General features: G+C 45.0%; 58 protein-coding genes and 1 riboswitch (1 of these 59 running past the window's edge). Of the genes, 51 read left to right on the top strand and 7 right to left on the bottom strand.

What is annotated here, in order from left to right; translation table 11 throughout:
• From ABIA61_RS05440 to ABIA61_RS05395, 10 genes are all read left to right on the top strand, one after another.
• Positions 1 to 278, top strand: the 3' portion of a protein-coding gene (locus ABIA61_RS05440; protein WP_404580444.1) for a hypothetical protein. Its footprint begins 40 nt before the window's first position; only the last 278 of its 318 coding nucleotides appear in the window; its start codon lies beyond the left edge, outside the window; its stop codon occupies positions 276 to 278.
• A 211-nt stretch (positions 279 to 489) separates the two neighbouring features.
• Complete coding sequence (locus ABIA61_RS05435; protein ID WP_283652117.1) at positions 490 to 750, top strand: group-specific protein; 261 nt, start codon at positions 490 to 492, stop codon at positions 748 to 750.
• A 150-nt stretch (positions 751 to 900) separates the two neighbouring features.
• On the top strand, positions 901 to 1,614 hold the full coding sequence (locus tag ABIA61_RS05430; RefSeq protein WP_283652116.1) for a hypothetical protein: 714 nt from the start codon (positions 901 to 903) through the stop codon (positions 1,612 to 1,614).
• Positions 1,565 to 2,113, top strand: a complete 549-nt coding sequence (locus ABIA61_RS05425; protein WP_404580443.1) for an accessory gene regulator ArgB-like protein — start codon at positions 1,565 to 1,567, stop codon at positions 2,111 to 2,113. Before ABIA61_RS05430 ends, ABIA61_RS05425 begins: the two co-directional genes overlap by 50 nt.
• Entirely contained in the window at positions 2,086 to 2,232 is a 147-nt protein-coding gene (locus ABIA61_RS05420; protein ID WP_200893479.1) for a hypothetical protein, read from the top strand. Before ABIA61_RS05425 ends, ABIA61_RS05420 begins: the two co-directional genes overlap by 28 nt.
• A gap of 39 nt (positions 2,233 to 2,271) precedes the next feature.
• Positions 2,272 to 2,922, top strand: a complete 651-nt coding sequence (locus ABIA61_RS05415; protein WP_404580441.1) for a hypothetical protein — start codon at positions 2,272 to 2,274, stop codon at positions 2,920 to 2,922.
• An 837-nt stretch (positions 2,923 to 3,759) separates the two neighbouring features.
• Positions 3,760 to 4,392 (top strand): hypothetical protein, encoded by a 633-nt coding sequence (locus tag ABIA61_RS05410; RefSeq protein WP_283652113.1) that lies wholly within the window; start codon positions 3,760 to 3,762, stop codon positions 4,390 to 4,392.
• Entirely contained in the window at positions 4,370 to 4,906 is a 537-nt protein-coding gene (locus ABIA61_RS05405) for an accessory gene regulator ArgB-like protein (protein WP_283652112.1), read from the top strand. The genes ABIA61_RS05410 and ABIA61_RS05405 overlap by 23 nt, the downstream gene beginning before the upstream one ends.
• Positions 4,903 to 5,049, top strand: coding sequence for a cyclic lactone autoinducer peptide (locus ABIA61_RS05400; RefSeq protein ID WP_014281452.1), 147 nt, complete (start codon positions 4,903 to 4,905; stop codon positions 5,047 to 5,049). The genes ABIA61_RS05405 and ABIA61_RS05400 overlap by 4 nt, the downstream gene beginning before the upstream one ends.
• Positions 5,050 to 5,066: 17 nt before the next feature.
• The gene (locus ABIA61_RS05395; RefSeq protein ID WP_044648284.1) at positions 5,067 to 5,465 is read left to right on the top strand and encodes a LytTR family transcriptional regulator DNA-binding domain-containing protein; all 399 of its coding nucleotides are present in this window, start codon (positions 5,067 to 5,069) and stop codon (positions 5,463 to 5,465) included.
• A gap of 515 nt (positions 5,466 to 5,980) precedes the next feature.
• Here the strand turns inward: ABIA61_RS05395 and ABIA61_RS05390 are convergent.
• From ABIA61_RS05390 to lexA, 3 genes are all read right to left on the bottom strand, one after another.
• Complete coding sequence (locus ABIA61_RS05390; protein ID WP_283652111.1) at positions 5,981 to 6,121, bottom strand: hypothetical protein; 141 nt, start codon at positions 6,119 to 6,121, stop codon at positions 5,981 to 5,983.
• 42 nt (positions 6,122 to 6,163) lie between these two features.
• Positions 6,164 to 6,334 carry a hypothetical protein gene (locus ABIA61_RS05385; protein ID WP_283652110.1) on the bottom strand — a complete coding sequence of 57 codons (171 nt, stop codon included), beginning with the start codon at positions 6,332 to 6,334 and terminating at the stop codon, positions 6,164 to 6,166.
• A gap of 563 nt (positions 6,335 to 6,897) precedes the next feature.
• Positions 6,898 to 7,524: a transcriptional repressor LexA gene (lexA, locus tag ABIA61_RS05380; protein ID WP_013310545.1), complete on the bottom strand. Its 627-nt coding sequence runs from the start codon at positions 7,522 to 7,524 to the stop codon at positions 6,898 to 6,900.
• Positions 7,525 to 7,714: 190 nt separating this feature from the next.
• Here lexA and ABIA61_RS05375 point away from each other — a divergent pair, with 190 nt between their 5' ends.
• The 4 genes from ABIA61_RS05375 (at position 7,715) to ABIA61_RS05360 (ending at position 10,021) form a co-directional block, all read left to right on the top strand.
• Positions 7,715 to 8,083: a LysM peptidoglycan-binding domain-containing protein gene (locus ABIA61_RS05375; protein WP_283656279.1), complete on the top strand. Its 369-nt coding sequence runs from the start codon at positions 7,715 to 7,717 to the stop codon at positions 8,081 to 8,083.
• A gap of 105 nt (positions 8,084 to 8,188) precedes the next feature.
• A complete protein-coding gene (locus ABIA61_RS05370) occupies positions 8,189 to 8,395 on the top strand; it encodes a DUF896 domain-containing protein (RefSeq protein ID WP_404580440.1) in 207 nt (68 codons plus the stop codon).
• Between the two features lie 128 nt (positions 8,396 to 8,523).
• Complete coding sequence (locus tag ABIA61_RS05365; RefSeq protein ID WP_283652109.1) at positions 8,524 to 9,033, top strand: hypothetical protein; 510 nt, start codon at positions 8,524 to 8,526, stop codon at positions 9,031 to 9,033.
• A 193-nt stretch (positions 9,034 to 9,226) separates the two neighbouring features.
• The gene (locus ABIA61_RS05360) at positions 9,227 to 10,021 is read left to right on the top strand and encodes an HAD family hydrolase (protein WP_404580438.1); all 795 of its coding nucleotides are present in this window, start codon (positions 9,227 to 9,229) and stop codon (positions 10,019 to 10,021) included.
• Positions 10,022 to 10,132: 111 nt separating this feature from the next.
• On the opposite strand, the gene ABIA61_RS05355 is transcribed toward ABIA61_RS05360, so the two are convergent.
• Complete coding sequence (locus ABIA61_RS05355) at positions 10,133 to 10,675, bottom strand: cupin domain-containing protein (RefSeq protein ID WP_044648279.1); 543 nt, start codon at positions 10,673 to 10,675, stop codon at positions 10,133 to 10,135.
• A gap of 295 nt (positions 10,676 to 10,970) precedes the next feature.
• Between ABIA61_RS05355 and metH the strand changes: the two genes are divergently transcribed.
• The 26 genes from metH (at position 10,971) to ABIA61_RS05225 (ending at position 38,671) form a co-directional block, all read left to right on the top strand.
• Entirely contained in the window at positions 10,971 to 14,411 is a 3,441-nt protein-coding gene (gene metH, locus ABIA61_RS05350; RefSeq protein ID WP_404580067.1) for a methionine synthase, read from the top strand.
• 79 nt (positions 14,412 to 14,490) lie between these two features.
• Positions 14,491 to 15,423 (top strand): ribonuclease Z, encoded by a 933-nt coding sequence (gene rnz, locus ABIA61_RS05345; RefSeq protein ID WP_404580066.1) that lies wholly within the window; start codon positions 14,491 to 14,493, stop codon positions 15,421 to 15,423.
• A gap of 507 nt (positions 15,424 to 15,930) precedes the next feature.
• On the top strand, positions 15,931 to 16,737 hold the full coding sequence (locus ABIA61_RS05340) for a TIGR01457 family HAD-type hydrolase (protein WP_404580437.1): 807 nt from the start codon (positions 15,931 to 15,933) through the stop codon (positions 16,735 to 16,737).
• Between the two features lie 73 nt (positions 16,738 to 16,810).
• Positions 16,811 to 17,629, top strand: a complete 819-nt coding sequence (locus ABIA61_RS05335) for an Fpg/Nei family DNA glycosylase (RefSeq protein ID WP_283652107.1) — start codon at positions 16,811 to 16,813, stop codon at positions 17,627 to 17,629.
• On the top strand, positions 17,619 to 18,467 hold the full coding sequence (locus ABIA61_RS05330) for a deoxyribonuclease IV (protein ID WP_283656277.1): 849 nt from the start codon (positions 17,619 to 17,621) through the stop codon (positions 18,465 to 18,467). The genes ABIA61_RS05335 and ABIA61_RS05330 overlap by 11 nt, the downstream gene beginning before the upstream one ends.
• 73 nt (positions 18,468 to 18,540) lie before the next feature.
• Positions 18,541 to 18,879: a cyclic-phosphate processing receiver domain-containing protein gene (locus ABIA61_RS05325; protein WP_283652106.1), complete on the top strand. Its 339-nt coding sequence runs from the start codon at positions 18,541 to 18,543 to the stop codon at positions 18,877 to 18,879.
• A complete protein-coding gene (locus ABIA61_RS05320; protein WP_283652105.1) occupies positions 18,876 to 19,190 on the top strand; it encodes a thioredoxin family protein in 315 nt (104 codons plus the stop codon). The genes ABIA61_RS05325 and ABIA61_RS05320 overlap by 4 nt, the downstream gene beginning before the upstream one ends.
• Positions 19,187 to 19,960 (top strand): ABC transporter ATP-binding protein, encoded by a 774-nt coding sequence (locus ABIA61_RS05315; protein WP_404580436.1) that lies wholly within the window; start codon positions 19,187 to 19,189, stop codon positions 19,958 to 19,960. The genes ABIA61_RS05320 and ABIA61_RS05315 overlap by 4 nt, the downstream gene beginning before the upstream one ends.
• The gene (locus ABIA61_RS05310) at positions 19,893 to 21,041 is read left to right on the top strand and encodes a 23S rRNA (cytidine(2498)-2'-O)-methyltransferase RlmM (protein ID WP_404580435.1); all 1,149 of its coding nucleotides are present in this window, start codon (positions 19,893 to 19,895) and stop codon (positions 21,039 to 21,041) included. The genes ABIA61_RS05315 and ABIA61_RS05310 overlap by 68 nt, the downstream gene beginning before the upstream one ends.
• A 185-nt stretch (positions 21,042 to 21,226) precedes the next feature.
• Positions 21,227 to 22,720 carry a serine/threonine protein kinase gene (locus ABIA61_RS05305; RefSeq protein WP_283652103.1) on the top strand — a complete coding sequence of 498 codons (1,494 nt, stop codon included), beginning with the start codon at positions 21,227 to 21,229 and terminating at the stop codon, positions 22,718 to 22,720.
• Positions 22,721 to 22,758: 38 nt separating this feature from the next.
• Positions 22,759 to 23,745, top strand: coding sequence for an SAF domain-containing protein (locus tag ABIA61_RS05300; protein ID WP_404580434.1), 987 nt, complete (start codon positions 22,759 to 22,761; stop codon positions 23,743 to 23,745).
• A 22-nt stretch (positions 23,746 to 23,767) separates the two neighbouring features.
• Positions 23,768 to 24,481 carry a hypothetical protein gene (locus ABIA61_RS05295; protein ID WP_283652101.1) on the top strand — a complete coding sequence of 238 codons (714 nt, stop codon included), beginning with the start codon at positions 23,768 to 23,770 and terminating at the stop codon, positions 24,479 to 24,481.
• Positions 24,478 to 25,335 carry a hypothetical protein gene (locus ABIA61_RS05290; RefSeq protein ID WP_404580432.1) on the top strand — a complete coding sequence of 286 codons (858 nt, stop codon included), beginning with the start codon at positions 24,478 to 24,480 and terminating at the stop codon, positions 25,333 to 25,335. Before ABIA61_RS05295 ends, ABIA61_RS05290 begins: the two co-directional genes overlap by 4 nt.
• On the top strand, positions 25,336 to 27,171 hold the full coding sequence (locus ABIA61_RS05285; RefSeq protein WP_283652099.1) for an ATPase, T2SS/T4P/T4SS family: 1,836 nt from the start codon (positions 25,336 to 25,338) through the stop codon (positions 27,169 to 27,171). It abuts the gene before it with no gap.
• A complete protein-coding gene (locus ABIA61_RS05280; protein ID WP_404580430.1) occupies positions 27,161 to 29,245 on the top strand; it encodes a hypothetical protein in 2,085 nt (694 codons plus the stop codon). Before ABIA61_RS05285 ends, ABIA61_RS05280 begins: the two co-directional genes overlap by 11 nt.
• A gap of 49 nt (positions 29,246 to 29,294) precedes the next feature.
• Positions 29,295 to 29,774 (top strand): hypothetical protein, encoded by a 480-nt coding sequence (locus ABIA61_RS05275; protein ID WP_014281476.1) that lies wholly within the window; start codon positions 29,295 to 29,297, stop codon positions 29,772 to 29,774.
• Between the two features lie 41 nt (positions 29,775 to 29,815).
• Positions 29,816 to 30,211, top strand: a complete 396-nt coding sequence (locus tag ABIA61_RS05270) for a hypothetical protein (protein ID WP_404580429.1) — start codon at positions 29,816 to 29,818, stop codon at positions 30,209 to 30,211.
• A gap of 1 nt (position 30,212) precedes the next feature.
• The gene (locus tag ABIA61_RS05265) at positions 30,213 to 30,767 is read left to right on the top strand and encodes a hypothetical protein (RefSeq protein WP_283652096.1); all 555 of its coding nucleotides are present in this window, start codon (positions 30,213 to 30,215) and stop codon (positions 30,765 to 30,767) included.
• The gene (locus tag ABIA61_RS05260; protein ID WP_404580427.1) at positions 30,754 to 31,743 is read left to right on the top strand and encodes a hypothetical protein; all 990 of its coding nucleotides are present in this window, start codon (positions 30,754 to 30,756) and stop codon (positions 31,741 to 31,743) included. The genes ABIA61_RS05265 and ABIA61_RS05260 overlap by 14 nt, the downstream gene beginning before the upstream one ends.
• 204 nt (positions 31,744 to 31,947) lie before the next feature.
• Positions 31,948 to 33,501: an ABC-F family ATP-binding cassette domain-containing protein gene (locus tag ABIA61_RS05255; RefSeq protein WP_404580426.1), complete on the top strand. Its 1,554-nt coding sequence runs from the start codon at positions 31,948 to 31,950 to the stop codon at positions 33,499 to 33,501.
• Between the two features lie 88 nt (positions 33,502 to 33,589).
• A riboswitch (TPP riboswitch) is annotated at positions 33,590 to 33,698 on the top strand.
• Positions 33,699 to 33,979: 281 nt separating this feature from the next.
• On the top strand, positions 33,980 to 34,594 hold the full coding sequence (locus tag ABIA61_RS05250) for a thiamine phosphate synthase (protein ID WP_404580425.1): 615 nt from the start codon (positions 33,980 to 33,982) through the stop codon (positions 34,592 to 34,594).
• Positions 34,595 to 34,658: 64 nt separating this feature from the next.
• Complete coding sequence (gene thiO, locus ABIA61_RS05245; protein WP_283652093.1) at positions 34,659 to 35,807, top strand: glycine oxidase ThiO; 1,149 nt, start codon at positions 34,659 to 34,661, stop codon at positions 35,805 to 35,807.
• Positions 35,804 to 36,007 carry a sulfur carrier protein ThiS gene (thiS, locus tag ABIA61_RS05240; RefSeq protein WP_283652092.1) on the top strand — a complete coding sequence of 68 codons (204 nt, stop codon included), beginning with the start codon at positions 35,804 to 35,806 and terminating at the stop codon, positions 36,005 to 36,007. The genes thiO and thiS overlap by 4 nt, the downstream gene beginning before the upstream one ends.
• 2 nt (positions 36,008 to 36,009) lie before the next feature.
• Positions 36,010 to 36,777, top strand: coding sequence for a thiazole synthase (locus tag ABIA61_RS05235; protein WP_283652091.1), 768 nt, complete (start codon positions 36,010 to 36,012; stop codon positions 36,775 to 36,777).
• The gene (locus ABIA61_RS05230) at positions 36,774 to 37,832 is read left to right on the top strand and encodes a ThiF family adenylyltransferase (protein WP_404580423.1); all 1,059 of its coding nucleotides are present in this window, start codon (positions 36,774 to 36,776) and stop codon (positions 37,830 to 37,832) included. The genes ABIA61_RS05235 and ABIA61_RS05230 overlap by 4 nt, the downstream gene beginning before the upstream one ends.
• A gap of 143 nt (positions 37,833 to 37,975) precedes the next feature.
• A complete protein-coding gene (locus ABIA61_RS05225) occupies positions 37,976 to 38,671 on the top strand; it encodes a response regulator transcription factor (RefSeq protein WP_404520199.1) in 696 nt (231 codons plus the stop codon).
• Positions 38,672 to 38,740: 69 nt separating this feature from the next.
• On the opposite strand, the gene ABIA61_RS05220 is transcribed toward ABIA61_RS05225, so the two are convergent.
• Positions 38,741 to 39,241: a C40 family peptidase gene (locus ABIA61_RS05220; protein WP_283652088.1), complete on the bottom strand. Its 501-nt coding sequence runs from the start codon at positions 39,239 to 39,241 to the stop codon at positions 38,741 to 38,743.
• A 281-nt stretch (positions 39,242 to 39,522) separates the two neighbouring features.
• Positions 39,523 to 40,164, bottom strand: coding sequence for a thiamine diphosphokinase (locus ABIA61_RS05215; protein ID WP_283652087.1), 642 nt, complete (start codon positions 40,162 to 40,164; stop codon positions 39,523 to 39,525).
• 149 nt (positions 40,165 to 40,313) lie between these two features.
• Here ABIA61_RS05215 and ABIA61_RS05210 point away from each other — a divergent pair, with 149 nt between their 5' ends.
• Positions 40,314 to 40,778 carry a low molecular weight protein-tyrosine-phosphatase gene (locus ABIA61_RS05210; RefSeq protein WP_404580422.1) on the top strand — a complete coding sequence of 155 codons (465 nt, stop codon included), beginning with the start codon at positions 40,314 to 40,316 and terminating at the stop codon, positions 40,776 to 40,778.
• 156 nt (positions 40,779 to 40,934) lie between these two features.
• Here the strand turns inward: ABIA61_RS05210 and ABIA61_RS05205 are convergent, their stop codons facing one another.
• Positions 40,935 to 41,669, bottom strand: coding sequence for an alpha/beta hydrolase (locus tag ABIA61_RS05205; RefSeq protein ID WP_044648253.1), 735 nt, complete (start codon positions 41,667 to 41,669; stop codon positions 40,935 to 40,937).
• 255 nt (positions 41,670 to 41,924) lie between these two features.
• On the opposite strand from ABIA61_RS05205, the gene pdhA reads away from it, so the two are divergent.
• The 10 genes from pdhA to ABIA61_RS05155 all read left to right on the top strand — a co-directional run.
• Positions 41,925 to 42,992 carry a pyruvate dehydrogenase (acetyl-transferring) E1 component subunit alpha gene (gene pdhA / locus ABIA61_RS05200; protein ID WP_404580421.1) on the top strand — a complete coding sequence of 356 codons (1,068 nt, stop codon included), beginning with the start codon at positions 41,925 to 41,927 and terminating at the stop codon, positions 42,990 to 42,992.
• Between the two features lie 110 nt (positions 42,993 to 43,102).
• Positions 43,103 to 44,083: an alpha-ketoacid dehydrogenase subunit beta gene (locus ABIA61_RS05195; RefSeq protein WP_342414548.1), complete on the top strand. Its 981-nt coding sequence runs from the start codon at positions 43,103 to 43,105 to the stop codon at positions 44,081 to 44,083.
• A 34-nt stretch (positions 44,084 to 44,117) separates the two neighbouring features.
• Positions 44,118 to 45,731, top strand: a complete 1,614-nt coding sequence (locus tag ABIA61_RS05190; protein ID WP_404580420.1) for a 2-oxo acid dehydrogenase subunit E2 — start codon at positions 44,118 to 44,120, stop codon at positions 45,729 to 45,731.
• 3 nt (positions 45,732 to 45,734) lie between these two features.
• Complete coding sequence (gene lpdA, locus ABIA61_RS05185) at positions 45,735 to 47,156, top strand: dihydrolipoyl dehydrogenase (RefSeq protein ID WP_404580418.1); 1,422 nt, start codon at positions 45,735 to 45,737, stop codon at positions 47,154 to 47,156.
• A 328-nt stretch (positions 47,157 to 47,484) separates the two neighbouring features.
• The gene (thyA, locus tag ABIA61_RS05180) at positions 47,485 to 48,279 is read left to right on the top strand and encodes a thymidylate synthase (RefSeq protein WP_283652081.1); all 795 of its coding nucleotides are present in this window, start codon (positions 47,485 to 47,487) and stop codon (positions 48,277 to 48,279) included.
• A gap of 19 nt (positions 48,280 to 48,298) precedes the next feature.
• The gene (locus ABIA61_RS05175; RefSeq protein WP_404580417.1) at positions 48,299 to 48,787 is read left to right on the top strand and encodes a dihydrofolate reductase; all 489 of its coding nucleotides are present in this window, start codon (positions 48,299 to 48,301) and stop codon (positions 48,785 to 48,787) included.
• Positions 48,788 to 49,024: 237 nt separating this feature from the next.
• Positions 49,025 to 50,512 (top strand): glutamate synthase subunit beta, encoded by a 1,488-nt coding sequence (locus tag ABIA61_RS05170; protein WP_404580416.1) that lies wholly within the window; start codon positions 49,025 to 49,027, stop codon positions 50,510 to 50,512.
• A 658-nt stretch (positions 50,513 to 51,170) separates the two neighbouring features.
• Positions 51,171 to 53,558, top strand: a complete 2,388-nt coding sequence (locus ABIA61_RS05165) for a type IA DNA topoisomerase (protein WP_283652078.1) — start codon at positions 51,171 to 51,173, stop codon at positions 53,556 to 53,558.
• Between the two features lie 360 nt (positions 53,559 to 53,918).
• A complete protein-coding gene (locus tag ABIA61_RS05160) occupies positions 53,919 to 54,929 on the top strand; it encodes an aldo/keto reductase (protein WP_283652077.1) in 1,011 nt (336 codons plus the stop codon).
• A 757-nt stretch (positions 54,930 to 55,686) separates the two neighbouring features.
• On the top strand, positions 55,687 to 57,671 hold a 1,985-nt coding region (locus ABIA61_RS05155; protein WP_404580415.1), incomplete at its 3' end, for a condensation domain-containing protein.

Here is a 57,671-nt window from a genome sequence, read left to right as displayed (position 1 = left end):
GCAAAGATACCGTAGAATATTTTGGTGACGGGACTTTTCAAATTTTTAGAGGGGGGCCGCACGACCCCTTAATACTTTATAATCATCTTGCTGATCCACTGGAAAATGCTGTTGATAATATTGTGTCATATAAGATAAAAAAAAATATCGTATATGTGGTTGGTGAAAATGGCTTCATTAAATTGGATTCAAGTACCAACACGTACGAGCAAAAGAAACGGATTAACGACTTTACTTCCAAAGATAGAGAGATATTTAATAAATTAATGGAAAAATAGAAGCTATCATGAGCAAATGTGGTAGCAAGGGAGCTTTAATTTGTTCACAAAGGTTTAAGTTAACATGTGGTTTAGTTGAGTATGAAGCTGAATCGTGATGGAGTGGCATGTGAAAGATAATTTTTGTTAAAACGATTCCTCGGCACATATCCGAGGATTTTTTATGCGTTCATTAATTAGTTTTGCATTCTACAAAAAAGGGACGAGGATTTTGATTGAGATTAGTGTAGATGAAAAGGAAGCGAAAAAAATTATATTGAAGAAAATTTCGGAGTTGGTGAAAGTAGTTGATGCTGAATATGTATTTTGGGATACAAATGAATTAAAGAAAAAGACTTGTATGAGTTGGAATACGATACTGGGAACATTTTTCTATGATCCTAGATTTCCAAAAAGAAAAATCGGTGGTAAATGGTATTATCCAGCTCGTGAAACGAGAACATTCTTGGAGCAATGGATTTTAGAGCAATGAATCAATTACTCGTAAACGGATTAATTAACACAACCCCAAAAATATACCTTACATGAGGACAAAAATTACCAGTTTACTAGGTTATTGCATTGCTACTAACCCGAGTAAAATATACAATTACAGCAGGCTAAATAGGAGGATGGTGTATCTGTGTTATCTGCTTTTTTGTATATTTTACTTGGGGTATTCGATGCTTTGGCCGTTGTTACTTTGGTCTTAAAGCTTTATATGCTTCCCGTCTGGGAATATCGTAGAAAAATACTATTTTACACAATTGGCATAGCTTTGTTTTCTTTTCTAATGAGGGTAGTTATAGGTGTGCCTAAATTAGATTTGCCGTTTCAGTATTTGTTTATGGTTATCTTTTTTAGATTTGGTTTAGGGATCAAAACACATCTTGCGGCTTTTTCTGCAGGTTCTGGTCTAACAGCCTACATTAACCTACAGCTATTTGTATATCTATTTGCGAATTTTTTCGGAGTAGCACAACCGGGTGTTATCAATTACACTTCTGGGTTTTCTGTTTACTTTATTCAGGTATCTTCTATCATTATTGCATATTTGATTTCTTTTGTTATGGGGAAATATAACTTAGGATTCTCGTTTATAATTCAGCCTCCACACGATTTTTTAAGAGGTGAAAATTATTTCTCATCCCTAAATAAGATGTTAATTATAGGTGCGCTAATATCAGCGGTCACTATCTCTATTACTTTATATATGCTTTATAACTCTAATACAATAGGATTACTTTCCATTTCATTGTTTACTTTCGGATTGTCCTATTTCTTTTCAGATCGGGGGGATTACGAGGATGCTAGAAGCGCTATCGAGGCACATCGCAACAGAAATAAAAAAAGCTGACCCCGATGGTCCGACAAGTGTAGAAGTGATGGAATATGCGCTTGGTATAAAAATCACTGAAGTTTCTGCGGTATTCCTAGTAGCAGTAGTAGGCTGGATGGCAGGGCACTTTTTAGGAGCGTTATTAGCACTGGGTACTATTATGTTTATGAGGAGATTTTCAGGAGGGGCACACTTCCGCAATCTTACGTTATGTGTCTGTTTTACAACGGCAATATGTGTAACTATACCTTTCATCGCTTTGAATGTGCCAACGATTTTTATTATTAGTGCTTGTTCATTATTAGTGTTTGTCATTTATGCGCCTAATCATTTTATTTATATTAACAAAACTACTAAACATAAATATTATAAAGCGGTATGTATTTTGTTTTGTGCATTGAATTTCTTTGTACAATCACACATAATATGCTTATCTTTAGCTATACAAGCTTTCAGCATTCTTCCTTTATGGAAAGGAGGGGAACGGAAATGGACAAGAGATTGGCAAGAGCTTTAAATGTAAAACTGGGGAAATACGCTGACGAATCTACCAAAAATGAAAAAACAGTATTTGGCGCTAAACCAATACCAGAAGAGCTGAAGAAAAAAGATCAGAAGAGTAAAGAAACGAATTGATATATGGAAGATGGAAAGCGGATTCTTGCCACCAAATTGTTGAGTGACAACGCATTAGGGGAATGTTCTTTTTTTCGCGAAAATCACCTGGTGGCGATTGAATTGTGGAAACCCAAAAGCAATTATCATATCCCACTTTTTCATACGTTGTATGGAAAATTCACCGTTCCCACCACTCTCCACGAATGTTTATCTGGTCTGCCCACTTTTGCTAATTTGGATGGTTCTAATTTAGTCAATATTAGCCTTGTAGACAAAATAATCACGGGAGATTATACGGGCGGACAGGTTACCTTCAAAAACAAGAACAATAAAGAAAGTATAAACGCGTCTAATTTGTCTCGTTGGAAACAAATTTACAAAGATGCAATCAGCGCTGAACGGGAACTGCGCTACATTTTCGGAGCAGAAATTTTAAAAACGGGTAAGTCAGCAGAAAATGGTTTTTTTAAAATTTCAGATATGATCAGTGTAGATATGTGGGAACAAAAGAAAAATTATTATGTCCCACGTTTCAATTCTGGTGATAAATCGTATGGAATCGGGTTAACAGTGCAAGCTTGTAAGGAAGCTTTTCCTTACTTATATCCGGCCTATAAGGATACCCTAATTAATCTCAGCTTAGTTAGCAAAATTGAAACAGATATATTCGGAGGTTCAGTTCACTTCACATTTGTTATTAATGAATAAAAAAGACTCAATGCGCCTATAAATCGCATTGAGTCTGCCCACAAAAACACCCACAAATTACCCACAAATAGCATATACGTTATGCTACTTTGGAAAAATTAATTATCTTTTATTATTTAATTATCGGTGTTTAAGTACCACATGATAATTTAGAAATCCATGGAACTTAAACCGGACCCAAGTGCATCAATGGGAACGTGATCAATATCTGACGCTTTACTAAAATGTGGAATCCTTTGGCGCTCTAAGCGTTGAGGGATTTTTAGTTTGGGGACAGTGAGTAAAAATTATAAATCCGATATATAGTTGCCTCAAAATGCCCCCAAACTTTTTATTTTCAAAATACTTTTCAGTAAAAGACTCATATTTCTTCATACTAGCCAATGAAAGAATTACATTAAGGGAAAAGAATTGCAAAGGAAGAGTTTGTGAATTGGATCGAAGTCCGTAAGCAAGAACATCGGTGTATTAATGCCATGTTGTCTTGTCTCTTTTGGCTGATTGTATTTGATGATTTTTTGGATCGTTTGTATCATCCTAAATAATCAAAGAAGAGAACTTGTATGAGTTGGGGCACGATATTGGACACGTTTTTCCATGATCCCAGGTTTTCGAAAGGAAAAATTGGCGGTAAATGGTATTTCACAGCTCGTGAAATGAGCTTTTTTGAAATATGGCTCTTAGAGCAATAAACACATTATAAGGAAACGATCGAAAAATATTTACCTAAAATAATACATAAAATATTCCAAATAAACAGATAATTATATTGCCACGCTGTTATAGCAAATATAGAATTATAGTGTTGGTTACAACTGAGTGAAGGGGATATGTGTTATGTGGGAGCCTATACGGTTCTTGCTATTTTCTAATGTTGAAACATTTGCGGCGTTTGTTTTAATGCTTACTATTTTTAGAATCCGAGCTTTAGATTTTGTCTGGCCTGCCTTGTTTATCGGCCTGATCATGAACTTGCAAAGTATGGTGTTGAGAGAAGAAATGTCGTTGTCTTTTTTTGCTCCGACTATAAACATTATATTATTCACATTATTGATAACTACTGTTGTAAGGATGCCCATTATTTGGGCAGCTATCATATCCATTACAGGTACGTTTTTGTATACGCTGTTTCAAGCAATAATCATAGTAATGCTCTTTGGTACATTGACATCAGACATGCAGACCTCTCCAGAGGGATCGTTAGCTCAAGCTGTAACCAGTGCATGGGTGTTAGCTATATCATGGTTACTATTTAAATTCAAAATAGGCTTTACAGCAGATTATGAAAGCTTGCGTTTTAGGTGGGAACATGTACTTGTTGTTATTTTAATAATTGGGGTACTAGCAGCTAGTACATTTATGTTCTACGTCAATAATTTTCCTTTGAGTATTTTATTTATAGCTTTGGCATCTGGAATGTTTCTGTACTATGCGCTAAAAACGGAGCGTGATTATTATAAAAAATCTTGATTCTATCGCTCTTGATATTGCAACTCATATCAAAACAGTTGTACCGGGTCATCCAGCTTCTATTGCGGTTTTAAAACATGGAATAGCCGTTGTGATTAATACAGTTTCAATCATTTTGTTAACTATTGGTATTTCATTTATTACGGGTAAGGTGCAGGAAACTGTACTGGCGATGATATCTTTTTCTATACTGCGTCAAGTTGTAGGAGGAATACATTTAAAGAGCAATATAGTATGCATTGTTGTATCTACAGCTTTACTTACCGCCCTGTCCTTTGTGAATTTAAACTATAATTGGATAGTTATTACTTCGATATTAAGTATAATACTTGTCTTGGTTTATGCTCCGTCTAGAATAGACGGGAAGACTCGTATACCTAAACGGCACTACCCATTGTTAAAAATTTGCGGGGTTGCAATAATAACACTTAATTTGTGGCTGGCTTTTCCGGTGGTAGCTGCTAGTTTTTTTGTTCAAAGCTTAACGTTAATAGAGAGGAGGTGCGAAAAATGAAAAGTCCTAAATTTAGTAAATTTAAGATTGGTATGTACTACAATGCTGCCATATTACTAACTTCACTTGCAGTTGTATCAGTGAGTACAGCGAGTTTGTCTTGGATTCACAGTCCCGAACCACCTGAAGAACTGTTGAAATAAAGTGGGAGATATATGAAATGCTAAACTTAACCGTCTCAGCTGATGATTCTCGAGGTATTAACAAGGGCGAAAACATACCAGTGGACAAGGTTCTTTTCATATCTAAAGGACGTAAGAGGGATCAGATTCTAGTTCACACATTCGAAAAAACATATTACATGATCGGCACCCTAAGGCATTGGGAAAGCTTCCTAAATAATAATGGGTTCCATTTCTTGAATGTAGACAGAAGCAATACTCTGAATGTGGAAAAGGTGAAAATTGTTAATGGCATTTTCAAAGACGCTTACTTTGAATGTGAGATAACAAAAACATCGAAGAGGTGTCCGATCTCTTATCACCGATTTGACGAGGTTATAGAGGAAATGGGTTTCATTAATTCGAACATAATCTTCACTGGAGTTGCTACTAGATAGCGGCTCTTTTTTTGTCAAAAATACTCGGCTTATATTGTCGAATCATAAGAGACATTCAGCACCCTGATTTTTGTTCATATGTCCCTAATTTTAGGAATTGATATAGGTAAGAGTTTCGAATTTCATAATCAAGGGAAAAAGAATGGGAGAAGGTAATGGGTTGTGTTGAGTTAACATTTTCGCTCCTTATGTTTATGAAACGAGGAAAAGCATTTCGTTCAGAGTACATAGGATAAATGATCATACAGTAAAGATAAAGACACAATAGTTCACAGGGGAGAATAGACATGAAAAAGCATTTTTTTGAATTTTCTCAGGACTGGGATTTAGATGAAGAGAATACGAAATTTTTATCAGTATTCACTTACTTCAAATGTTAAAATTCTGTTGAAAATGATAAAGTCCTACCGACTGCTAAAGGGCCCCTTAATATTGGTTCAATATCCGTTTTACACTATAATGCGGCACAAAAAAGCGGGAAGAAATCCTTCCCGCTTTTCGCTTAAAAACAATCATTAACGTCTGCGTTGTCTATCATTTACACTAAACAGATTAACAGCCAGTGCGTTACCTCTAGCACGTGCAATCGCTCTCTGATTTGAACGGATCGATAATCCTCTTCTTCTCACGTGACGTTTGAAATGTCTTTTACACATGATATCACCTCCCTTCACAAGAAATGAAGGTACGGATGAATTTTAGAAGTGTTTATGCTTACGGTTACGTTTGGAAATTTTGATGTTCAATGCATTGGTGGCTAGTGCGTTACCGCTTCTTGTTTCGGCGGCTGCGGCCTGAAAGACTTTTACGACCAGAAATTTGTTCTTGCCGATACGGTGCTTATACGTTTTGACTCGATTTTTGATCATCTTCTTATCTCCTTTGCTAAGGTCTACTTTATTCATATGTCAGTAGCGCTAGCAATGTATCAGCATAAATCTATTAAAAGCAAAAAGAAGCTATCACCTATGATCCTAATATTCAGAAACTAATAAAGTATGGAGATACGGAACGTAAAAAAACTTATGCTTACCTGCCGTATCCTTTCCCACTTTACGTTGTAGGAGAAAGTTACAGCAGATTAGCATAAGTAGAATAGTAAAGAATGAAGATAAGAAGCTGGTAAAAGAAATATTACTTATTATAAAGGGTTTTAAGTTTTTTCTCGTAATACGCTTCCTGGTTAAGAATACGATTATTCAGTTGTTCAGATAATATACCATATTTATCTAAAATAATGATATAATTCTTTTGATCCACCAATATACAGAACAGTAATTGCAGGTATAAACCGTTTAATCTATGGGCTATCAAAGGAAAAAGAATAGCTGTGAGGAACATTTTGTGTACATAAAATCAACACAAAACCGGCTTGCCATGGGCAGCCGGTTTTGTTGTAGCGGGAAGAATAACGGGGCTGAAAAATGAAAAATCAGTGGAAGTCCCGGAAGAGTCCTACAACCTTGCCCAAAATACTGACGTGCGTCAGACGAAGCGGTTCAAAGGCCGGATTTTCCGGTTGAAGTCGAATATGATCTTTTTCCTTGTAAAAAGTTTTAACAGTAGCCTCGTCCTCGTCTGTCATGGCCACGACAATATCGCCGTTATCGGCTGTCTGCTGTTGACGTACGATGACATAATCTCCGTTGGCAATACCAGCTTCAATCATGCTTTCTCCTACAACAGATAACATGAATATTTTATCCTCACCAACAAAATGTTGGGGAAGAGGAAAGTAATCTTCAATATTTTCTGTTGCTGTAATAGGCAGACCAGCTGTAACTTTGCCGACGACCGGAACACGACTAATTGAGTAATTAATCAAGTTGCTGTTATCCGATTCGTCTTGGCCGAGTAACTCGATGGCCCGCGGTTTCGTTGGATCACGACGAATCAGTCCCTTTTTCTCCAGACGATCCAAATGACCGTGAACCGTAGAACTGGAGGCCAATCCGACAGCCTCACCTATTTCGCGTACAGAAGGGGGATAACCCTTTAGACGCACTTCATTGCGGATAAATTCAAGAATGGCCTGCTGGCGGCTTGAAATCTTAGACATACCGTATCAACCCCATTTAGTAACGTTTGGGAAAATTATAGCATAGAACCTCCGTTCGTACAAACGTAAGTTCTAAATAATCCTAAAAAATAATCACGAACTTTTGTTCTCTTTTCTATTGAACAAAACAAATGTTCGTGTTATATTGTGAAAAAACATAGGAACAAACGTTTGGAGGACGCGACAAATGATGAAATATAGCACATATCAAAGTATTTTTCCAATGAATTTAGAAAAGATTCAAAATGTCCGGAATGAGAGAAGGGCGCAGCTTGTACGGACCATTTCCAACAGTCTCCTGCCCAAACTTCTTATTCTGGTTATCGTTGCCTGGATTGCGGGTGCAGGTGTACTGACGGTATTCGCGGCTCCTTCGGTTTCGAATGAAGAGGTGACCAAACTTATTGTACAACCTGGGGATACATTGTGGCGGATTGCCTCCACTCATAAACCGGAACGAATGGATACACGGGTATATATAGAAGGAATTGTTCGGATTAACGGAATGGAAGATCGAGGAGTGCAGGCAGGCCAGCTTTTAAAGCTTCCGCACTTCTGATCAGTCACATTAGAGCTGTCAGGGAACGTGATACGGGAACCTTGACAAGCTCTTTTCTACATGTCAAAGTGTATTATATCTTTGCTTATATGGAGGGGACAGAATTTGGATATAGACAGCTTGGTACAGCGCATCAATGAATTGGCTCGCAAAGCAAAAGCCGAAGGATTGACGGAAGAGGAAACAACAGAGCGCGCCAATCTTCGGGAAATTTATTTGGATAACATTCGCCGTAATTTCCGGCAGCAACTTGATACGATTGAAATTGTGGACGAAGATACGTCGAAGGGAAATGGTGGGCTGAAGCATTAATGTCGCTAAAGCGGCTTAGCCCGCGTAATTTGCTTTTCGTTTTTTTAAGGTATCTATTTTTGGTATCTATATAGATTAGGATTGGTAGCAATTGTTTTAAGCAATATATTTGGGAAGGGAATTGAGAGATGGCCCGGTCATTTGAAAGAAAAGTTCGCAAAAACACAGCGCATTTGAATAAATCGCGCAAAAAGCAAGGCATCCAAACCATTAGTGGCGCCGGTTCTGCAATGGATATTTTCCGTGGACGTAATATTACCGTGCCAATCATGTTGGCTGGACTTGCAGTTCTGTATATGCTCATGAGTTATTTTTTGACTAAGACTGGTATGCGCGGCATGGACTGGCTTGTATTCGGCTTGTATTTGATGCTGGCTGTTATCTTTTTCATCCGCCGTCCTTATTTGAAGGTTGGAAAGAGCACGCTGTATATGTTGAAGGGTGGCAGAGAGCGTCCAATGACGGCAGAGGATATGAAAGCCATCAAGATTGAAAAGGGTTACGTAACGGTTGAAAGAAAAGGTAAGGGTGGCAACTTTATTTTTACAAAATCACTGGGCCGTTATGATACGGATGCCATTGCAGAGCGGCTTGAGAAGTTTGCGCTATCTAATCAGGTTCAAGTAGACAAAAAATAACGACTTCTGTTGGTTAGAATCGTTTAGATTGTCCGTGGGCCTGTAGCCTCTGTAAATAAGGTCGCATGATGTTATTTCATATAACACATTGCGGCCTCTTGATTAATATGGGCACATAACGATTGGAATGCTTGTAGACGCAACAAGGCAGAACAAGCGTACATATAAAGTGGAAAGAGAGTGGATAATACAGATGACGATTCAAGCGGTAATGTTCGATCTTGATGATACACTTCTGTGGGATGAGCGCAGCGTAGAAGAGGCATTTGACGCAACGTGCCAGACAGGTTCCCTGGAAGCAGGCGTTGATTCGAAAGCTTTGGAAGAAGCAGTCCGCAAGGAAGCGCGTGCTTTGTATGAGTCTTATGAAACCTTTAGTTTTACTCAATTGATTGGCATTAATCCGTTTGAGGGATTGTGGGCGAATTTTACGGCAGGAGAGCAGCCAGAGTTCCGGCAATTGGAACAGCTGGCCCCTGCTTATCGAAAGGAATCTTGGCGTAGAGGTCTCCAACAGTTGGGGATAGATAATGAAGAGTTAGCGCAAAAGCTGGCAACCCAATTTGCCTTGGAAAGACGCACCCGTCCCCATGTTTATGAAGAAACGTTTGAGATTCTGGAGCAGTTGAAAGTGCAGTATAAGCTTCTTTTGTTGACAAACGGCTCCCCTGATCTACAGCAGGAGAAGTTGGATGGGGTTCCGCAGTTAGCTCCATTTTTTGATCACGTTGTTATTTCAGGTTCGTTTGGTAAAGGTAAGCCGGACCCGTCTATTTTTCAGCATGCTTTGGGGCTTCTCGGTATTGAGCCTGAACATGCTTTAATGGTGGGGGATAAGCTGACGACTGATATTCAAGGGGCTCTGGCGGCAGGTGTGCACTCCGTGTGGGTGAACCGCAACGCCAAAACCAATACTACAGAAATCAAGCCAAAGTTCGAAATTAAGCATCTGTCCGAATTGGATGGAATTATTCAATCGTTTAAGTAAGTGCTTTTCGGCTCTTATTATAGTAACAAGCCCAAAATACTCCCTCCGCTCAGGCATCTCAGAGCAGAGGGAGTTGCTTTATCCACATTAGGATGGATTCGTATTATAGTATTATGCCTTAATAAACGATGGATCTTCAAACGGTTCGGCAATCCACCCATTTTCTTCGATGAACAAACGTACTGCGACGATCTTCTGATTTTCCATTAAGGTAAAGAAGTGAGGAATATTTTCTGGTACGGAAATAACGTCACCAGGTGAAAGCTCAACATTAAAATATCCGATTTCTTCAGGACCTTTAATGATGAAAATGCCTTTGCCTGCTACAATAGCACGGATTTCATCTTCGGTATGGGTATGAATTTGCTCAAACTTGGCAAGTAGCTCGTCCAAATTCGGCGTTGCTTCGGACAAGGTGATAACGTCCCATATTTTATACCCACGGCGGGCGGCTAAGTCCTTGATTTCGGCTTCAAAAGTGCTTAGAACAGCCACTTTTTGCTCATCTGTCAGGGTGAAGTTTTCTTGCAGCTCCCCGGACAGCTTGGAATCATCCCAATGCTCGTACAATACCTCTTGACTCTCCAAAAATTCACGTACCTTGTCTTCATCGCTAATTCGTACATTCGTATTGCGTATTAAGATTTCAGCCATAGATTATCCCTCTTTTCCACTTGGTTTAATGTTGTATACAGAATATCATGTCTTGAATCGTTGTACAATATAGGTCTGAAACATTTTATGTTGCAAATGACGGTTCGTCCTATTCCAATATAAAAAGAACCCTGGCCTAAGTGCGTCTCATTATGCAGCAAACTGTAAAAATGAATATCGAGAGTTGTTTTTGTGCAGAAGAAGCCGTATAAAACGTATGTTTTTACTTCAATCTATCTAAATGATACGGTTTCTGCTAAACTAGGATTTAACGTTTTGCGGGGGTGAAGAGATTTTGGATAAAGTTAGCTTACAGAATGCATTACAACGAAGAATACTCATTCTTGACGGGGCCATGGGCACCATGATCCAGCAAGAGGATCTTTCCCCCGACGATTTTGGCGGGGAAGAGCTGGAGGGCTGCAACGAGATGTTGGTCTTAACCAGACCGGATGTCATTCAAGGGATACATGAAGCATACTTGGAGGCCGGATCAGACCTGATTGAAACGAACACTTTTGGAGCGACATCCGTCGTTTTGGCGGATTACGATATACCGGAGCGCGCCCGTGAAATTAATCTGGTTGCAGCTAAACTGGCGCGTAACGCGGCAGATAAGTATAGTACTGCGGACAAGCCTCGTTTTGTTGTAGGAGCTATGGGACCGACGACGAAAACATTATCCGTGACAGGTGGTGTTACGTTTGCGGAGCTGATCGAGAGCTATGAAGAGCAAGCCTTGGCGCTAATTGAAGGCGGCGTGGATGCCCTGCTTTTGGAGACCTCGCAGGATACGCTTAACGTCAAAGCCGGAAGTATTGGAATTCGGCAGGCTTTTGAGAAGACGGGTACGGAGCTTCCCATAATGATTTCGGGAACGATTGAACCAATGGGAACGACTCTGGCAGGTCAGAATATTGAGTCTTTCTGCATATCGCTGGAACATTTGCATCCGGTGTCGATTGGGCTGAACTGTGCTACAGGACCGGAGTTTATGCGGGATCACATTCGCTCTCTCTCTGATATGTCCTCAGCAGCAATTAGCTGTTATCCGAATGCAGGTTTGCCTGATGAAAACGGTCAATATCATGAATCACCTGATTCATTAGCCCGTAAAATGGCCGCTTTCGCCGAAAAAGGTTGGCTGAATATTGCAGGAGGTTGCTGTGGTACCACACCTGAGCATATCCGGGTTATGAGTGAACGTATGGCGCAGTTTGAGCCGCGCCCGCTGGAAGGTCATCACCCACCGGCTGTATCGGGTATTGAGCCTGTATATATTGAACAGGAAAATCGTCCCTATATGGTTGGTGAACGAACAAATGTTCTCGGCTCCCGCAAATTCAAGCGTTTGATCGTGGAGGGCAAATATGAAGAGGCATCTGAGATTGCCCGCGCTCAGGTAAAGAGTGGGGCACATGTCATTGATATTTGTGTACAGGACCCGGACCGCGATGAAATGACGGATATGGAAGCCTTTTTGAAGCTGGTTGTGAATAAGGTAAAAGTCCCTCTCGTGATAGATACCACAGACATCCAGGTCATTGATACCGCCTTGCAATATTCGCAAGGGAAGGCGATCATTAACTCCATTAATTTGGAGGATGGCGAAGAGAAATTCGAGAAAATGGCACCTCTTATTCATAAATACGGCGCGGCTGTTGTTGTTGGAACCATTGATGAACGTGGTCAGGCTATTTCACGTGAGGATAAGCTTGAAGTGGCCAAACGCTCTTATGATCTGCTGGTGAACCGTTACGGTCTGGCACCCGAGGATCTTATTTTTGATACACTCGTATTCCCCGTAGGAACAGGTGATGAGCAATACATCGGTTCGGCCAAGGAAACGATTGAAGGGATTCGGATTATTAAAGAAGCACTTCCAGGAGTTCACACCATTTTGGGTATCAGTAACGTGTCCTTTGGTTTGCCAGAGGCGGGTCGTGAAGTGCTCAATTCCGTTTATCTATACGAATGTACCAAAGCAGGCTTGGACTATGCGATTGTAAATACGGAGAAACTCGAACGTTATGCTTCGATACCCGAGCATGAACGGAAGCTCGCCGAAGACCTGATTTATAAAACGAACGACGATACTTTATCCGCTTTTGTGGCTGCTTTCCGTAATAAGAAAGTGGAGAAAAAAGAGAAGGTGTCCAATCTCTCGCTCGAAGAGCGGCTGGCTTCCTATGTAGTAGAGGGTAGTAAGGAGGGACTGATTCCGGATCTGGAGCAAGCGCTTGCCAAATATTCTTCGCTGGAGATTATTAATGGACCGCTGATGAAGGGGATGGAAGAGGTAGGACGTCTCTTTAACAACAACGAATTGATCGTTGCAGAGGTGCTGCAAAGCGCTGAAGTCATGAAGGCGTCGGTCGCTTTCTTGGAACCGTATATGGAAAAAAATGAATCCTCGGTAAAAGGAAAGATTTTGCTGGCTACGGTCAAAGGTGATGTGCATGACATTGGTAAAAACCTGGTGGAGATTATTCTATCCAACAATGGTTACCATATTGTAAATCTGGGTATAAAAGTACCACCAGAACGCATTATTGAGGCTTACCGTGAAGAAAAGGCCGACGCGATTGGCTTATCCGGTTTGCTTGTTAAATCGGCTCAACAGATGGTGTTGACTGCACAGGATTTAAAAAATGCGAATATTGATATCCCGATTATGGTTGGCGGAGCTGCTTTGACGCGTAAGTTTACGAAAAACCGTATCCGTCCCGAGTATGACGGAATGGTTGTCTATGCGAAGGATGCAATGGATGGTTTGGACATAGCTAACAAGCTGATGAATCCTGAGTCCCGCAAGAAAATGGCTGAGGAAATGGAGGCTGAACGGGAAGCGGAAGCCGCAACGGTCGTGGAAGCCAAGCCGTTGCCTAAACTTACCCGGGCTGTTCGCTCTAAAATCGCTCAGGATTTGCCCGTCTATATTCCGCCGGATACGGATCGTCATGTACTGCGTAACTATCCGCTCAATTATATTTTGCCTTATGTGAATATGCAGATGCTGATGGGGCACCATCTTGGATTAAAAGGAAATGTAGAGCAATTGCTGGCTTCGGGGAATCCGAAAGCGACTCAGTTGAAGGAAACCGTAGATAGCATCATGTTTGAAGCCGTTACGGATGGAATTATTCAGGCACATGCTGTATACCGTTTCTTCCCGGCGCAGTCACAGGGAGATCAGATTTTGGTTTATGATCCATCAGATGTGAACAGGGTACTGCACACATTTACGTTTCCGCGTCAACAAGTAGAGCCTTATTTATGTCTGGCTGACTACTTGAAATCGGTGGAATCTGGAGTTATGGATTATGTAGGTTTTATGGTCGTTACGGCGGGTCACGGTATTCAGCAGCTTTCCACGCAATGGAAAGAAAAAGGGGATTACTTACGCTCTCATGCACTTCAGTCGGTAGCGCTGGAAGTGGCAGAAGGACTCGCCGAGCGACTTCATCATATTATAAGGGACAGCTGGGGCTTCCCGGACTCGGCAGACATGACGATGAAACAGCGGCATGGGGCTAGATATCAGGGCATACGGGTATCTTTTGGCTATCCAGCATGTCCTGATCTGGAGGATCAGGGGCCATTGTTCCAGCTGTTGAAACCTGAGGATATTGGCGTTGAGCTGACGGAAGGGTTTATGATGGAACCGGAGGCTTCTGTATCAGCCATGGTGTTCAGTCACCCTCAGGCGCAGTATTTTAACGTCGAAAAGGTGTAACACCTTTATCAGATGGGATAGCAAAGACCCTCCGAGCTTCGGAGGTTTTTTGCTGGTCAGCAGGAAGAAGGTTAAAGTCATGGAATTTTATTTTCTCGGCACGAATGCAGGTGTGCCTACGATCCAGCGAAACGTGACGTCCATCGCACTCCGTTTGCTGGAGGAACGAAGAAGCATGTGGTTGTTTGATTGCGGCGAAGGAACTCAGCAGGAGGTACTACGTTCGCCGCTTAAGCTAAGCAGGCTTGAAAAAATATTCATTACCCATTTGCATGGAGACCATCTCTTTGGTCTGCCAGGCCTGCTGTCGAGCAGGGCGTATCAGGGAGGTACGACACCGCTGACGGTATACGGGCCGCCTGGCCTCAAGCAGTACATCGAATTATCGCTGGGAATCAGCCAATCCCGTATCAACTACCAACTACATATTGTGGAGCATACGGGAGGACTATTGTTTGATGACGGGCAATTCCGTGTCGAGTCGGCTCTGCTGGATCATCGTATTGACAGCTACGGTTATCGTATTGTAGAGATGGATAAGCCCGGCAAGCTCAATCAGGAGCTGCTGGAGCGATACGGAATCAAGCCCGGCCCGGTGTATGGTAAGCTGAAACGTGGAGAAAGCGTAGAGGTGGAGGGGGGAGTCATGCTTCATCCCCAGGATGTATTGGGTGCACCGAAAAAAGGACGTATCATCACCATTCTTGGTGACACGCGACCTTGCCCGAATACCGTAGTATTGGCTCAAGATGCAACGGTTGTCGTTCATGAAGCTACTTTTCTGCATGAGCTTGCGGAAACGGCGTATGAATATCATCACAGTACAGCGCTCCAGGCAGCGGAAGCAGCAAAAGCGGCAGGTGCGGGCCAATTAATCATGACGCATTTTAGTTCCAGATATAAAGATCAGGAGCAGCTTCAGCCGTTGCTGGAGGAAGCGCGGAGTATATTCCCCAATTCATTGCTGGCGGAGCAGCATGTGTTGTTACCAGTGCCCGATATCGGTTCTTAAACGGTAGTTATAGAAGATAAACGTGTATGGGTGTCGGGGCTTGCTCCGGCGCCTTTGTTTTTCCTGTGAAATTATTTTCCGGGAAAGCGCAGGATGCGACAAGAGATGAGGACGACATATGGGTGGGGTCGGATGAATTTGTACTACCACATATGGAGACATGTCATATTCGGTTTTCTATATATCGAATTTTAAGGGGTTTGTATTTTGAGCAGGCTCAGGAGATACAGGAAATTTCTTTTGAAGACTAGGCATCTTCGATGGATTTCGACGGAGATGTAAGCTTATTCAATGGGAAAGCGACGGCTTTTAGCGAGGAATGGCACTATTTTGCACGGTTTACCAGCAATTCATGGACTTCATATGTATTTTTGACTTAAGATAGATAAGATGGAATGGAAGGGCCGACTTATTTTATGACCTGAATGATTAAGGTGGTTAAATAAGAAGGTGAACATCATTCATGGGATGAATTATAATTTCAATGTTATGATGAATTGATTTGAAGTGCGGGAGGGAATTACGATAAAATCGTTACTGATTGATCTGGATGGAACATTGTATCATGGGGACCGGATGATCAAGGGTGCGGATCTGCTCATATCCCAATTGCGCACGAACCAGATACCTTACGCTTATGTTACGAACAATGCTTCACGCACACCCGAGTCGGTGGCTGAGCATTTGGTAAGTATGGGAATTGAAGCGGTTAGTGATGAAGTATGTACTTCGGCGCTGGCAGCTGCACAATATGTTGCACAGCAAGGTCCTGGAGCACGAGTATACTGTATTGGTGAAACGGGATTACGTCAGGCGCTTACGGATGCCGGATTGCAGCTTGTGGAGGATCACCCTGATTATGTGGTGCAGGGGATAGATCGCCAATTTACATATGATAAGCTGGTTGCTGCCATGCGATGGATTCAGGAAGGAGCCACTTTTATTTTGACAAACCCGGATCTCCAATTACCTTCACAAGATGGACTTACGCCGGGGGCAGGAACGATTGGAGCTGCGATTGAGGCGGCATCACAGGTAAAGCCCGTCGTCATCGGCAAGCCTTCAAGCGTGTTAATGAACTATGCGCTGGATCGCTTGAACATTAGAGCGGATGAAGCTCTGGTTGTGGGCGATAATATGCTTACCGATATTGCGGCAGGTGCGGCGGCAGGTTGCAAAACAGCTCTGATTCTATCGGGTGTTTCGACCCGCGCTAATATGGACGGACATATGCGTGCCGTTGGAGTAAAACCTGACCTGATTTTCGACAATCTGGATGAATTGCAGGATTGGCTCCAGGAAGAGTTTAAGTAATAGTAAATATACATTTTAAAAAAATCTGCAAGAATCAAAAGTGATTTGCAGCTACGAAAGGAAAGATGTTGACATGCCGGAACTTCCTGAGATGGAGAACTACAGAACGCTATTGTCAAAACAAATTTTGGACATTCCGATTACCGGAGTGACGGTTAACCGTGTGAAATCCATTAATACCGATGTGGAAACGTTTGAGAAGCAATTGCTGGGAACTACCGTTGTATATATGGAGCGTCGAGGCAAGCACTTGATTTTTCATCTGAACACGGGCGGGCGGCTAGTGCTGCATCTGATGCTGGGAGGACTGTTGTATCTGGGAACGGAGGAGCAGCGTCCTGATCGCACGGTTCAAATTGAACTGGATTTTAGTGGAGTAAAGCTTTATTTTATCGGTCTGCGCTTGGGTTACCTGCACTTGCTGACGGCTAAAGAAACAGAAGAGGCGATGTCTGACCTCGGACCTGATCCGCTGGATCGTCGTATGACATTAGAAAAGTTCACAGCACGTCTAAAGGGACGTCGGGGTATTTTGAAAACAACGCTGGTGAATCAGCATGTTTTTTCCGGTATCGGCAATTGTTATTCGGACGAAATTGCTTATATCGCCGGATTTACACCAGGTTCCAAAGTACAAAACATCGTACAATCGCCAGAAAAAGTGGAAAAGCTGTATCATGCTACGCAATCCGTGCTTCGTGAAGCTACTGCGGAAGGCGGTTATATGGAAATGCCTCTGATGGAGGGGGATACGCTAACGGGCGGCTTTGATCATCAGTGTCGGGTGTATGACCGTGAGGGAGAAGAATCTCCAAATGGCGGGAAAATTGTGAGGGTTGAGCTGGCGGGAAAAAAAGCATTTTATTGCCCGGTACAGCAGCATGATGCCTAAACTGCTGATCGGCTCTCATGTTAGTACGCGAGGTGGTTTTTCCAAAGCCGCTGTACGTGCACGAGAGCAGGGTGGACGTTCTTTTCAATATTTTCCGAAAAACCCGCGTAGTCTTAGGCTGAAGGAATGGAATGCTGCTGATGCGGCTGTTTGCAAAGCTTACTGTGAAAAGCATGAAATCCAATCTATTGGCCACTCGCCATATCCTGTTAATCCAGCTCACGGGCGCGAACGCGGGCAGGAGCTTTATGAGCTGACAGTTGCTTCATTGCGAAACGATCTGGATATCGCTGAAGCCTGTGGCTCAAAGGGGACTGTCGTTCATTTTGGGCATACCCATGCGTCTGATCCGCTGGAGGGCTATCGAAATATCATTGGTTGTCTTGATGATGTGCTGGAAGGATGGCTGGGAAAGGCTAAAATACTGATTGAAAATCAGGCAGGGGATCACGGCCCGATGGGAACCACGTTGGAGGAAATGGTGCAAATTCGCCAGTTGTGTCAATATCCTGATAGCATTGGCTTTTGTCTGGATACCTGTCATGCGTATGCAGCAGGATTGTGGAACGGTGGACGTGATGAGGCGTTGATCGAAAAAGGGGATCGTCTGGGCTATTGGCCAGCCCTGTGCGGAGTTCATTTGAACGATTCCAAATACCCGTATGGCTCAAGAAAAGACAGACATGCGCGTGTTGCGCAGGGATGTATTGGTCTGGAGGGTATGCGTTGGATGACGGAACAGGAGCCTGTAAGGGGCATTCCAGTCGTTTTGGAAAGTGAAACGGGACATGATGGGACCCATCGCGAAGATATTCAATTAATCCTAAGCTGGCAGTAATACAGTTTGGCGGATGTTCTTCATCTTTAAGGCTTAGGAAGCTTGCATCCTTGGGAAAAAGGAGGAGACGTTAATGCATTTGTTTATGGACGATTATCGGCCTTGTCCTCCGGGCTTTAAGCTGGCAAGGGATGCGGAGGAGTGTTTGTTATTGCTTCATGAATACCCGATTTCGGTGTTATCGCTGGATTATGATTTGGGGCCGGGTCAGCCAACGGGGAAAGATGTGGCTGCTGCCATTGCAGGGAAGCAGTTGTATCCGCGTGAAATTTATTTGCATTCCTCTAGTGCGGAGGGCCGACGAGCCATGTATGAGCTGCTGTATGCCAATAAGCCGGAAGGAGTCACCGTGCATAACGGGCCGATGCCGGAGGAACGCATGCGCGAGATCCAAAAAGAGTCGGAACGATGAAGGAGTTGGGACAAAAGGAGGTGCGTCGCGCCATATGGGAGGGATGCAAGCTGGCATTGTTTGTGTACACTCCCATGTGTGGAACCTGCGCGGCTGCCCGGCGGATGCTGGAAGTGGCAGAGCATTTGCTCCCCGAAGGAGTCGTGGTGCAAAGCAACATTAACTATATTCAAGAACTGGTACAGGAGCACCGGATTTCCAGTGTTCCTGCGCTTCTTTTATATAACGGTGAGAACGGAAGTCCTGAAATCATCTACAAAATGGAATCTGTGGAACACTTGCTGAGCAGGATAAGGAGCGTGGTGGAATGATATCTATGAAGAACATCACATTGCAGCGGGAAGATAGACGAATATTAGACGATGTGAATCTTGAAATACGGGAAAATGAGCACTGGGTCATCCTGGGGCGTAACGGTTCTGGTAAAACAACATTGCTGGAAATGATGACCGGGTATATGTTTCCGAGTCGTGGAACGGTCAAAGTGCTTGGGCAAACATATGGTCAATGTGACGTACGGGAAGTACGCAAGCAGATTGGATATATCAGCCAGACGTTGCTGGAAAAATTGGCTTTAAAAGATCCGGTATGGGAAGTAGTTGCTACTGGAGCGTATGCTTTTTTACGTTTTTATCAGGAGATTCCGACAGAGACAAAGGAAAAAGCCGTATCTCTGCTGGAGGGGATGAATTTAGGTGCGCTGATGAATCATCCGTTGGGTACTTTATCTCAGGGGGAACGCAAAAAGGTAATGCTCGCTCGTTCGTTGATGGCGGAGCCTCGTTTGCTGATTATGGATGAGCCTTGCGCCGGGCTAGATCTATTTGAGCGGGAAAAAATGCTGGTTGAAGTTGATCGGCTTCGCAAGCGGGATTTGTCAGTGGTCTATGTAACCCACCATATTGAGGAGATTGTTCCCCTCTTTACCCATGTGGCACTTATCCGTGATGGCAAGGTGGCAGCAGCCGGACCGAAGAAAGAGGTTTTAACGAAAGAATTGATTATGCACACTTATGAAGTTCCAGTTGAGCTGGATTGGGATGGCGAACGTCCCTGGATTCGGGTGTGCACTGGAGGGTAACGTTATTTTGGAGGAACTATACAAGAGTACAGATGAACAGGGTGGAACCGCTTTGTCATCATCAAGATTTGTTTGCACGGCTAACCATGGGTTTGCACCTTATGCCCAGGAAGAGCTTAGAAGAATGTTTGGCTCGGTGAAAAGCACAATACTTTTACCTGGTGAAATTTTTCTGGCTACATTACCTGCGGATGCAAGTGAGGCTGTGGGAACGATTACGGGTCAGCCGCCAATGTTTTTGCGTCACTTATTTCCTGTGCATTTTCAGGAGGAAGGAACGAACTTGGCTCAGGTGCTGGAACGTTTGGTTTCTTTTATCCGTAACCGCCGAGAACTGATAGATCAGCGCGTTTCTTTGCAGGTGCGCAAAGGAGCTGACAGTAGTTGGGCTGAAAGCGCAGGTGCGCTCAAGCAGGCTTTGAGTGAGCAATTAAGTGATCTTCCTATGGAGCTTACAGTGCAGGGAGCAGAGGTTATTGTGTCCGTTTTTGCGGATACGGATACATGGTATGCAGGTGTGTCGCATCCTCAGGATAATCTATCGGATTGGAGCGGAGGCGCAGTTCGTTTTCAAAAAGAGGACGGGCAAATCTCTCGTGCTAAATTCAAGCTGCTGGAAGCAGAAGCGACGTTTGGCATTGATTTTAGCGCTTTTCATCAAGGACTGGATATCGGGGCGGCGCCGGGGGGGTGGACTTCCTTTTTGCTGGAGCGTGGACTCAAAGTAACGGCGGTTGATCCGGCAAAGATGGAGCCTTCGTTGATGAAGTATGCCAATCTGACTTTTTTGCGTAAAAATGCGAGTGAGGTCAAATTCAAAGAAAATACATTTGATCTGCTGGTCTGTGATATGAGTTGGAGTCCAAAGCAGATGGCAAGGCTTGTCACTGATTTGCTGTATAGTTTACGCAGTGGAGGTACTGCCATCGTAACGGTCAAGCTAATGCATAAAAAGCCTCTGGCGCTTATTCATGATGTGATCGCTTCGTTCGAGCAGTCCGGCATGCAGATCCAGCGGGCCAAGCAGCTATTCCATAACCGGGATGAGATTACACTGTATATGATCAAGTATGGAAAATAATGCTTTACAATCGGTATAGGTGTGCTATATAATAAATCCAAATTGTTCCTTAAAGTATAATAACCACGTTTAAATAAAGGGAAAGCATCCCGCGAACATCGTTTTCATGGTGACATGAAGATTGTGTTTTTGCGGTAGGCTTTCCCTTTTTTGTGTTGTTTGCTTATAGAAAGGAGGCAAGAGAGATGAAAAAACAATCGCATTTGGAATACGGTTCGGTTGTGGGTGAGCGTTACCGGATTGTCCGCACGTTGGGTACGGGAGGGATGAGTAGCGTGTTTATGGCAGAGGATCTGAAGCTGCCAGGTAAGCAATGGGCTGTGAAGGAGTCCGTTGCCGACCCGCAAATGATGAAGCTTGTACGCGCGGAGGCTGAGATGCTGATTTCGCTGAGCCACCCACGATTACCAGGAATTGTTGACTTCTTCGAGCATCCGCCATCTGGGGCGGTATATCTGGTTATGGACTATATTGAAGGAATTACGCTGGAAGCTTATATGAAGGGTTACCAAGGCCATATTCCGCAGGAGCAAATTGTTCCATTAGCTTTGCAGTTGCTGGATGTGCTGGATTACTTGCACACTCGCCAGTCCCCTGTCATCTACCGGGATCTGAAACCAACGAATATTATGCTGACACCGGAAATGGAATTTAAGCTGATTGATTTTGGCATAGCGCGGAGCTATAAGGCTGAGATGAATCAGGATACGGTAAAGCTGGGCACAGTGGGCTTCGCAGCCCCGGAGCAATATGGAGCAGGCCAAACGGATGCCCGCTCAGACTTGTACAGTTTGGGAGCGTTGTTGTTGTATCTCTGTACAGGTGGCAAATTTAGCGAGTGGACGGCCGGAGTAGAAGGATATATTCGTGGAGAATTACCTCGTCATTTGATCCCGGTGATTCGTAAGCTGCTGCGTCATCATCCAGGGGAGCGATTTCAGTCTGCCGGAGAGGTGATTGGGGAGCTTCGACGCAGTGCAGATTTTCAGTCTGCTCAACAAGGAGTGTCCGTTGGCGATGCTTCTATCGAATATGGAGGTACAAGGGTTGTAGCTGTGCTGGGCGTGTCTTCTGGTTCCGGTGCAACGCACACAGCGATTGCGGTGAGCCACTATCTGGCACGAAGGTCCCGTTCAGTGGCTTTGGTCGAACTGCATAGTACAGCCAAAGCATTTGCCCGGCTTCAAGAAGTGGTAGACGGAGTACCCGTTGGGCGAGCGAGTTCAAGTCGGCGCTTTGAGGTAGATGGAGTACATTATTGGCGACAAACATCCCGTGCGGATGTCATTGCGTTACTGGGTGGCTCTTACCAATTTATCGTGCTTGATTTGGGGAGTGGGCAGGACAATGAGCGGCTGGAAGAATTTTTGAGAGCGGATTACCCGCTAGTGGTCGGTTCTGGAGCCGAGTGGAGAATTCAGGATATAGTCGGGCTGTCCCGCTCACTTCAGCGCCACCCACAGCATAAATGGAATTACTGCTTGCCGCTGGCAGCATCGGAGGCTGTGCGCAGGCTACGTAAGGAATTAGATCACGATCAAGTATTTGCTTTACCGTTCCATTCCGATCCATTTGAGCAGGAAGAAGAGATGGATCAGGTGCTGGATGAGATGTTTCGTGGAGCCATTCCCGATACCCGAAAGAAACGCTTCGGATTCCTCAAACGCAGTCACCGCTAGATAAAAGGTTTATATCAAAAAGGCAGGGGAGAAGTTGTGTGTCCAAACTAAGAAAAAGCAGTAAGCAAAAGCTTTACGCCGGTTGTATTGGTGCGGGTATTGTTGGCGTTGTCTTCGCGAGCTACCTTATAATTAACACCCATCAATTAAATGATGTCAGGAAACAGGCCGAAGCAGAGGCAGCACAAAAATGGAAAGGTTATGAGCAAGAACAACGAACCGCGAAAAAGGGGTGGGTTGTTGTTCGTGACATTTCTCCGGGTGAACAGATTACACCTAGTGATCTGAAGGGAATCACGGTTCCTGGCTCTCAGGCTCCAGCCAATTTGGTTGCGGGTAAGAATGAAGCTTCCGGCGCCACGGCTAAAATTGAACTGAAAAAAGGGTCCGTACTTACATCAGCTATGATTACCGCCGATGAACCCACTCCTAAAGACCTGCGTAACCGGGAGCTGAAGGTGGTGGTCCTCCCAAATAGCCTGAAAGCAGGAGACGAAGTGGATATCCGCATTCAATTTCCAACGGGTCAGGATTATATTTTGCTATCCAAAAAGCGAATTTCCAAACTGGAAGGTCCGATCATCTGGGTTACTTTGAATGAGCAGGAGATATTATCGCTTTCGAGCGGAATTGTTGATGCCTATCTGCATAAAGCATCTATCTATGCATTAACGTATGTCGATCCGCAGTTCCAGCCGAAGGCGATCCCGACCTATCCACCCAATTTGAAGGTGTTAGAGTTAATGAACAGTGATTCTAATTTGATCCGCGTTGCTGAACAAAAGCTGTCCAAGCAGTTGCGGGAGTCTCTTGAAAATGCAATTAGTGCATCAAACAATGTAATATCGACACCTATAGAGAGAAGCCTGAGTGAGGAAGTTGCAGCACAGCATGCGGGAGCGAATGCAGATGGATCTTCGAGCGAGCGTACAAATACAGGGGACGGATATGGAAACGGGCAGGATGCCAAAGAACAAGCAGATATCTTAACGCAGAGCGGTAGCTCTGATCCATATGGTAAATAAATCAAAGAAAAGGGACAAACGTATGAAAACTTGGATATTTGCCGGGCTATGTGATAAAAGCGATACCTTGTTATACATCAGCAGTATATTGGCAGCATCCGGTCAACAGGTATTAATTGTGGATGCAACGCTGCGAGGACAGTATCGATACAGCATAGGGATGCTCGACAAACCACTTCCCATTGTGCAGTTTGGCGATTTTGATGTCGCCACGGGTTTTACATCTTGGGATGATCTGCATATCGCTATGATGGCTGATCGGAAAGCAGGTTTGACTTATGACATTGTTATTCTGGATGTAGAGTCACCTGATTTCTGCCCCGTATCTGTTTGGCAAGAGGCAGAACAGCGGGTTTGGGTCAGTGACTATAGCCGGATGCTAATGGACAACGGACAGGTGTGGCTTGAGCATTTGTTTAGTCAACCTGAATTTCCGAAGAATCTTGTATTTCACAAGTTATTTATACAGGCTGTAGATTGTGGCGTGGAGGAGCCGTATTTGTGGGAATACATGAACCGCTTTCCGGCCTCTTGGCAGCAGGAGCCGTATATACTGCCATGGGATGAAGGGCATCTTGCCCTGAAACTGGAAAATGAGCACAAACAACAGCTCAAGCTTAAGCCATTGTCCAGAGTGTACAAGAAAGAGCTGAGTCGTTGTATTGGAGAATTAATGGGTTGGGAACCCAAAGAGAGCCGTCGTGCGTTAAAGCATGCGGAGAGGAGGAAAGCATGAGTACCATTTTGTTTTGGAGTCCGGTTAAGGGAGCAAGTGGAAGCAGTTCCATGGCGGCTGCCATAGCCGTCACCATAGGTAATCTTTATAGAGGACGACTGCTGCTGACCCATTTGGGGCGCAGACATACCGGTATAGAGTCGGGATTTCCTATACAAGAACATCGTATGGACGATCCAAGCTTACGGCTTCAGGAGGGAGGTTGGGATGCTCTTGCACGATTAGCTCTGCGAGGGACATTGTCCAGAGAAAATATTCGTAATTATACGACGCCTGTACTGGAGCAGACTCTCGATGTGCTTGAGGGAACCTCAAGCATTGGAGCCGCTCCGCCCCTGTTATCCTCTGCTCTTGTAAGAGCAGTGATGGATACGGCGGATCAATATTATGATTTGACGCTGGTTGATGCAGGGAGTGGAGCAGTATGGGGAGCTGTACAGCATGAAGCATGTGTGCGATCCAAGCTGGCGGTTCTTTCGCTAACTCAAAATATGAGGGAGCTGGATGCCTACTTTGAATCTGTGTCTCCATTATCTACTTACTCGGAATTGCCGCTATTGATCGTGCTTGGGAAATATGATGTGCATTCTCAAGCAAATGTGACGAATATTCGCAGGAGGTATGGCTACAAGGGTGCACTCCATACTGTTCCTTATAGCACCGAATTTATGGATGCGTGGAACCGCAGAGACGTGATAGGTCATGTGCAGCGGGATGTACGAAGCGGGAAAGAGAAGGACCGTAAGCTTTTTATGCCAGTGGGATGGGCACAGAGCATACGGCAGATTAGCAAGGCTATTCTGGAGGCGGCAGAGTCCGATCTTCGGCTCAAGGCTTTGGAGAGGGGCGCTTAAATGCTGTCCCCTCAAATGATCAACGGGCTAATTCTTACATGCATCATTCTGTTGTGTATCATACTGGTTATCGTTAAATACCGAGGGAGCCTTCGCTTGCGGTATTCAACTATTCGAGTAGCTCCAGAGAGTGAAGATGTCACATTGGAGACGCTGATGGAGTATATCAAAAATGCGCTGCATGAGCTAAGTCATAGCCAGATGGCGGATGCTGGATTACATGAAGAGGAATACAGGCGACGTATCCATCAAAGGGCCGAACTGCGCAGGGCGTTAAAGGACTGTGCCAATGGCAGTAGTGGAGACAAACGTTTTGTTAAAAATTTGATGGCTGAGCTGCTGATTAACGGTTACGGCTTGAACGAAAAGATCGTCGATAGTGTTATGCCATTCTCCAGACCGGAGCTGTTTAGCGTACAGGATCAATTCGAAATTGTATTTTACCAATATCAGCAAAAGTTTGGTGTTGATGCTCTTTCACGCTTACTCGATACTTATGATTTGGCGGAAATGAGATATTCGCAGCAAGGTGAAGAGGATGGAAGCTATCATATTACAGCGGAGGATATTCGCTATATCTATTACTGTGAGCATCGCCCTCTCTCCTTTCTGGAGAAGGTAGATATTATTGTACAGCGGATTTATCAGCAATACAAAGGCTTTTCCGTCATTGATGATATTCGTGACCAGCGGATCGACGGTGTCAGTGGGGGCGTTAGCGGTGTACCGGAAGGCGGAATGCCTGTATCGGCGGAGTGGCCTTCTGATCACTATACATCCGAACAAACATTTGAACCGATAGCAAATGGCTATGAGAGCGTGTGGATTTTTTATAAAGGCAAGACCATTCACCTTTCGTTCCTTTCCTTCGGTTCAGAGCGGGAGCTTAAAAGGGTGTGCCAAAATATTTACAAATACAACTACCCCGGACAGCTTTCCGAAGCAAATGGGTATAAGGTGAACGAAATGAAGGATGGGTCACGGGTTGTTGTGGTACGACCTCCTTTTTCAGAATCGTGGGCTTTCTTTGTTCGTAAATTTGATATTCAAAGCGCATCGCTTGAGCAATTAATTAAGGGAGAAAATGCTGAGTTTCCGATACAGTTACTTTCTTATTTAATGAAAGGCAGCCGGATCACAGCAATCACCGGAGCGCAAGGTTCAGGTAAAACGACGCTTCTGATGGCGATGGTCAAGCATATTTACGCTTCGTATACGCTTCGTGTGCAGGAAATGGCCTTTGAACTGCATCTGCGTAGCATTTACAGCCGCCGTAACATTCTGACCTTTCGGGAAACGGATCATATTTCAGGGCAACAAGGGCTCGATTTGCAGAAAAAGACAGATGGAACCGTCAATATCCTTGGTGAAGTAGCGAGTGACGAAGTAGCCGCATGGATGATTCAAATGTCGCAGGTTGCCAGTCTGTTCACCATTTTTACCCATCATGCCAAAACCTTTCGCGATCTTGTGTTCTCTCTTCGTAATTCACTGCTTAAAACAGGAGTGTTTCAGCATGAAGGTATTGCTGAGGAACAGGTCGTTCATGTCATTAACTTTGATGTGCATCTCAAGCGTGATGCTGAGGGACGGCGATATATTGAACGGATTACGGAATGTGTGCCGCACGATTCCGATCATATAGATTCAGGCTCCAACTCTGCGTCGAGTTATAGCTATCGTCATGTTATGGAATATCGGAATGGGAGATACATCGCGATGGAGCCCCTGACTGTCAAAAGCACAGAAGAAATGTGTGAACAGATGAACGTCAAGGATGCCGGAGATTTTCACAGATTCCTGACTCGCTATTGGGAGGAAGCCTATGAGTCTTAAAGTAATGTTACTGTGGGTTTTGCTCATTTCGGGTGGGGGCTTTGCGCTTCTCTATGTGACTTTGTGGTGGTTGCGCAAGCGTAATGGTCATGCAATCCGCAGAGGGCGAATTCATTCTGTGCGAGAGGGACGGAAGGGAAAAGCAGTGCTGCAACGGCAAATGCAATCTGGAATGCACAAGTTGTATACACTAGGCATGAGATTCCCTGTTACATCCGGGTATATCACGAGTGTACGCAAGCGATTATCCGGTTTGCACGCTTACGATGAATATAAGCTTCGCCTTGAGACGATGAAAATGACGCTGTTCATCTGGGTGGCTTTTGCTTGTAGCGGCGTTGTGTTGCTTATGATGAAACCGGGGCTAGAGTTTGCCGTACTGGCTCTGTTATGCGGAGTGGTGATTAACAGTCTCATTTTGGATATGACGATTAGCCGGATGGAAAAAAGGCTGCTTGCACAGATGATCGAATTGTTCGCCAATGTACGCCATCATTATCATCAGCACGGCATGGTGGAAGAGGCAATATCCGAGGCGGCCGATTTGGCAGGGGCTGAGGCTGGAAGGCATGCGCGACTTATTCATGAGGCGCTGACGGACGCTGATCCGCACGAAGCGCTGGAAAGATACTATGAGTCCGCTCCTAATCGGTTTTTAAAAGCATTTGCCGGTATTTCATATATGGTAATGGAGTTTGGTGACCGGATTGAAGAGGGAGGCTCCATTTATTTAAAGGGACTTGGCAGTCTTGCGCGCGAAATCCAACTGGAACTGCTGCGGAGAAATAAACTGGACTACCTGCTCAAAAGTTTAAATGTGATCGCACTTGCACCTGTTTTTTTTACAATGCCAATCGAAAGATGGGCAAGGTCCAGCTTTCCATCTATGGATGAGTTTTATCAGGGGAAATGGGGCTTTATCACAAAATTGTCCGTCTATATTGTAATTATTGTATCTTACTTCCTGCTACAAAAGCTGCAACAGACTGACGAGACTGGATATCGTGCGGGCAAAGGACGGCGGGTCTGGGAGCAAAAGCTGTACCGTTTGCCCATTATTCGTAATGTGGTGGATGCTTTAATTCCGCAGCAGCATATGCCCTCTTATTTCCAACTGACCCGGCTGCTAAAGGAAAGCGGTGCAGAGGTCAAGCTGGAGTGGCTGTACATACGCAGAATCACTCTTTTTATCGCAGGCTTGGTGCTCAGCATTAGTACGGTATTTATATTACATGAAGCTGAGAAAACACATATTCTTCACGCTCCGGTTCAATCGGGCCAAATGTTTGGACGTTTGAGTCCGGTGGAGGAAAAAGAAGCTTTAAAGCAGAGTGAGATTGACCGCAAAATGATGCATGCGCTAAATATGAGGGCGGACAGCACCTATGAGCAGACGTACGCAGCGCTGGAGCACGTTTATGGTGGCAGAAAAACTCCGGAGCAGCTTTCAGAAAATACGCGTCGTATTCTGCAAAAGCTGGGAGCGTGGAACGCGGAATACATCAAGTGGTGGGAAGTGCTGATTAGTTTGGTTGCCGGGTATGTAGCCTATCAGATGCCTATGCTCTTGTTGTATTTGCAGCGAAAAATGCGGCGCTTGGATATGAGGCATGAGGTTTACCAGTTTCAGACGGTCATTTCAATTTTGCGAGCCATGGAACGAATGTCTGTTGAGGAAATATTGGAATGGCTGAACCGATTTTCGGTTATTTTCAAAAGACCTTTACAAAAATGCTTGCTTCATTATGAGCACGGGCCTGAGGCAGCACTTGACTTGTTGAAAGAAGAAGCGCCACTCCCCGAATTTCAACGCTTGGTGGACAAGCTGCATCTGTCTTTGGGCAAAATTACGATTCGCGAGGCCTTCGACGATTTGGATTCCCATATGTCTTACTATTTTGAACAAAGAAAACAGGAGTATGAAAAAATTATAGACAGCAAGGCCATCTGGGGAAGGATGATCGGTTTTGCTCCGATGTACGGTCTTATCTTTTTATATTTGGTCATCCCTTTGATCGGTATGAGCTTTGTCCAAATGGATAGCTATTACGAGCAAATACAAAAAATTCAGTAAGTAGTTCTATTTCGACTATTACGATATCACAGCTAAGGAGAGAAAAATAATGAATAACGCATCAACAGCCTTAAAAGTAGCTGCTGGCATATTTTTGACCATTGCACTGATCACAATTGTAGTTATTTTGTTTATTTCGGCACAGGAGGCAACCAAAACGGCACAAAACAATTTTGCCGATATCCAGACCGAGTTGTCTCAAGCCTCTTTTACGGTATATGACGGTACAACGATCAGTGGGTCCCAAGTGACCAATGCGCTGCGGAAGTTTCAAGGTAAGGACCAATTCGGAATTCAGATTAAAACCGGAAAAAACATGACGGGTCAGTGGTATGGTAATGCTCTGAACATTAGCCCAGACAGTGAACAGTATGGAGCGGTGAATGGTGGAAGTGATAAGACAGGAAAAATAACGAATACACTGAATGAGAAAGAAAACGAATACGTAAATCCAAGTGGTAAATTCAAGGCGGAAATCGTCAAGGATAAATCGAATGTTGTACGCGGGCTATTGTTCACCCAATCCTAAGCACCACAGTAAGGATATCAATTGTAAGGGAGATGGGTAGCATGTCTGATCACGCTTCAAGTATGCTGCGGCTTGGTGTGTCAGTTACGCTGTTTATAACCGCATGTGCAGCGGCAGCAGAGTTGTCCAGTCAGATGGGCACTACACTGGAATTAAGATCGCAGCAGGAGGAACATTCCGAGGGGCGTATCAATCGTACTTTAGAGGTGAGTATGCCAGAACGGGTCAAAGGAACTCAAGTTATGCAGGCAATTCGTATGAACTTGCAGGAAGGCATTCCTGTTCAAGTCGATGGTACAGTGTACGATATGTATTCTGAACCGTTCGAGCCCGATGTATCAGCCCTCGATGCTTCCTCTTTATATTCCATGCATCCACAGCGTGATCAGTATGGAGATATACAATCCATACGTTTTGAGAAATTGGGGGAGGACTGAAGTGGTTCAATCTATATCCAAGCTGTTGGGGGCACTGCTCGCTGTATTGCTCTTGTACATAGTGCCCGCAGCTCAAGCCGCTGAACGACAGGACGATATATCCGGGTTAAATACGTATCATTCAACAGTACGTTTTGTTGATATGGTGAGAACCAAGGGATATATTACACCGACGATGTATAACGATTTTATGCGTGAGCTAGAGCTGACGGGTAATACGTATGAGGTTGAATTGGAGCATATGCACAAAAAATATGTACCGGACTATGCAGATGCGGCGAGGCCGGATAGCTTTCTCGGCTACTATTCCTCCGTATATGACGGTTACTATAACCCGCAAATCTTGCCTGTACTGTTTCCAGACAATCAGCAGCCAAAGTCAGATCAAACACGTCGGTATACCATAATGTCAGGAGATTATTTTACAGTGCGGGTGCACAATACGAATCGCACTCCTGCGGACTTGTACAAATCATGGCTTCTTGGTGGGGCAGATAGCGGCAAACCGGCGGTTACAGCTTCTTACGGGGGCATGGTTCTGAATGAAGATTACTGATTTTGCAGTTATATTTATCCTGCTGTTTTTGCCCTTTGGCGTAGTTAGTGACCTGCGGGTGCAGAATCAGCGCGAAGTACAACAACTGGAAATGAAATATACCTCGGCCCTCCGTACCGCAGTTCAGGATGCTGGTGTCGTGCTTTCACAGAATGAGCGTCAGGAACGAGAGGCTGGGTATGGCTCGGACAAGTTTTTTCGTGTAGATAAAGAAGAAGCGCTGCACACGTTCCTGCATACCCTTTTTCTTAACATGGGAATTGATGGGGATACAGTGGCACAACGTGCACTATTGGATTATATGCCTGCTCTTATGGTTCTGGACTATGACGGCTATTATGCATTTGCTTCCGTATCTTACACAGATGAGCATGGACAAGCTGTCCAGGGACCCAAATGGAGTGAAAAAAAACCTTATGCCTACGTTGATTCAGTAGGTAACAGTGTTGGATTTACTTTGGACAATTATGTACATGCCTATGATGCTCGGAATCACAGGTGGGTAGAGGGCTTTCAGAAGGAACTTCAGGGACAGACAACGATCTCGTTGCTTAATGACCCGGAAGCTTTTGAGCAAGTACGACGTTCTACCATTGTCCACAGCATTCAGGAGGATCTGGGCCGACTCATTAATCTCCATAACGAAAAGGCAGCACATAATGGTGTATCCTATACTTTCACGCTACCGCTCATCTCGCAAGAGGAATGGTATAACACGGTAGATGATGTGGGGCTGATGGCGTTTATCCAGGGAATTCCGGTTGGAGATAGGTACTATAATAACTATGGGTTTGGTGGCGGAAGAGTCGTGAGGAAGCAAGCCATGATCGGCGGCGTAGAGCCGGATACCGGAATGAAATATTTTTACAGAGATTCTTGTCCAGCTCCATTTAAAGCGACAGAGCGTTTTACGGATGAAAAATCTGCGGCGGCCGCAGGGTATTTTGAATATAAATGTTATAATGAATATAAATAAATCTTTAAACAATCTTTAAATAAATCACTCCTACGAGTGGTTTTTCTTTTTTTATAAGCAGACAATATCAAAATCCTTCAAATTCACCCATTTTCAATATTCCGATAAGGCTACTGGATGTGCTACAATAAGGCTTTGAAAGAAATGCATATGAAATAAGAACAGTCGGCATTGCCGATGACAATAAGGAGCCAAAAACAGCTTATGAGTTTATTGACTGTAGAAAATGTATCCCATAACTTTGGGGACCGCGCATTGTTTAAAAATGTATCCTTCCGATTGCTTGGAGGGGAACGTGTAGGTTTGGTGGGAGCCAATGGTGTTGGTAAATCGACACTGATGAACATCCTGACCGGAAAATTGCTTAAGGATGAAGGCAAAGTGGAATGGACTCCACGTGTACGTTATGGGTATTTGGATCAGCACACCAAGCTGACACCTGGTAAAACGGTGCGGGATGTACTGAAGGACGCCTTTCTCCCATTGTTGGAATTGGAAAAGGAAATGATGCAGATCACTGACAAGATGGGAGAAGCTTCTCCTGAAGAACTGGAAGTGCTGCTGGAACAGATGGGTGAAATTCAGGAACAACTGGATATGGGGGATTTTTATCTCATCGATGTGAAGGTTGAAGAAATGGCGAATGGATTGGGCCTTTCCGCAATAGGACTGGAGCGGGATGTTTCCGCACTTAGCGGTGGACAACGGACGAAGGTCCTACTTGCCAAGCTGCTATTGGAAAAGCCGAATGTGTTGCTACTGGATGAGCCTACCAACTATTTGGATGTAGAGCATATTGAATGGCTTACACGTTATCTGAAGGATTATCCATATGCGTTTATTCTTATTTCTCATGATACTGAGTTTATGAATCAGGTCGTTAATGTCATCTATCATCTTGAATTTGCCAAGCTGACCCGTTATTCAGCCAACTATGAAAAGTTCCTTGAAATGGCAGACCTGAACAAAAGCCAGCATATTGAAGCTTATGAGAAGCAGCAGGATTTTATTAAGAAACAGGAAGATTTCATTCAACGCAATAAGGCGCGCGCCTCTACGTCAGGTCGAGCGAAGAGTCGTGAGAAGCAGCTTGATCGAATCGAGCGCATCGATAAACCGGAAGAAGCGGCTAAACCAACATTCCAATTTAAAGAAGCACGTGCGAGTGGGAAAACGGTGTTTGAGGGTATTGATTTTGAAATTGGCTACACCCATGTCCTGTTGCCTAAAATGTCCATGACGATTGAACGCGGCGATAAAATTGCGATTGTGGGCTACAATGGTGTCGGTAAATCGACATTGCTCAAAACCATTCTGGGAAAAATTCCGCCGATCAGCGGCAAGACCTATCAAGGGGATTTCTTGCAGCCAGCTTATTTTGAGCAAGAGGTACGAGCAGAGAAAGTTACACCGATTGAGGATGTGTGGAATGAATTCCCGCACTTGAACCAGCATGAAGTACGGGCGCATTTGGCGCGTTGCGGTTTGAAAAATGAGCATATCACCCGTCCGCTATCCGCGCTCAGTGGTGGTGAGCAGGCCAAAGTCCGCCTATGCAAACTGCTAATGCGGGAAAGCAATTGGGTGCTTTTCGATGAGCCTACCAATCACTTGGACATCAAAGCAAAGGATGAGTTGAAACGTGCCTTGAAGGAATACAAAGGAACGGTGCTGCTCGTATCTCACGAACCGGACTTTTATGAGGATTGGGTAACCAAAACGTGGAATGTGGAAGAATGGACAAGTAAAGTCAACTAAATATCCAGTTCTGTACCAAGCTTCACAAGAAGCAGGGTTTGCAGGATTAGGAAATTATGCTAAGCTATCTTTAGCTGATACAATAAAATAGTTACACTAGGGGAGCCGCCCATGCGGCTGAGACGGAATAAACGGATTTCGGACCCTTTGCACCTGATCTGGGTTATGCCAGCGTAGGGAAGTGAGCGCCGTACAAACGAGGTAACGAATTTATTACTTTGTTTGTATGTGGGACGATATACGTATACGGATATAATGATCCGTTTGGTTATTGGACGTACGTTAAACCACTTCCTTCGGGAAGTGGTTTTTTTGCGTTTTCGTTCTTGTTCATATATTCGTATTCATATACCGTACCCCTTCATTTTTTTGCTGGTAAACGTGGTTAGTCCATAACGTATAGCACGATATGAGACTGTAAAGATACAGGGTCAGCTTACAACCATTTAGTCCATTGTGAGGTGAGAATAAGATCGAATTGCACGTAATTACGATGGAAGGCGATTTTAGTGCACATGCACATACTGCCCAAGTGGCTGCTGCTATTCATCCGTATGTTCATTATGTACACGTGCGCTTGAAGCAGAAGGGCGCATCTGAATTGCTTGCTTTAACCCGCAGTATGGTGAATCGAGGAGTTCCTTTACAGCAAATTGCAGTAAATGACCGGGTGGATGTTGCTTTGCTTACCTCCGTTGGAGCTATCCAGCTACCGGCTAACGGATTACCTGTTGCAGCTGTCAAAAGCTTACTTTCAGAGGATATGCGCTGTGGGGTGTCGGTGCATTCCTTGGAGGAGGCACAGGCTGCCGAACGGGCAGGAGCGCATTATGTACTCTATGGCCATGTGTATGAGACTCACTGCAAGCCTGGTGTTACTCCGCGAGGTATAGCACAGCTTGAGCGCATATGCAGGCTGCTGAACATTCCTGTGATTGCTCTAGGCGGCATACAACCATGCCATATTCACGAGCTGTATACTGCGGGTGCAAGCGGAATTGCGGTGATGTCCGGCATCTGGGAGGCTGAGTCCCCCGTTGCGGCTGCGATGGCGTACAAGCGAATGGTGGATCGGGTAGTGCACAGCATGTAGTGGTGAAATGAAAGTAGGAGATCGCTGCAAGCAGAATCGTTAGTGGAGAGGAGAGATGGAACATATGCCAGAGATAAAAACAGAGGTACAAGCTATTGGACACGCTGAATGCTTGGTGATTGGTGGAGGTGTCATCGGTAGTTCCATTGCTTATCATGTGGCCAAGGAGGGTCGCAGTACGATATTGGTGGAACGATTCATTCCGGGCGGGGGAGCCTCAGGGGCTGCGGTTGGGATGCTGGCAGCAGAGAGTGAAGAATTCACCGACCCTGAATTGGCACAGTTCGCTCGCACAAGCCGGGATGCATTTCCCGAGCTGGTTCGTGACCTAGAGCGTTTGTCTGGTGTTTCGGTGGAATTCCGTACAGAAGGATTTGTGACTCCCTTCCGTTCGGAAGCAGAGGGGCAAAAACGCTGGAATGCGGCTATTGCGCAAGAGGTTGATCATCCTGTGTGGTGGGATGCCAGAGAATTGGCTCGCCGAATTCCAGGTTTGGATGGTCAAGTGATCGGGGCTATATACCGATCAAAGGAGACACAGATTTCTCCTGCCCAGCTTTGTCGTGCTTATACAGGGGCAGCTGTCGTACTGGGAGCAACAATATGCTCTGGTACACAGGCGGAGCAACTTGTAGTACAGCATGGGCGAGTTTGCGGCGTACAAACAGACAGTGGCTTTTTTTCCTGTGATCAGGTCATTATTGCTGGAGGCTTGGATAGTATGAGACTGCTGGAGCAGGTCGGTTTTGAATATCCGCTTTATCCGGTCAAGGGTGAGGCTGTTTCAGTCTCCTTGAAGGAACATCCGTTGGAATATACCCTTTACGCCGATGATATTTACTTAGTGCCCAAGCGGAACAACGAGCTTTGGATTGGAGCGACGAGTCTGCCGCATCAGTTTGACAAAGAGGTGAGCATTGGAAGCCTGGAGGGGCTGCTGGCCCGTGCTTCTGCCTGGTTGCCTCGCGTCCGTGAAGCTTCTTTTATATGCACTTGGGCGGGCTTGCGTCCGCAGGCAGTGGCGGGGCGTCCTTGTATTGGGCCTGTTCCCGGCGTAGAAGGAGTATATGCCGCGGTCGGGCATTACCGGAACGGTGTGTTGCTGAGTGAAGCTACCGGGCGTGCGATAGCAGCTCTGTTAAAAGGGGCTAGTGTGGCTGAGCTTGGAATAAGCGGCTTTTCTCCTGAACGTATAAAGGAGGCGAGCGAATGAAGCTGACGATTAACGGTCAGAACATGACCTTTTCCAATCGGATCATTCATGTGGATCAACTGCTGAAAGAGCTGGATTTGAAAGTGAAAACTGTAGTGGTGGAGCTGAATCATCATATATTGACTCGTGAAGATCATGATGAAGCGGTACTGAAGGATGGAGACAGCTTGGAAATTGTACATTTTGTGGGAGGCGGTTAATCATGTTAACGATTGGTAAAGCATCTTTTACGTCAAGGCTGTTATTGGGTACAGGAAAATTCCCTGATCTGGATATTCAATCCAAAGCTGTGGAAGCTGCGGAGACCGAAATATTAACATTTGCCGTGCGAAGATTAAATTTGGAGGAACGGGATAAGCAACATTTTCTGGATACACTGGATTTGAGTCGTTATGCGCTGCTTCCCAATACGGCAGGAGCGACAACGGCGGATGAGGCAGTGCGTATCGCTAAGCTGGCGAGAGCCTCAGGTCTGTGCGACATGATTAAGGTGGAGGTCATTGGGGATAGCAAGACATTGCTGCCTGATCCTTTTGAAACACTCAAGGCCAGTGAAAAACTGCTGGAGGAAGGTTTTATCGTGCTGCCCTACATATCGGATGATGTGATTCTAGCCAAAAGGCTGCAAAAGCTTGGCGTACATGCTGTTATGCCTGGAGCTTCACCCATTGGTACAGGACGCGGCCTGCTAAACCCATTCTCATTGGAACTCATTATTGAACAAGCGGAGGTTCCGGTTATCGTCGATGCCGGCATTCGCTCACCTGGAGATGCAGCAATGGCGATGCAACTGGGGGCAGATGCCGTGCTGTTGAATACAGCTGTATCAGGAGCTCAGGACCCTGTGAAAATGGCTGAGGCGATGAAGCTGGCTGTTCGCGCGGGCAGATACGGCTTTGAGGCGGGCCTGATTCCTGTAAAACGTTATGCATCTGCAAGTAGCCCGACAGAAGGCTTGGTTCAGGCATGAAGGCGACTGAAAAAGCTGGTGTACAAGTACAACCAAGTGATCGCTATTCCAGACAGGAAAGATTCGCCCCTTTCGGGCCGGAAGGACAACGCCGACTAGCTTCGTCCCACGTACTGATCATAGGCGCTGGAGCGCTGGGTACCGGAATTGCGGAAACGCTCGTTCGCGGAGGCGTAGGCACTGTGACCATCGCAGACCGGGATTATGTGGAGTGGAGTAACTTGCAGCGCCAGCAGCTTTTTCAGGAGAGTGACGCCGCAGAGAGGTGTCCCAAAGCAGTAGCTGCCCAGCGAAGACTAAAGGAAATCAGTTCGGAAACGATCATACACGCACATGTACTGGATGTTGGAGTAGAGGAATTGGAGGAGCTGATTCAGGGAGTAGACCTCATTATGGATGCCACCGACAACTTTGATACCCGGCTACTTATGAACGATATGGCACAAAAGCATCGCATTCCCTGGATTTATGGGGGATGTGTTGGCAGCTATGGGGTAACGTATACTATTTTACCAGGGAAAACACCTTGTCTTCATTGTCTGCTTGGAGCTGTACCGTTCGGCGGTGAAACCTGTGATACCGTAGGGATCATTCCACAGGCGGTGCAGATGGTTACGGCCAACCAGACCACGGAAGCTTTCAAGCTACTCGGCGGATATCCTGATGATCTCAGGGGAAAGCTGCTTTCGTTTGATCTGTGGAAAAATGAGTATGTAGCGATAACAGTGGATAGCGCCAAAAAAACGGATTGTCCTTCTTGCGGTAGCCACCCGACGTATCCGTATTTGTCGGCAGCTCATCGCCAGAAAACAGATGTGCTGTGCGGCAGGGATACCGTTCAAATTAGACCAGCAGAGTCGATACAGGTGAATCTTAAAGAAACAGCAGACAGGCTGGCTTCTTTGGAAGAGGGAACAGTGGAGCACAATCCGTTTCTGGTTTCTTTTAGTGTAGGGACGCACCGTTTGGTTATTTTTGAAGATGGGAGAGCATTAATACACGGAACAAAAGACGTCACAGAAGCAAGGAAAATCTATCACCGCTATTTAGGCTAAACCGTAAAAGCAGGAAGTCTTCCTTCGTGGAATGATTTCACTGCTTTTTTGTTACAATATAATAAATAGGTTCGAATCGTTTGTATCAAATACGTCTGTATCCATATTGCAGTCCTATGTCCAAACACAGGTGGGTGAGAAGAATGAACCCGTTAATTTTACTCGTGGATGGGAATGAAGCATCTGCTACTACGTATACACGTCAGTTGGAGCAGGAAAGCTATCAGGTGGTTAACGCCCGCAATATAGCGGAGGGAAAGTCTTATTTAGACGAGAATTCTGTGAATTTGCTGCTTCTGAATATGGATAATGAGCAGCCTGATACACAAGGCTTGATCCGTACCATGCAACAAAATGATCCCACTGTTCCAATATTCATAATGACCTCATCAGATGATGAGAACCATATTGTTTCCTGTTTTGAGCAGGGGGCACACGATGTGATTGTCCAACCCTTTTCCCCTAGAGTGTTTCAAGCCAGAGTGGCTAATTTATTGCGGATTTTTGGTGCTGCACGTGTTGTGAAAAGGCCGATACAGGCGGGTGATTTACATATTGATAGTGGAAGCAGACTGGTAAACAGAGGCGGGCAGAAGCTGGAATTAACTCCGAAGGAATTTGATCTTTTGCTTCACCTGGCTATACATCTTAATCAGGTTTGCAGCAGGCAGCAAATTTTGAAGGATGTTTGGAAGCATGATTATATTGTAGATACGAACGTAGTGGACGTGTATATCAGGCATTTGAGAGTCAAGGTAGACAAAGGGCAAAGATTCAAAATGATTCGCACGCAACGAGGTATCGGCTATTCACTCAGAACACCCCCGGAAGCAGAGTAGTATAGTATTGGAAAATATAAAAAAGCCGAGACCCTGTGTCCCGGCTTGAATACGTTAATCAAATGAATGCTACAGCACGCGGCGTGCTTTGATGTATGTTCTTTTCCAGTTGCCGGAATTCAAATCGGAGAGTGTAACGCCCGGTTTACCGTATGTGTGTAAAATTTTACCTCCGCCTGCATAGACCGCTACATGTGTAATGTTGCGACCTGTGGCGCGACTACCGCTCGAAAAGAACACAAGGTCACCCTTTTTCAGATTGGACTTGGATACGGCATGTCCAACATTCGATTGTGCAACAGAGGTGCGAGGCAAGTCAACGCCGTATTTCTGAAATATGTGCTTCATGAAGGAAGAGCAATCAAAATTGCGTGTAGTGCTTGTGGAAGCTCCAAATTTGTAAGGAGTCCCCATATAGTTTTCACCGTAGTTAATTATTTTTTGACCTACAGAAGTAGTAGCGGTGGCAGCTTGAGCCGTATTTGTTCCCTCTAATGCAAACGTTCCAAAGCCGATAGTAGCTGCCATTCCTGTGATAATTGCCTTTTTTATGATTTTATGCATGTTCATGTTGTAAGTACCTCCAGAAATTGATTTGTGCAATATTTTGCTGAGTTGCTAACTAACTTACAGCGTTGAGTATAACAGCTTTAAAGTCGCCTAATAGTTGGAAAAGCACGCTCAAATGCTTGAGAGACAAGGCTTACAAGCCAATTATTAAAAAACGATTAAAAATTACAATTTGTAAAAAATATCGAATCTCAAAGATCGGAATATATGATAAAAACTCTTGATTATCAAGGGTTTCAAACGAAAAAAGTTCTTTTTAAAAGGTTACAATAATGTAATAATTAATCTTTGCTTTGGATCACAAGCAGCAGTCCACTTTCGATGGAAATCGTTCCTTTTGGAGCGATCAGCTGGTTGCTGACACCGCGCGATTGTCCCATTTTAAGTGTGGCATTATGCAGTGGGTACATGAATCCATCCAGTTCTATACCGGTTACTTCGGCAGTCATAGGAATTAGCGATGTATATGTATAGCCCATAGGCTCAATCTCCAGCGTTGATCCAGTGAGTTCAATATAGTTATGGGCGTCCATAATGGCACAGCCTATATGATGTTGCATCGCACGTACCAATATTTGAACATTAGCCAGAGTATGATCCATCCGCGTACCCGTAACGCCAAGCATAAGCACATGCTCTGCCTGCTCATCCATGGCAATTTCCAGAGCAAGCTCTGTATCTGTCAGGTCCTTGAGTACCGGATCGCACGAAAGCATACGTTTACTTGCAGATTCAACCCGTGACTTTTCCTCAGGTGTTACTGAATCAAAGTCTCCTACAGATACGTGTGGCGTAATGCCGTGTTCGATCAGGAAAAGGGCGCCTTTATCTGCACCAATAATGAAATCCCCGGGTTGTATTTGTTGTAGCTCTTCCTCGCCAAGACGACCGCCGGAAAATACAATTGCGCGCTTCTTCGTCATATCCAACATCCTTTCTTCTGCCATACGTCTACATAGCTCATCAGCTTTTAAGTATAACGCGTTAAATATGGCTTGCACAATTTTGGAGGGCATAGCTACAATGGAACAGGAAAAAGGAATTGTAATGTGTAATTAGGAAGGAGAGCGAAATGATTAACGTTTTGTTTGTGTGTTTGGGTAATATTTGCCGTTCCCCTATGGGGGAGGCGGTACTGAGACATAAAGCGCAGGAACGGGGACTAGATGCGAAAATTCGGGTAGACTCGGCAGGAACAGGAGACTGGCATATCGGAAATCCCCCGCATGAGGGAACGCTAAAGCAACTCAAGCTGCACGGAATTAGTGAACAAGGTATACAGGCGCGACAGATGAAAGGCCATGATTTTGAAGCGTTTGATTATATTGTGTGTATGGATGATTCCAATGAACGAAACATACGCAAACTCGCGGGTGGAGCGGAGGCTGACATTTTAAAATTCATGGACCTGCTGCCACAAGAAAAGCTGAGAGAAGTACCGGACCCGTATTTTACCGGGAATTTTGAAGAAACATACCGATTAATGGACGCGGGTTGCAATGCCTTGCTGGACAAAATCATAGAAGAAAAGCTATAATGTGAACGACAGAAGACGGCAAAAAATGCCGTTTTTCGTTACAATTTTGAAAGCGTATCCAACATGCGGAGAAAAAAGAGGAAAGAGCATAATGACCTAATCTGGTCAACAAATGCCCAATCCCCGGTAATCTCTGTAGCTTTGGAAAAGCTTCACTCAGGCGCGATCTAAAAAATACATTAGCGCGTCAGGCAGCTCATTTTGCCAAAAGCCCCACAAATGCTTGCCGTCCTTTTCTCGATAGGAAACCTCGGCGTTCCGCTCGCGCAGCAAATCAGCGCATTGGCGGTTAAGCTCTACAAAATTGTAAATGCCGGTGTCGCTCTCAAATGCATCTTCCTGAAGACCAACCGTCATCCACACTCGCAGATGGGACAGATCACGCTCACGAGCGATAATTTCTTGTGAAGCTTCATAGTAAGCACCGGACAGGCTGATAATACGATTGAACAGTTGGGGATATAGCAAGGCTAAATGCAGAGACACACTGCCTCCCAGTGAATCTCCAGCCAGAATCCGGGACGATGCATCTCTTCTTATAGGATACTTCTGTTCCACATAGGGAATAATCTCTTCTGCAAAACAGGCGGTGTACGCCTCAAAGCGATTGCCAAAGGGAGCATACTCCTGAGTTCTGATTTTCGTGTTGACTTCAACGCCGACGATGATGAAAGGCTCAACGCCTTCGTCCAGAATGAGACGGTTTGCCTGTGTTGCTATACGGCCAAAATTGAAAAATTCCTCTCCGTCCTGACAGTACACGACCGGATAGCTCAAAATTTCATTATAGCCGGGCGGTAAATAAATACGGAGTGTTCTGGTTTCGCCAAGAAAGCGGCTGTTTATTTCGTCTTTTAGGATGGTTCGTTTCAAATACCGGGAATCCGTCATTATTTGTCACCTTTCTGGGGTATAATTTTGCATTCGGGATCACAATAAGTTAAGATTACCCTGATTGCAATAGATGTTTAAAATTTCAATCATGTACTAATCTGTTATAGTAAAAAATGTTCCCTGTTACACAAACAAAAATGTGGCAAACTCAAAAAAAATAACTAAATCTTTGACGCAAGCAATATAACAGGTGTATAATAATCCTATAACAGCGGAACTTGATATTCAAATTTTTTTGTTGAGGTGAAGAAAATGAGCAAGGTTCCTTATGAAGTGTACACAGAGGAAGTTGAGGCTCTGTCCGTGCTTTCTCCGGATGGTGAAATTATCAATAAAGATAAATTGCCTAAACTTACAGATGATCAGTTGAAAGAAATTATGTATCGCATGGTATTTACACGTACTTGGGATGATCGTGCCGTTAACTTGGGTCGTCAAGGACGTCTCGGCTTCTACGCTCCGGTATCCGGACAAGAAGCAACAATGATTGGTAGTGAATATGCACTCCAAAAAGAAGACTTTATTGCCCCAGGCTACCGCGATATTCCGCAAATCGTTTGGCATGGCCTGCCATTATATCAAGCATTCCTGTATTCCCGTGGTCATCAACATGGTGGCCAAGTGCCGGACGGTGTTAATGTATTGATGCCGCAAATCATCATCGGCGCGCAAATTTTGCACGCTATGGGTATTGCAATGGGATACAAACTGAAAAAACAAAAACAAGTCGCCATTACATATACAGGTGACGGCGGTTCTTCCGAAGGTGACTTCTACGAAGGCCTGAACTATGCTGGTGTATATAAGCTGCCAGTTATTTTCTTTGTGCAAAACAATGGCTACGCAATCACAACTCCATTTGCGAAGCAAACGGCTGCTCTTTCGATCGCTCACAAAGCGATTGCTGCCGGTATCAAAGGCGTGAAAATCGACGGAATGGACGTACTCGCAGTTATCAAGGCTGTTCAAGAAGCTGCTGAACGCGGACGTAACGGCGAAGGCGCGACATTGATCGAAGCTGTAACTTACCGTTTCCGTCCACATTCCCTGTCTGACGATGCAAGTAAGTATCGTTCGAAAGAAGAAGAGGGCGAATGGAATGCGAAAGATCCGATTGCCCGTTTTGCGAAATATCTTGAGAAAAAAGGTCTTTGGACTGAAGAAGATACAGCTCGCGTAAAAGAAGAAGCTAAAGCGAAAGTGAACGAAGAGATCAAAAAAGCCGAGAAAACAGAAAAAATGACCATTTCCGGTCTGATCGACAGCATGTTCGAATCTACGCCTAAGCATCTGGAAGAACAAAAAGCTGATTTTAAATAATTGAGCTTGAAATAAATCAGAGAGACCGGGCGGCATCCCGATCCGGTCTGTCTTTCAATTGGACCTGAACTGAAACTGATCTGTCAATGTTTAAGGAGGAAATGAAGCAAATGGCACAAATGAACATGAAAGAAGCGATTCGTGACGCACTGCGCGTAGAGTTGAAACGCGACCCTAACGTCCTGCTTTTCGGTGAAGATGTAGGTCATGTAGGCGGTGTATTCCGTGCAACAGAAGGTCTGCAAAAAGAGTTTGGCGAAGAACGTGTATTTGATACTCCGTTGGCGGAATCCGCAATCGGGGGTCTTGCTGTGGGTCTGGGTGTCCAAGGATTCCGCCCTGTAGCTGAAATCCAGTTCGTAGGCTTTATCTTTGAAGCACTCGACCAAATGGCAATTCAAGCATCCCGTATGCGCTACCGTTCCGGTGGACGCTACAATTCTCCAATCGTATTCCGTACGCCTTTTGGCGGCGGGGTTAAAGCGGCTGAGCTGCATACAGATTCCCTGGAAGGACTTTTGGCTCAAACACCTGGTATCAAGGTTGTTGTTCCTTCCAATCCTTACGATGCAAAAGGTCTGATGATCGCGGCTATTCGCGATAACGATCCAGTGTTTTTCATGGAGCATTTGAACTTGTACCATGCATTCCGCGCTGAAGTTCCTGAGGATGATTACACAGTTGAACTGGGTAAAGCGAACGTAGTTCGTGAAGGTTCCGATGTTACAATCATCACTTACGGTATGATGGTACACACTTCTGTCAAAGCTGCTGATGAACTGGAAAAAACAAAAGGTATTAAAGTCGAAATTATTGACCTGCGTACCGTTAGCCCAATTGACATTGATACAATCGTGGCTTCCATTCAAAAAACAAATCGTGCCATCGTTGTTCAAGAAGCGCAAAAGAGCTCTGGCGTAGCTGCTGAAGTGATTGCACAAATTAATGAAAAAGCAATTCTGCATCTGGAAGCACCCGTTCTGCGTGTGGCAGGTCCAGATACCGTTTATCCTTTTGCTCAAATTGAAGATACTTGGTTGCCAACGCCAACACGTATCATTGATGCGGTTAATAAAGTACTGGAATTTTAATTAAAGCACACCGTAAATTTGGGAGGTTTTAAACGTGGCTAAATTTGAATATAAATTCCCGGAGCTGGGTGAAGGTCTTCACGAAGGCGAAATCATCAAGATGCACATCAAGCCCGGCGATAAAGTAACAGATGAAGATATCATCATGGAAGTACAAAACGACAAGGCTGTAGTTGAAGTTCCATGTCCGGTCAATGGTACGGTTCAAGAAGTATTTGCCAAAGACGGAGACATCTTTAACATAGGTCAAGTCGTAGCTGTAATCGATGCAGAAGGTGAACTTCCTGAACAAGAAGAAGCACCGGAAGCTCCAGCTGTTAGCCCTGAGCCAAGTGCTGCTGCACAAGGCGGAGCTGCAGGTACAGCTAGATTTGAATATAAATTCCCAGAGCTAGGTGAAGGTCTTCACGAAGGCGAAATCATCAAGATGCACATCAAGCCCGGCGATAAAGTAACAGATGAAGATATCATCATGGAAGTACAAAATGACAAGGCTGTAGTTGAAGTTCCATGTCCGGTCAATGGTACGGTTCAAGAAGTATTTGCCAAAGACGGAGACATCTTTAACGTAGGTCAAGTTGTGGCAGTAATTGCTGCGGAGGGTGAGCTTCCTGAACAAGAAGAAGCACCGGCTGCCGCTAAACAAGAACAGGATGCTGCACAAGGCGGAGCTAACACAAAACCAGCTGCAACTCCTGCTGCAACAAACAAAGACGTGCTGGCTACTCCTAGCGTACGCAAATTTGCACGTGAGCAAGGTGTAAACATCGCTCAAGTGAGTGGATCTGGAAAAAATGGTAAAATCACTAAAGAAGATGTAGAAGCCTTCAAAAATGGTGGAGGCCAAGCGGCTGCACCAGCAGCGAAAGAAACTGCAAAAGCACAAGAGCCAGCTAAAAAAGAAGCGAAAGCTGCAGCGCCATCTGCACCAGCAGCAGATCCGCGTGCTGAGGAAGATCGCGTACCATTTAAAGGTATCCGCAAAGCGATTTCCAACGCTATGGTTAAATCGGCTTACACAGCTCCACACGTTACGATTATGGACGAAGTGGACGTAACCGAGCTGGTTGCTTTCCGTACTCGTATGAAACCAATAGCTGAGAAGAAAGGCACGAAAGTAACATACCTACCATTCATCGTAAAAGCATTGGTTGCAGCTTCCCGTCAATTCCCGGCTCTGAATGCCTCGATCGACGAAGAAGCAAACGAAATCGTCTACAAAAAATACTACAACATCGGTATCGCTACAGATACAGACAATGGTCTGATCGTTCCTGTAATTAAAGATGCTGACCGTAAAAGCATCTGGATGATCGCTGATTCCATTCGTGATCTGGCTGTACGCGGTCGTGATGGTAAACTGGCTGCCAATGAGATGAGAGGAAGCACAATTTCTATCTCTAACATCGGTTCCGCAGGCGGTATGTTCTTTACTCCAATCATCAACTTCCCTGAAGTTGCGATCTTGGGAACTGGCCGTATCAGTGAAAAAGCAGTCGTGAAAAACGGTGAAATTGTTGCTGCTCCTGTAATGGCTCTTTCCTTGAGCTTTGACCACCGTATTATTGACGGTGCAACTGCTCAAAACTTCATGAACTATATCAAACAGCTGCTCGCTAACCCTGAGTTGCTTGTTATGGAGGTGTAATCAATGGTAGTAGGAGACGCTTCTCTGGATATTGACACATTGGTTATCGGTGCGGGTCCTGGCGGCTATGTAGCTGCTATCCGTGCTGCACAATTGGGACAAAGCGTATTGATCGTTGACCAATCGGAGTTGGGCGGTGTCTGTTTGAACCGTGGATGTATTCCTTCCAAAGCTTTGATCTCTGCAGCTCATCAATACGAAGCTGCCCAACACGGCGAGTCTTTTGGTATTACTGCTGAGAACGTAAAAGTTGACTTTGCTAAAACACAAGAATTCAAAAACAGTGTTGTTAAGAAAATGACTGGCGGCGTAAGCGGTCTGCTCAAAGGCAACAAAGTTGAAGTTTTCAATGGTGAGTGCATGTTCATCAACGAAAACGAAGCGCGTGTATTCAACGAACATGAATCACCACGCTACCGTTTTAAAAATGCGATTATCGCAACAGGTTCCCGTCCAATCGAATTGAAACCATTCCCATTCGGCGGACGTATTCTGTCTTCTACAGAAGCGTTGAACCTGCCTGAAATTCCAAAAAGCCTGATCGTAATTGGCGGTGGATACATTGGTGCAGAGCTTGGACAAATGTACTCCAAATTCGGTTCCAAAGTAACAATCATTGAAGGTATGGATACCGTTCTTCCTGGCTTCGACAAGGATATGACTTCGATCGTAGCGAAGAGCATGAAGAAAACTGGTATTGAAATCTTCACTGGCGCTAAAGCGGAAAGTGCAGAGCAAACAGATAAAGACGTAACGGTGAAATTCTCCGTTAACGGCGAAAGCAAAAAAGTAACTGCTGATTACCTGCTTGTGACCGTTGGACGTCGTCCAAACACGGACGGTGAACTGGGTCTGGATATGATCGGTGTAGAACTGGATGAGCGCGGACTGGTGAAAGTTGACCACCAAGGACGCACTAGCATTCCTCATATCTTTGCAATCGGCGATATCGTTGCTGGTCTTGCTCTGGCTCACAAAGCTTCTTACGAAGGTAAAGTGGCTGCTGAAGCGATCGCAGGCGAACCGTCTGTAGTAGACTACAAATGTATTCCGGCTGTTGTTTTCACAGATCCAGAATGCTCCAGCGTAGGCTACACTGAGACACAAGCCAAAGAAAAAGGCCACAATGTCAAAGTTGGCAAGTTCTCTTATGGAGCAAACGGTCGTGCCGTTTCCCTGAACGCTACTGAAGGCTTTGTTAAAATCGTAGCTGACGCAGACACAGGTCTGGTACTGGGTACGCAAATCGTAGGTCTGGAAGCTTCCAACCTTATTGCTGAGCTGGGTCTGGCGATTGAAATGGGTGCTACACTCGAAGATATCTCCTTGACTATTCATGCTCACCCTACATTGGGCGAAATCGTTATGGAAGCAGCGGAAGTCGTGCTGGGTCATCCGATCCATGCATTGGCACCACGTCGCTAATCCCAATTCATTATCTTGTTTTTGATTTTCATACATGGAAAGAGAGGCAAGGAGCGCTATATCTGCGTTCTTTGCCTCTTTTTTTCATATTTTAGGATTTTCAGGACGACGATGAAAATTCACACAGTGGATAGTCAATAATACGTAGTCCATGATAAACTAAATATAGATATGGGTGCAGAATAGCAGGTCTTTTCTAGATTAGAATTTGACGCTGCGGGCTTTGGAATACTGGATGCTGTTCGTTAACGTGAAACGGTTTTACGTTCAGTTACGTCCAGATTTTATGAATACTGGTGTTTATTCATGCTTAAAGGAGAGAAATAAAGTGCGCAATTACTTGGAACTGCTGGAGGATATATTGGAGAATGGAGTGAAAAAAGAGGACCGTACAGGGACGGGAACACTTTCTGTTTTCGGAAGACAGCTCCGCTTTGATCTGGCCAAGGGCTTTCCCTTGATGACAACTAAAAGAGTACATTTGAAATCCGTTATCCATGAGTTGCTGTGGTTCTTGCGGGGAGATACTAACATTTCTTACCTCAAAGAGAACGGGGTTACCATTTGGGACGAATGGGCAGATGAGCAGGGGAATCTGGGCCCTGTGTATGGCTCACAATGGCGTGCGTGGGAAACAACAGACGGACAACATATCGACCAGATTACAAATGTCATTGAAGCGATTAAAAACAACCCGGATTCCCGACGACATATCGTCAGTGCCTGGAATGTGGCTGAAATCGATTCAATGAAGCTCCCGCCATGCCATTTCGTATTTCAGTTTTATGTGGCCGGAGGGAAGCTTTCCTGCATGCTGACCATGCGCTCAGTCGATACCTTCCTTGGCCTTCCTTTCAATATCGCCAGTTATGCATTGCTAACGCATATGGTTGCACAGCAGTGTGGTTTGGAGCCAGGCGAATTCATTTGGTCAGGCGGCGATGTGCATATTTATTCAAATCATATGCAACAAGTGCATACGCAGCTAGAGCGTGATCCTTATCCATTGCCTCAGCTCAAAATCCTTCGTAAACCGGATTCGATATTTGATTATACGTACGAGGACTTTGCTTTTGAGAACTATGAATATCATCCGGGTATCAAGGCGCCTGTCGCTATCTGATTTGGGGGAGCTGTGAGTTATGAGCATTTCGATGATATGGGCTATGGCACAAAACGGCGTCATTGGCCGGGATAACAGTCTTCCTTGGCGCCTGCCGAGAGATATGACATTTTTCAAGGAGCAGACCATCGGTAAAACCGTACTCATGGGGCGCAAGACATGGGAATCCTTTGGTGGAAAAAGCCTGCCTATACGGCGTAACGTTATTTTGACCCGCGATCAGAGCTATCTGGCGGAGGGCGCAGAAGTGATCCATTCTCTGGAAGCAGGTCTCCAATTGGCGGCGCAGGGAGAACTGATGATCATCGGCGGCGCAGAGATTTATTCACTGTTCTGGACACATGCTGATCGGCTAATCGTTACCAGAATTGATGAGAATTTCGAGGGAGATACGACTTTTCCTGAGCTGGATTGGAACGGCTGGAATGTAGTCAGTGAAACTCCCGGTGTCAAGGATGAAAGAAACCCGTACGACTACCGTTTTGTCGTTTACGAGAGGACGAAGTAAGATTGGATACATTTGACCTCGCTCATTTGAAAAATTAATGAACCATATAAAAAATCCTTTTGGCTGTTGATGCAGAAAGTTGCATAAGTTTTCATTACTTTTGTGCTGTATTGTGATACAATAAATCAAATTCAACGAGAATAGACCCTTTCATGATACAAACAGACAAATTCGAATTTAGCTCAAATTCTGAATGGATGAACGGGGTTCATAAGCGAAGAGATGGGGGAACGTAACATGTCTACACCAACTGGATTTATGGAATACACACGACAGCTTCCTACAGATCGGGATCCGGCAGAGCGTATTAAGGATTGGGAAGAATTCCATAAGCATATGTCCGAAGAAGAGCTGCGTACCCAAGGGGCACGTTGTATGGACTGCGGAACTCCTTATTGTCATACGGGAATGGACATTATGGGGGCGACTTTGGGCTGCCCGGTTCATAATCTTATTCCAGAATGGAACAATCTCGTATATCGCGGTTTGTGGAAGGAAGCACTGGATCGGCTACACAAAACAAATAATTTCCCGGAATTTACTGGGCGTGTCTGTCCTGCTCCTTGTGAAGGCTCCTGTACGGTCGGCCTGATCGGGCAATCTGTTACGATTAAGACGATTGAGGAAGCTATTATCGAAAAAGGCTTTGAGGAAGGCTGGATTGTCCCTAATCCGCCTGAAAAGCGTACAGGCAGACGGGTAGCTATTGTCGGCTCGGGTCCCGCAGGACTGGCTGCTGCTGCGCAGCTTAACAAAGCAGGACACAGCGTAACCGTGTATGAGCGTGCGGATCGTGTTGGCGGGCTGCTGATGTATGGCATCCCTTCCATGAAGCTGGACAAAAAGGTTGTTCAGCGTCGTGTGGATTTACTGGAGGCGGAGGGCATTCAGTTCATTACGAATACAGAGATCGGAAAGGATATTCCTACCGATCAGCTGATTGCTGAGTATGATGCGGTTGTACTGTGCGGTGGCTCTACGAAGCCGAGAGAATTCAATATTGAAGGTAGCGATTTGAATGGCGTTCATTATGCGATGGATTATTTGAATGGTACCATCAAGAGCTACCTGGATTCCAATCTGGAAGATGGCAACTATTTGTCCTCTCAAGGTAAGGATGTTATTGTGATCGGTGGTGGTGACACAGGTTCGGATTGTGTAGCTACTTCTTTACGTCATGGCTGTCGAAGCGTCACTCAATTTGGCACACATGCCAAAGCTCCTTTGGAACGTGACCCAATTGCCAATCCTTGGCCACAATTTCCAAACGTGTACTCTCTCGATTATGCACAGCAGGAAGCGAAGGCGATATTCGGGGAAGATCCGCGTGAGTTCTCCATCATGACAACGAAGTTTGTAGGTGATGAGAACGGTAATTTGAAAGAGCTACACACGATTCAAATTCAGCGTATTGTCGATGAAACGGGGCGTAAAATCTATCAGCCGGTTCCGGGTACGGAGCGTGTATTCCCGGCACAGATTGCTCTCATTGCTATTGGATTCGACGGTCCTGAGCAAACGATTGTTGAGCAAATTGGTTTGGAAACTGATCGTCGTTCCAATGTTAAAGCACGTTACGGGAAATATGTTACGAATGTAGATAAGGTTTTTGCTGCTGGTGATATGCGCCGCGGGCAAAGCCTTGTTGTGTGGGCCATTAATGAAGGTCGGGAAGCCGCACGTGAGGTCGATAAATACCTGATGGGCGCTACCGTTTTGGTGTAAATATAAGTTATCCAGTCAAAGCTCCATCCTCGGATGGGGCTTTGTTGCGTTTAAAGGACTAGCGTGCTCAGGTTTGTAAAATGCGAATGGATAACCATTGAATTACGAGATTTTTCTAAAACATTATTTGTTATCATTGTATGTAAAGGATTGTGAATTTAATGTTATATAATATGACTTATAAAATATTTTCCAAATCTCTAAGTCTGTTTTATACAGCGATCATAACATATAACAGGAATGAAGTGTAGCTTTTTTATTGAACAATGAAATTATTTTGCGGAAATAATCAAAAAAACGTTTTATGTGTTATATATAATCACATAAATATAACTCTCGTGGTTATGTGGGGAGTGATTTTAGATGAAAATTCATTTAAAACATCATCCTTTATAGCTCTTACATAGACCTTATAGATAATGACAGTAACTATTAACGTTACAAGGTTTCGTAAATCATCACCTGAGAGAATGATGGTATCTATGGTATAATACACGTATATTGTTGGAGCGCTAGACCAAGTGAATGGACAAAGGAGCTTTCGCCGGGAGAAGGCTCCTTTTGCATGAGGCCCTGCCTGTATTTCATTTACCTTTCGTTTATTACGTGTGAGTCAGGGAAGGGAAGCAGAAGGCCGTCAGGAAGGAATGGAATATGAATGAAGACGTTAATTATTGCTGAAAAACCGGATATGGGACGCACTATTGCGGCTGTTATGGAGCCGAGGGCCAAAAATAACCGTACCTATCTGGAGGGGGAGAAATACATTGTAACTTGGGCGATCGGTCATTTGCTGGGTCTCGCTGAGCCGGATGCATACGATGCCAAATACAAACGCTGGAATATTAAAGATCTTCCCATTATCCCCGAGCAGTTTAAAATTGTACCGAATCCGAAAACAAAAGATCAGCTGAAAATAATTGGTGAGCTGGCCAAACGCTGTAATGCAATCGTGAATGCTTGTGATGCGGGGCGAGAGGGGCAATATATTTTTGCCTTGATTCAACAGCAGTTAAAGCTGCGTCAGCCGGTCAAGCGACTATGGATCTCAGATTTAACGGCGGAGAGTATTGCAGTAGGCTTTGAACGCTTGCGAGATGCATCGGAGTTTGAGTTTCTAACTCAGGCTGCGCGGGCACGAAGTGAAGCAGACTGGTTGATCGGTATGAATGCTTCCAGAGCCTTTACAACACGGCATAACGCGTTACTGTCGGTCGGACGGGTGCAGACTCCTGTACTGGCATTGATTCATGACCGGGAAAAGGAAATTGAGGCGTTTCAGTCTCAAACCTTTTATGACGTGTGGGCAGAGTTTAAGCAAGATCAAACCAAGTATAAAGGTGCGTGGCAAGGAGATCGGCTGACCAAGCCGGAAGAAGCTGAGGCGATAGCAGCGGCAGTTCGCGGAAAAACAGGTGAAATCACAAAATATGATGTGAAGCAGACGAAGGAATATCCTTTCAAGCTGTACGATTTGACACTGCTTCAACGTGAGGCGAATGCCAAGTATAGTTATTCAGCCAAAAAAACGCTGGATGTTGCACAAGCGCTCTATGAGCGGCATAAGGTCATTTCCTATCCGCGTACCAATTCCAACTATGTAACGGAGCAAAATATAGACGGCATGCACAAGGCGCTTCGTATGCTGGGCACAGGTCCTTATGCTGATCTGGTACAGCAAGCGAACCCCAATTTGGTCCATAAACAGAATAAAGCTGTCTGCAATCCAGCCCGTGTTGAGGATCACCATGCTATATTGCCTACGCTGAAAAGACCGGGAACGCTCAGCAAGGAGGAACAAAATGTATATGACCTGATAATCCGCAGGTTTTTGTCACATTTCTTCCCGCCTGCCGAATATAAAATGCATACTGTGATGACCCAAGTGGACAAGCATTTGTTCAAAACAAGCATTAAGGAGCTTCTGTCCTTGGGCTGGAAAGTAGTTTTGAGCAAGGCTGATCAGGATAAAGGCAAAAAGAGCAAAGCACCGAAGAAAGAGGAAGAAGAGGAAACAGACGAATGGACGGACAAAAAGTTTGAGATTGATGCAGGCCGTCCGGTGGATTGTATTCGCGCCGAGATGAAAGAAAAGGTGACACAGCCGCCTAAAAGCTACACAGAGGGCACATTGCTAAAAGCAATGGAGAGCGCAGGCAAGCAGATGGAGAACGAGGAATTACGTGAGGTCATGAAGGATGCTGGATTAGGTACACCTGCGACACGTGCCGCCACCATTGAACGTTTGAAGAAGGTCGGCTACATTGAAATGAAAGGCAAAAAGATTCTCATTACGGATAAGGGGAAAATGGCAATTGACCTGATCCGCAACGCGGGGGTCGACCTGCTAGCTTCGCCGGAGATGACAGGACAATGGGAACGCCGTCTGCATCAAATTTCCAAGGGAGAAGCTGCCCAGGAAAAGTTTATGGATAACGTTAAAAAGTTTACGTTATCCATTATTGACAAGGTGAGGCAGCAACCACCGGCTCCAGCAAACGCTTTTGGCGAGGAAGCGAGGGGCAAGCGTACGGGTAGTAAGGGAGCCACCCGTAGTGGAGGCGCAAGCGGAAGCATCACCACCCAAAGGGCTGCACGCGCTCCGTCACGGCGTACCAACAACTCGGGCGGAGCATCGTCACTGGAGCAAGTGCCATCGGGCGCAGGAGGGCGTACTGCGGCTGCATCGGGTTCAGCTGGGAGTAGTTCAAGCGCGAGAGCAGCGCGAGCTTCGTCCGCCGAGCCGTCGGGCACTTCGCCGGGCCAAAGGCAGGCTTTAGGCAGCTGCCCGCGGTCGAATTGTGGCGGGAGCATTATCGAAGGCCGCAAAGGATATGGATGCAGCAACTACAAGCAGGGCTGCGGCTTTGTCGTCTGGAAGGAATATGCTGGCAAGCAGATTACGGAAACGATGCTCAAGTCTCTGTTGACGAAGGGGCAGACACAGCTGCTATCTTTTAAGCGTAAAGATGAATCGACCGTCAAAGCAAGAATTGTTCTGAATGAACCAGGTACAGGGCAGCTTAGCGTTCGTGAGGAAAACTGATACAGGTACAGAGTATGATTTTCGACAGATTGAAAAAGAAGGCCTTTTTAGCTGTCATCAGATGATTTCTGAATTCATCAGGAGTCATCTTTTTTTATGTTCCGTACCCCAAAATTCCCCATAACAGATGCTTGTATAACATTTTATTAAACATTTGTAAGCTTCCAACCGATAAAACAAATAAGGGTTATGCAAAAGTATTTTTTCTAGGTAGTTTATAAAGCGAACTCTATGCATAGCGTTCAAAAAACTTCCCTTAGCGGACTGTGCAAATCAGGAAGTAAAGTTGTGTTATGTGTTTAAAACGTGAACGCGATCGCTTCACATGAAAACTTTTTTAAAGGAGATGATGGAAGGATCGTGGAAGAGAAAACGGTAAATGTAGCAGGCTCACTGCAATTACGCAAGCTGGGCAACTCGGATTTAAAGCTGTCACCGCTTGGGCTTGGGTGCTGGCAGTTCAGCAATGGAAAAGGGATAGTCGGGAAATTCTGGCCGGTGCTGCGGCGGGAGGATATACGGCAAATCGTACAGACCAGTTTAGAAGGTGGAATTAATTGGTTTGATACCGCTGAAGCATACGGTGGCGGACAGTCTGAACAGCTACTGGCGGGCACGCTGAATGAGATCGGAGGACCGCTCGCAGAACAGGCGAATATCGCTACGAAATGGTGGCCGGCCTTTCGCACCGCAGGCAGTATCACAGCAACGATTGATGAACGTATTCGCCATTTGGATCAACGGACAATTCACCTCTACCAGGTGCATTCGCCTTACTCCTTTGCTTCGGTTGGCGCCGTGATGAATGCGATGGCTAAACTGGTTGGGCAAGGAAAGATTAAATATGTGGGCGTAAGCAACTTTTCCGCGCAACAAATACGTGAATCTGATCGTGTGCTGCGTGAGCACGGCCTTCGCCTAGTTTCGAATCAAGTGAAATACAGCCTACTCGACCGGAGAATCGAACAGAACGGAATTCTGGATACGGCCAAAGAGCTCGGCGTGGCAATCATCGCATACTCTCCGTTAATGCAGGGGATCTTAAGTGGAAAATTCCATAAAAATCCTTCTCTGGTCAAGTCGATCAAGGGCCCGCGCAAGTGGACAGCGGCATTCCGGGATTCGGGGCTGCGGAGATCGAAGCCGCTGATTGAAACATTGGAACAGCTGGCTCAACAATATAATGTGACGCCAACGCAGATTGCCCTGAATTGGCTGATTAACGCTCATGGAGAGAACGTATTTGCGATACCTGGGGCTTCAAAAGTACATCATGCCGAGGAAAATGTGAAGGCGATGCAGTTTACCTTGACAGCCGGTGAGATTGAGATGGTCAGCCACGTTTCCAACCAGGTGCTGAGATCGAAGTAATCGTTAGCCCTTGGATATATCCTCCGCAGTAAGCTTACCTGTTCTTAATCAGTTGTGGAGGGGTCCCTTTTGTTTTCCTGGTTTGATTTTGGCTTTCTCCTAAAAATGTTGGAAAAGGCACGTTTTACTCTTCCGAAGTTACACTCCAACTGTCAGTCACTCCCCGTGTACACTCACGTCGCTATATTTCGGCGAAACGTCGAATGCGAGAGAAGCTTTGGAACGTCATTTTTGTCGTAACCTCATAGAATGTCGCTTGTGAAAACACAGATATTAAATACTTAGAACTAATTGACAAAATGAGATATTTTTCATATTGTACAATTAATTTGATATATGTATCAATATTAGGGTGTATACTAGGCGGATCACATATCCATCATTTAGAAAAGCTAAGCCGCTAAAGTTGTGCAGGTTGGTATCTCTGAATCTTGGGAGGGGGGGGGATGAGAGGAATTTAGTGGCTCGATATAATGTTTTAATCAGCATCTAACAACGTATTGTGAATATTTATAAAAATAAAACGTTTCGAAAATTCAACCGAACTGATAACAAAGCTTGCTGCATTTTGGTGCTAAGGAACCTAAAGGTGTGGATACAGCGACAGATCATACTTACTTTTTTTGGCACAACCGGGTGAAGTCTGCTGTCTGTTCCTGTGCTTTTATATGGGAACAGGCTTCTTTTATTTGTAGCGGGAAATGACTGGGCATACGGAGTAGAACGCATGAAATGATTAACAACAGGAGGGAATTTTATGCAAACGAGCGTAATAAGTGTCAAGGAGTATCCGTTAAGTTCCTATCAGAAAGATATATGGTTCGAACAGTGCATGTACCCTGGGAAGCCCATTTACAATATTGGTGGGTATGTTGAGGTTAAAGGAAACCTGAATACCGCTATCATTAGCCAGTCCATGCAGTTGTTAATCAGACAAAATGATTCTCTGAGTGCCCGTTTTATTGATAAAAAGGGAGAGCCTTATTTAACATTTCTGCCGGAAGCTGACTATGAAGTTCCGTTTCATGATTTCTCGGTGAAGGAAAACCCAAACTCTTTTTGCATCAACTGGATGAAAAATGAGTTTTTAAAACCTTTTCAACCAGAGGACTGCTATTTTCAATTTGTTTTGTTGAAAGGTGCCCCGAACACATACTTCATTTTACTTAAAGTTCATCATTTGGTGATCGACGGATGGGGATTTGCTCTCTTAATCAGTCAAATGTTTGACAATTACAATAAATTGGTGCAAGGAATTGGCGAAATGAACAGAACGGTCTATTCCTATGCTGATTTTATTTCCGATAATCAGAATTATCTGAATTCTCCGGCCTTTTTAAAAGACAGGGCGTTCTGGCAGAACAAATATCTGACCATTCCCGAGCCTCTGTTTAGCAGAGGCATGGATATCGATGATGGTGACGGTGATTCCGTTTGGAGTGCTCGGCGAACCTTAACTATAAACAAGGCGTTATACAATCAAATGATTGAATTTTGCAAAGAGGAAGGATGCTCGTCGTTCCACTATTTTTTAGGCATACTGTTCCTGTATTTCAGCAAGATTTGCAATCGGACCGAAATGGTGATCGGCGTCCCGGTTTTTAATCGGAGCAAAGCGAAATATAAGCAGACTATGGGACATTTCGCCAACGTGCTGCCGCTGCGGATCAGCCCCGAGAAAGATATAAGCTTCAAAGAACTGATTAAGAGCATCAAACGTGAGCTTATGCAATGCTATCGACATCAGAAAATGTCTTTCGGTGAAATTTACCGGGCGGTTTACGAGAATAGCAATGAGAAAGGCAAACTGTTTGATATATCGCTTTCTTTCGAAGAACAGGAAACGAGAGAAGCATTGATCGGCGCAGCAAGCCGGATTGTAAGTATGCCGCATCATCATGAAAGAAATGCACTCAATCTCCTGATATGGGGACAAGAAGGTGAAGCGGATGTAGCCGTTAATTTTGACTATCAGATACAGGCTTTTGAAAGATTCATCCCCATTGAGAACGTTATCTCCCACTTTGAATATTTATTTGCTCAAGTCATGGAGCAAAGTGAAACTCTTATTTCGCAAATCGAAATCGTGCCAGAGGAAGAAAGGAGTACGCTAGTTCGCGGTTTTAACCATACGGAGGCGGAATATCCGAAGGATCAAACGATCCACGGGTTGTTTGAGAAACGAGCGGAGCAAAGAGCAGATCACCCGGCTTTAGTCTGGGGAGAGCAAACGCTGACCTACTGGGAGCTGAACGAGCAGGCGAATCAGCTGGCTACAGTCTTGAGAGAGCGGGGAGTGAAGCCAGATGATATCATCGCCATCATGGCGGAGCGTTCCATGGAAATGGTCATCGGCATCCTGGGAACACTCAAAGCGGGCGGAGCCTACCTGCCGATAGATCCGAATTATCCGGAGGAACGGATTCACTATATGCTGGAGGACAGCGGAGCGTCCATTTTACTGACGCAAAAGCATCTCCGGGACAAGCTCACCTATCACGGACCGATCATGGATTTGGATGGCGAAAGCCTAAGGCATATAGAACTAGACCGTGCCAATCTGGAGCCTGTTAACAAGCCGACGGATTTGGCTTATATCATCTATACCTCGGGTTCCACGGGGAAACCCAAAGGGGTCATGGTAGAGCACCGGGGAATCATCAACCTCCGGCAATTTTTCCAGGAACAATGGGGCGTGGACGGATCGGACCGGATGCTGCAGTTTGCCAGCAGCTCGTTTGA

Origin of the sequence: Paenibacillus sp. RC21 (genome assembly GCF_044907935.1) — a bacterium.
GTDB classification, from domain to species: domain Bacteria; phylum Bacillota; class Bacilli; order Paenibacillales; family Paenibacillaceae; genus Paenibacillus; species Paenibacillus terrae_A.
The sequence above is the reverse complement of the archived record's forward strand: the minus strand, read 5'-3'. Positions and strand labels throughout refer to the sequence as shown.

Coding starts and splice junctions, on each gene's coding strand:
- ABIA61_RS05210 (WP_404580422.1), top strand. CDS start 40,314: ATGATTAACGTTTTGTTTGTGTGTTTGGGTAATATTTGCCGTTCCCCT.
- pdhA (WP_404580421.1), top strand. CDS start 41,925: ATGAGCAAGGTTCCTTATGAAGTGTACACAGAGGAAGTTGAGGCTCTG.
- ABIA61_RS05290 (WP_404580432.1), top strand. CDS start 24,478: ATGAGTACCATTTTGTTTTGGAGTCCGGTTAAGGGAGCAAGTGGAAGC.
- ABIA61_RS05400 (WP_014281452.1), top strand. CDS start 4,903: ATGAAAAGTCCTAAATTTAGTAAATTTAAGATTGGTATGTACTACAAT.
- thiS (WP_283652092.1), top strand. CDS start 35,804: ATGAAGCTGACGATTAACGGTCAGAACATGACCTTTTCCAATCGGATC.
- ABIA61_RS05325 (WP_283652106.1), top strand. CDS start 18,541: ATGCATTTGTTTATGGACGATTATCGGCCTTGTCCTCCGGGCTTTAAG.
- ABIA61_RS05355 (WP_044648279.1), bottom strand. CDS start 10,675: ATGGCTGAAATCTTAATACGCAATACGAATGTACGAATTAGCGATGAA.
- ABIA61_RS05425 (WP_404580443.1), top strand. CDS start 1,565: ATGCTAGAAGCGCTATCGAGGCACATCGCAACAGAAATAAAAAAAGCT.
- rnz (WP_404580066.1), top strand. CDS start 14,491: ATGGAATTTTATTTTCTCGGCACGAATGCAGGTGTGCCTACGATCCAG.
- ABIA61_RS05260 (WP_404580427.1), top strand. CDS start 30,754: ATGAAGATTACTGATTTTGCAGTTATATTTATCCTGCTGTTTTTGCCC.
- ABIA61_RS05275 (WP_014281476.1), top strand. CDS start 29,295: ATGAATAACGCATCAACAGCCTTAAAAGTAGCTGCTGGCATATTTTTG.
- ABIA61_RS05375 (WP_283656279.1), top strand. CDS start 7,715: ATGAAATATAGCACATATCAAAGTATTTTTCCAATGAATTTAGAAAAG.
- lpdA (WP_404580418.1), top strand. CDS start 45,735: ATGGTAGTAGGAGACGCTTCTCTGGATATTGACACATTGGTTATCGGT.
- ABIA61_RS05205 (WP_044648253.1), bottom strand. CDS start 41,669: ATGACGGATTCCCGGTATTTGAAACGAACCATCCTAAAAGACGAAATA.
- ABIA61_RS05255 (WP_404580426.1), top strand. CDS start 31,948: ATGAGTTTATTGACTGTAGAAAATGTATCCCATAACTTTGGGGACCGC.
- ABIA61_RS05295 (WP_283652101.1), top strand. CDS start 23,768: ATGAAAACTTGGATATTTGCCGGGCTATGTGATAAAAGCGATACCTTG.
- ABIA61_RS05195 (WP_342414548.1), top strand. CDS start 43,103: ATGGCACAAATGAACATGAAAGAAGCGATTCGTGACGCACTGCGCGTA.
- ABIA61_RS05175 (WP_404580417.1), top strand. CDS start 48,299: ATGAGCATTTCGATGATATGGGCTATGGCACAAAACGGCGTCATTGGC.
- ABIA61_RS05220 (WP_283652088.1), bottom strand. CDS start 39,241: ATGAACATGCATAAAATCATAAAAAAGGCAATTATCACAGGAATGGCA.
- ABIA61_RS05335 (WP_283652107.1), top strand. CDS start 16,811: ATGCCGGAACTTCCTGAGATGGAGAACTACAGAACGCTATTGTCAAAA.
- ABIA61_RS05270 (WP_404580429.1), top strand. CDS start 29,816: ATGTCTGATCACGCTTCAAGTATGCTGCGGCTTGGTGTGTCAGTTACG.
- ABIA61_RS05360 (WP_404580438.1), top strand. CDS start 9,227: ATGACGATTCAAGCGGTAATGTTCGATCTTGATGATACACTTCTGTGG.
- ABIA61_RS05305 (WP_283652103.1), top strand. CDS start 21,227: ATGAAAAAACAATCGCATTTGGAATACGGTTCGGTTGTGGGTGAGCGT.
- ABIA61_RS05410 (WP_283652113.1), top strand. CDS start 3,760: ATGTGGGAGCCTATACGGTTCTTGCTATTTTCTAATGTTGAAACATTT.
- ABIA61_RS05330 (WP_283656277.1), top strand. CDS start 17,619: ATGATGCCTAAACTGCTGATCGGCTCTCATGTTAGTACGCGAGGTGGT.
- ABIA61_RS05170 (WP_404580416.1), top strand. CDS start 49,025: ATGTCTACACCAACTGGATTTATGGAATACACACGACAGCTTCCTACA.
- ABIA61_RS05285 (WP_283652099.1), top strand. CDS start 25,336: ATGCTGTCCCCTCAAATGATCAACGGGCTAATTCTTACATGCATCATT.
- ABIA61_RS05390 (WP_283652111.1), bottom strand. CDS start 6,121: ATGTGTAAAAGACATTTCAAACGTCACGTGAGAAGAAGAGGATTATCG.
- ABIA61_RS05235 (WP_283652091.1), top strand. CDS start 36,010: ATGTTAACGATTGGTAAAGCATCTTTTACGTCAAGGCTGTTATTGGGT.
- ABIA61_RS05365 (WP_283652109.1), top strand. CDS start 8,524: ATGGCCCGGTCATTTGAAAGAAAAGTTCGCAAAAACACAGCGCATTTG.
- ABIA61_RS05165 (WP_283652078.1), top strand. CDS start 51,171: ATGAAGACGTTAATTATTGCTGAAAAACCGGATATGGGACGCACTATT.
- ABIA61_RS05315 (WP_404580436.1), top strand. CDS start 19,187: ATGATATCTATGAAGAACATCACATTGCAGCGGGAAGATAGACGAATA.
- ABIA61_RS05215 (WP_283652087.1), bottom strand. CDS start 40,164: ATGACGAAGAAGCGCGCAATTGTATTTTCCGGCGGTCGTCTTGGCGAG.
- ABIA61_RS05320 (WP_283652105.1), top strand. CDS start 18,876: ATGAAGGAGTTGGGACAAAAGGAGGTGCGTCGCGCCATATGGGAGGGA.
- lexA (WP_013310545.1), bottom strand. CDS start 7,524: ATGTCTAAGATTTCAAGCCGCCAGCAGGCCATTCTTGAATTTATCCGC.
- ABIA61_RS05280 (WP_404580430.1), top strand. CDS start 27,161: ATGAGTCTTAAAGTAATGTTACTGTGGGTTTTGCTCATTTCGGGTGGG.
- ABIA61_RS05225 (WP_404520199.1), top strand. CDS start 37,976: ATGAACCCGTTAATTTTACTCGTGGATGGGAATGAAGCATCTGCTACT.
- ABIA61_RS05310 (WP_404580435.1), top strand. CDS start 19,893: ATGAAGTTCCAGTTGAGCTGGATTGGGATGGCGAACGTCCCTGGATTC.
- ABIA61_RS05420 (WP_200893479.1), top strand. CDS start 2,086: ATGGACAAGAGATTGGCAAGAGCTTTAAATGTAAAACTGGGGAAATAC.
- ABIA61_RS05385 (WP_283652110.1), bottom strand. CDS start 6,334: ATGATCAAAAATCGAGTCAAAACGTATAAGCACCGTATCGGCAAGAAC.
- thiO (WP_283652093.1), top strand. CDS start 34,659: ATGCCAGAGATAAAAACAGAGGTACAAGCTATTGGACACGCTGAATGC.
- ABIA61_RS05230 (WP_404580423.1), top strand. CDS start 36,774: ATGAAGGCGACTGAAAAAGCTGGTGTACAAGTACAACCAAGTGATCGC.
- ABIA61_RS05395 (WP_044648284.1), top strand. CDS start 5,067: ATGCTAAACTTAACCGTCTCAGCTGATGATTCTCGAGGTATTAACAAG.